Here is a 55,771-nt window from a genome sequence, read left to right as displayed (position 1 = left end):
AGAAGCCGCCGGCTTGGTAGGGCGTCACGTTATAGGACGCCTGCCCCGCCACCGGCCGGTCGGTCGGGTTGTAGGCCTCATAAAAGGCCAGACCGGTTTCGCCGAGCTTGATCTCCATCTCGCGCTGCGCCGGCTTGAACTCCCACGGCATGCCGCGTTCCTTGGAGGCATCGAACCGCACCTTGATGGTTTTCTCCAGGACGGTCTCCGAGCCCTGCTCGGCCACGCCGGTGACGCCGCCAAAGCCGGTGACACGGCAGAACCAGTCGTAAAACGGCACCGACGCCCAGGCCAGCCCGCCCATGAGCACGACGACGCCAACCAGCTGCACGGCGGTTTTCTGCGGTCCTTGCAATGCCATCAGCTTTGCTCCGTCCGGGTTTCACTGCCGCTGCCGGGGAAGCTGAAGCCGTTCGAGGTGACCTTGACCATGGTCAGGGCCAGGATCAGCACGACGAAAGCGGCAAGCAGCACGCCGACGCCCAGGTTGCGGCCGAAGCGGCGCTTGTGCAGGTCGTGGTCTTTGCGCAAAGCCATGATTACCAGCCTCCAAGCCCGTAGGGTTTCAGCAGCGCCTCGGCCAGGATCGCGCCGAAGTGCAGGAACAGGTACAGCAGCGAGAGCTTGAAGAAGCTGCGTTCCGCCTTGAAGTTGTCGGCCTCGGAACCGTCCTCGTTCCGGCGCCAGATCTTCACCGCGCCGTGCAGGAACAGGCCGTTCAGCACCAGTGCCACCGCCAGATACAAGGGCCCGCCCACGCCGGAGAAGGCGGTGCCCACGGCCAGCAGAGCCAGCAATGCGGTATAGATCAGGATGTGCAGCCGGGTCGCCGGACGGCCATGGGTCACGGTCAGCATCGGCACGCCCGCGTCGTCATAATCCGAGCGCATGAACAGCGCCAGCGCCCAGAAATGCGGCGGCGTCCACATGAAGGTGAGCGCGAACATCAGCCAGGGCTCCACCGCCATCGAGCCGGTGGCGGCCACCCAGCCGATCACCGGCGGGAAAGCCCCCGCGGCGCCGCCGATCACGATGTTCTGCGGCGTCGCCCGCTTCAGCCACATGGTATAGACCACCACGTAAAAGAAGATTGTGAAGGCCAGGAATGCCCCGGCAAAGACATTGGCGGCCAGCGCCAGCATGATCACCGACAGGCCCGACAGCGCCAGGCCAAGCACCATCGCCTCGCCCGGTTCAACCTTGCCTGCCGGAATGGGGCGCGATTTGGTGCGTTTCATCACCTGGTCGATGTCGGCGTCCCACCACATGTTCAGCGCGCCGGACGCACCGCCGCCGATGGCGATGAACAGGATCGCGGCAAAGCCGACCACCGGATGCACGCCCACGGGTGCCGCCAGCAGGCCGACAAGCGCGGTGAACACGACCAGCGACATGACACGCGGCTTCAGCAGGGCGAAGTAATCGCCAAAGCCGGCCTCGTTTTCATTCAGTTGGCTCGCGTCGATGCTTGCGTCGCTCATCTCGATCCCTTTAGCGGCAGCCGGGTGCGCAGCAGCTGCGCACCCTCAGGTTCATGGGCGGTTGGCCCGCGCCAGGGCGGCACGGGCACGGCCTTTGGTTACTTGGAGGCGACCTGGTAGGACTGCGGGATACCCGCATATTCCTCGATCGCGCCCTGCAGCCAGGCGTCGTATTCTTCCTGGGTCACCACCTTGACGGTGATCGGCATGTAGGCGTGGTCCTTGCCGCAAAGCTCGGAGCACTGGCCGAAGTAGATGCCTTCCTTGCCTTCCTCGACCTCGAACCACAGTTCCGCCAGGCGGCCCGGAACGCCGTCCTGCTTCACGCCGAAGGCGGGGATGGTCCAGGAGTGGATCACGTCGGCGGCGGTCACCTGCATCACCACGGTCTTGCCCGAGGGCACGACGACGGCGGTGTCGGTGGCGAGCAGCCATTCGTCCTGCGAGTAGCCGTTTGCTTCCAGCTGGTCCTTGGGCAGCAGGAAGCTTTCAAAGCCGAACTCGTGGTCGGTGTATTCATACCCCCAGTACCACTGGTAGCCGGTCACCTTGATGTTGATGTCGCCTTCGGGAATTTCCTGCTGCGCGAACAGCTGCGGCAGGGAGAAGGAGCCGATGAACACCAGGACCAGGATCGGGATCACGGTCCAGGCGATCTCGATCGGGGTGTAGTGGCTGTACTTGGCCGGCGTCGGGTTGGCGCGGCGGTTGTAGCGCACGATGGCGTAGAGCAGCAGGCCGGCGACGAAAATGCAGATTGCGGTAATGATCACCAGAATCATGTAGTCGAGCCGGTGCAGCCCCTCGGCCAGCGCGGTGGCGGCAGGCTGGAATCCCATCTCGCCATCGGTGGGCTTACCAATAATTTCAAGGCCTTCTTGCGCCATGGCCGGAAGGCTCGACAGGCCAGCAAACAGGCCCGAAAGCATCAAAGCGTTCTTCATATCTTGTCCTGATCGGTTGATCGCATTGTTCCTGCGGCACCGCGCGGCGGGGAATCAATGATTCCGCAAAACGCAATAGCCCCGTTGTCTTTGAGGCCGCTTAAAATCATATTCCTCCGTACAGATAAAGAGGCTGGCAAGCGGCAAACGGTCGCTTTCTTGACTCAAATCAAAAAAACCGGAGCTCTGCACCATGGAAAACCCTGCCTTCCGCCCCTTTGAAACTGCGCTGCCGGAAGACGAGGCGCTGCCGCTTTTGCGGCAGGCTCTGGACGGGGCGGAGGATGGCGAGATCTTTGCCGAGCGGCGCAAGTCGGAGGCGCTGGTGTTCGATGACGGGCGGCTGCGCAGTGCCAGCTATGATGCCTCCGAAGGCTTCGGCCTGCGGGCGGTCAATGGCGATGTGGCGGGCTATGCGCATTCCACCGACGTCTCGCTTGCGGCACTCAGGCGCGCGTCCGAGACCGCGCGGCTGGCAGTGGGCGCGGGCGGCGGCACCTATGCCGAGCCGCCGCAGGCCACCAACAAGAAGCTCTATACCGACGCCGACCCGATCAGCGCCCTGCCCTTCCCGGTGAAGGTAGAGACCCTGCGCGAGATCGACGCCTTTGCCCGCGGGCTGGACAAGCGGGTGGTGCAGGTCTCGGCCTCGCTGGCGGCCTCCCTGCAGGAGGTGGAGATCCTGCGCGCCGATGGTGTGCGCGTGAGTGACATCCGTCCGATGGCGCGATTGAACGTTTCGGTCATCGCAGAGCAGGACGGCCGGCGTGAAAGCGGCTCGGCGGGCGGCGGCGGGCGGCTCGGGCTCGACGGTCTGATCGACCCGGCGAACTGGCAGGCGCAGGTGAAGGAAGCGCTGCGCATCGCGCTGGTGAACCTGGAGGCCGAACCGGCCCCCGCGGGCGAGATGGAAGTGGTGCTTGGCCCCGGCTGGCCCGGCATCCTGCTGCACGAGGCGATCGGCCACGGGCTGGAGGGCGATTTCAACCGCAAGGGCTCCTCTGCCTTTGCCGGGCTGATGGGCCAGCAGATCGCGGCCAAGGGGGTCACCGTGCTGGATGACGGCACCATCCCGGACCGGCGCGGCTCGCTCACCGTGGACGACGAGGGCACGCCGAGCCAGAAGACCACGCTGATCGAGGACGGCGTGCTGGTGGGCTACATGCAGGACCGCCAGAACGCCCGGCTGATGGGGGTCACTCCCACCGGCAACGGGCGGCGGCAGAGCTACGCCCACGCGCCGATGCCGCGGATGACCAATACCTACATGCTGGGCGGCGCGGCCGATCCGGGCGATCTAGTGGCGCAGATCAGGGACGGCATCTGGGCGGTGGGCTTCGGCGGCGGCCAGGTCGACATCACCAACGGCAAGTTCGTCTTCTCCTGCACCGAGGCCTACCGGGTGAAGGACGGCAAGGTGGGCGCGCCGGTCAAGGGCGCGACGCTGATCGGCGACGGCGCCACCGCCCTGAAGCAGATCCGCGGCCTTGGCAACGACATGGCGCTGGACCCCGGCATGGGCAATTGCGGCAAGGCGGGCCAATGGGTGCCGGTGGGCGTCGGCCAGCCCTCGGTGCTGATGGACGGGCTGACGGTAGGCGGCTCGGCCGCCTGAGGCCGCCTGGCGTTAACCCGGCCGGGGCTCTGCTGCCCCGGCCCGCACATTGTCCGCAGCCCCTCCTGCCCGGGAGGCGAAAATACCCATTTAGTATTAGATACTTACCGTAATTAGCGAAGAATCACGGAAAAATTGCAGCGCGTTCACCACCTGTTAACCCCCTCAAGGTTAATTCTAATCCTGCAAACAGGCGGAGCCGCGGATGACTGAAGAAGCACATTCTTCCACTCACCCCCCACTCCCACCCACCACGGAAGAGCTTCAGTTTTCCTGGCTTCGTCTGTTGCGCTCCAAACGGGTTGGCGCGGTGACCTTTCACCGGCTGCTCAACCAATACGGTTCAGCGCAGAACGCGCTGGATGCGTTGCCTGAACTGGCACGCTCCGCAGGTATCAAGGGGTATGAAACATGCCCTGCCAATGCGGTGGACGCCGAAATAAATGCCGCAAAAGCCGCCAAAGCGCGGCTTTTGTGCTACGCAGGCCCTGGATATCCCGAACTTCTGATGACCTTGAAGGACGCCCCGCCCTTGCTGTGGGCGATCGGCGACATCGATGTTCTGGCGCGTCCCGCCGTCGCACTTGCCGGCGCGCGCAACGCGTCCTCGCTTGGCACCCGCATGGCGCGGGCGCTGGCACGCGAACTGGGCGCGGCAGGCCATGTGGTGGTCTCGGGCCTGGCCCGCGGCGTCGACACCGCCGCCCATGAAGGCGCGCTGGAGACCGGCACGGTGGCGGTGCTCGCAGGCGGCGCCGATGTTGTTTACCCTGCCTCCAATGCAGCCCTTGCCGCCCGCATTGGCGAGACGGGCGTGATTCTGTCGGAACAGCCGATGGGGCTGGCGCCGCAGGCGCGCCATTTCCCGCGCCGCAACCGGATCATCGCCGGCATTGCCCGCGCCACCGTGGTGGTCGAGGCCGCGGCCCGCTCCGGCAGCCTGATCACCGCGCAGCAGGCGCTGGATTACGGCCGCGAGGTGCTGGCGGTGCCGGGCCACCCCTTCGATGCCCGCGCCTCGGGCTGCAATATGCTGATCCGTGACGGCGCCCAGCTGGTGCGCGGCGCCGAAGACGTGCTGGCCGCATTGCCGCCGCTGCCGGAAGCCGCGGAGGCACAGGCGGCCCCGGAGGCCCCGCCACCGGCCAAGGCTCTCAGCGCGGCCCTGGCGGACCTGCCGCCGCCGCCGCCGCAAAAACGCAGCCTCGCCGAGACCCATGCCCTGCACCAGCAGATCCTCGACCGGCTCGGCCCCTCCCCCACGCCGGAGGAAGCGCTGCTGCGGGACCTGGCGCTCACACCCGGCGACCTCGCGCCCGCGCTCACCGACCTCGAGCTGGAGGGCGCGCTGAGCCGCGGCCCCGGCGGGCTGCTCTGCCGCGCATCCACACGCGAAGGCTGACCGCCGCGGCAGCGCCGCAACCCCCTCTCAACCTCCCGGTATCGCCAGCCCCGGCCCCCCGTCCGATGGCTGCGGATTGACAATCTCCTCTTGCGCCCCACATCTTGCCCCGCCTAGAACGCGCCAAATCACTCCCGAGAGGTCAGAGAATTTATGCCAGTTGTCGTTGTCGAATCCCCAGCCAAAGCGAAGACGATCAACAAGTACCTTGGCTCTGACTACACCGTTCTGGCCTCCTACGGGCATGTGCGCGACCTGCCGGCCAAAGACGGCTCGGTCGACCCGGAGGCGGATTTCGGCATGACCTGGGAAGTCGGCGCCGACAGCCGCAAGCACGTGAAGGCGATCGCCGACGCGCTGAAGGACGACAACGCCCTGATCCTCGCCACCGACCCCGACCGCGAGGGCGAGGCGATCAGCTGGCACCTGCAGGAGGCGCTGACCAAGCGGCGCTCGATCAAGAAGGACACCGCGGTCAGCCGGGTGACCTTCAACGCGATCACGAAGGAAGCTGTCGCCGAGGCGATGAAGAACCCGCGCCAGGTCGACCTGCCGCTGGTCGAAGCCTATCTGGCCCGCCGCGCGCTGGACTACCTGGTGGGCTTCAACCTGTCGCCGGTGCTGTGGCGCAAGCTGCCGGGCGCGCGCTCGGCGGGCCGGGTGCAGTCGGTCTGCCTGCGCCTGATCGTCGAGCGCGAGATGGAGATCGAGGCTTTCAACCCGCAGGAATACTGGTCGGTCCGCGCCAGCCTCAAGACCCCGCGCGGCCAGGATTTCGAGGCGCGCCTCACGGTGCTGGGCGGCGATAAGCTGGACAAATACAGCCTCGCCAATTCCACCGCGGCCGAGCTGGCGGTGCAGGCGGTTGCCTCGCGCAAGCTCAAGGTCGTGTCGGTGGAGGCCAAGCCCGCCTCCCGCAACCCCTCGGCCCCCTTCATGACCTCCACCCTGCAGCAGGAAGCCAGCCGCAAATTCGGCATGGGCGCGCGGCAGACGATGAACGCGGCGCAGCGGCTCTATGAGGCGGGCCACATCACCTACATGCGGACCGACGGTATCGACATGGCGCCGGAAGCGGTCGAGGCGGCGCGCGCCGAGATCACCCAGCGCTATGGCGGGGAGTACGTGCCGGGCAAGCCCCGGATCTACAAGAATAAGGCAAAGAACGCCCAGGAGGCGCACGAATGCATCCGCCCCACCGACATGGGCCGCGATGCCGCCTCGCTGAAGGTGAGCGATGACGACCAGCGCAAGCTCTACGACCTGATCTGGAAGCGCACGCTGTCCTGCCAGATGGAAGGCGCCCGGTTGGAGCGCACCACTGTCGACATCGGCTCGGACGATGGCCAGGTGGTGCTGCGCGCGACCGGCCAGGTGGTGCTGTTCGACGGCTTCCTGCGGGTCTACGAGGAAGGCCGCGACGATGTCGCGGACGAGGACGACAAGCGCCTGCCGCAGATCATGGAAGGCGAGGCGCTGAAGTTTGCAGGCGTGCTTGCGGCGCAGGCGGAAAAGGCCGGCAAGGACGCTTCGGTGCTGTCCGAAGACGGTGCCGTGCTGGCGCTGCAGCACCACACTCAGCCGCCGCCCCGCTACACCGAGGCGACGCTGGTCAAGCGCATGGAAGAGCTCGGCATCGGCCGTCCCTCGACCTATGCTTCGGTGATCACCACGATCCAGGACCGCGAATATGTCCGCAAGGACAAGAACCGCCTGTTCCCCGAGGACAAGGGCCGGATCGTCACCATCTTCCTGCTGAATTTCTTCCGCAAATACGTCGGCTACGAGTTCACCGCCAACCTGGAGGAAGAGCTCGATGACGTGAGCGCGGGCCAGCGCGATTACAAGGACCTGCTGGGCCGGTTCTGGCGCGACTTCTCCGCCGCGATTGCCGAGACCTCTGAGCTGCGCATCACCGAGGTGCTGGACGTGCTCGACGACGCGCTGGCGCCGCAGCTTTACCCCCCGCGCGAAGATGGCACCGACCCGCGCATCTGCCCGAAATGCGGCCAGGGTCAGCTGCACCTCAAGACCTCGCGCACGGGCGGCTTTGTCGGCTGCGGCAACTACCCCGAGTGCACCTACACACGCCCCATCGCCGGCGAAGGCGCCGATGGCGACGAGCGCGTGCTGGGGGTCGATGAGGGCGATGAGATCCACCTGAAGTCCGGCCGCTTCGGGCCTTACGTGCAGCGCGGCGAAGCCACGCCAGAGAACAAGAAGCCGCCGCGCGCCAGCCTGCCGAAGGGCTGGAACAAGGACGACATGGACCTGGAGAAGGCGCTCACGCTCCTGAGCCTGCCGCGCCAGATCGGCGAGCATCCGGAAGGCGGCATGATCTCGTCGAACTTCGGCCGCTTCGGGCCCTACCTGATGCACCAGCTGCCGGAGGAGGAAAAGCCGGTTTACGCCAACCTCAAGGACCCCAACGACGTCTTCGAGATCGGCATGAACCGCGCGGTGGAGCTCCTGGCCGAAAAACGCGCCAACCCCGGCCGCCGCGGCAGCCGGGCGGCGGCAAAACCGCTGAAGGAGTTGGGCGAACACCCCGAGAGCGGCGGCGCGGTCAACATCATGGACGGCCGCTACGGGCCTTACGTGAAATGGGAAAAGGTGAACGCCACCCTGCCCAAGGACGTGGAGCCCAAGGACATGACTATGGAAATGGCGGTTCAACTGATCACCGAGAAAGCGGGCAAGAAGACCGCCAAGAAAAAACCGGCGGCCAAGAAAAAGGCACCCGCCAAGAAAGCCGCGGCCAAGAGTTAAACCATCGCGCGCTGCCAACCGCTGCGCTGGCGCGCGGCGGGCCTCCGGCGGGGGTATTTGCAGTCAGAAAGTGGCACCTCCCTCTGAACTAAACGCCTGGACTACTTTCTGGCCCGAAGTACCCCGGGGTGAATTGGCCGAAAGGCCAAGAGGGGCAGCGCCCCTCTGCGCGGGACGGCGCGTGCCGGGCGCTCCGTAGAAATACCGATCCGCCTCGGTATTGTTGACTCTCTCCCGCCCCGCCGCCAGAACCGTTGTAATTGGCAGTTTATGGGAGAACTCCATGAAAAAGGTATATTCGAACGCCGCCGAAGCGCTTGACGGGCTGCTTTTCGACGGCATGTTCATTGCGGCGGGCGGCTTCGGCCTCTGCGGCATCCCCGAACTTCTGCTGCAGGCAATCAAGGACGCGGGCACCAAGGACCTGACCTTTGCCTCCAACAATGCGGGCGTGGATGATTTCGGCATCGGCATCCTGCTGCAGACGCGGCAGGTGAAGAAGATGATCTCCTCCTACGTGGGCGAGAACGCGGAGTTCATGCGCCAGTACCTGTCGGGCGAGCTGGAGCTGGAGTTCAACCCGCAAGGCACGCTCGCCGAGCGGATGCGCGCGGGCGGCTGCGGGATTCCGGGGTTCTATACCAAGACCGGTGTCGGCACCCAGATCGCTGAGGGCAAGGAGCACAAGGAGTTCGACGGCGAGACCTATATCATGGAGCGCGGCATCTTTGCCGACCTGTCCATCGTGAAGGCCTGGAAAGCCGATGACACCGGCAACCTGATCTTCCGCAAGACAGCGCGCAACTTCAACCCGCCCGCCGCCATGTGCGGCAAGGTCTGCATTGCCGAGGTCGAGGAAATCGTGCCGCGCGGATCGCTCGATCCCGACCACATCCACCTGCCGGGCATCTACGTGCACCGCATCATCCAGGGCGACCACGAAAAGCGTATCGAGCAGCGCACCACCCGCAAGCGTGAGGAGGCTTGAACCATGGCTTGGGACCGCAACCAAATGGCCGCACGCGCCGCGCAGGAGCTGGAAGACGGCATGTATGTGAACCTCGGCATCGGCATTCCGACGCTGGTGGCGAACTACGTGGGCGACAAGGACATTACCCTGCAGTCGGAAAACGGCATGCTGGGCATGGGCCCCTTCCCCTTTGAAGGCGAGGAAGACCCCGACCTGATCAACGCGGGCAAGCAGACCATCACCGAGCTGGCGCGCACCGCCTATTTCGACAGCGCCACCTCCTTCGGGATGATCCGCGGCGGCAAGATTGCAGCCGCGATCCTGGGCGCGATGGAAGTGGCCGAGAATGGCGATCTGGCAAACTGGATGATCCCCGGCAAGCTGGTCAAGGGCATGGGCGGCGCGATGGACCTGGTGGCCGGTGTCGGCAAGGTCATCGTGGTGATGGACCACACCAACAAGCACGGCGACAGCAAGCTGCTGAAAGAATGCACCCTGCCGCTGACCGGCAAGGGCGTGGTCGACCGCATCATCACCAACCTCGGCGTGCTGGACGTGGTCGAGGGCGGGCTAAAAATTGTCGAGACCGCCGAGGGCGTGAGCGAGGACGAATTGCGCGCGGCGACCGAAGCCACCATCGTGAACTGACCGCGAGGCCGCCGCAGCGGCGGTCCGGCAATGTACAACGCGAAGGCCCGCCTGTTTTGGCGGGCCTTTTCCTTTGCTCTCAGCCGGCGAGCGGGCGGCTGGGCGGGCGGCGCTGCGGGCCGCGGCTGTGCCAGGGCGCGCCTTCGGGCGGGTTGACGATCTCCCACATGTAGACGCGCTTGTCGTACCAGTTGACCACCAGCTCGCGCTCCGCTTCGAAGACCACCACGCAGTAGCTGCCCGACGCCGGATCGCAGCTGTCCCGGCCCAGCCAGGTGACGATCACCGGGTCCACCAGGTTGCGGTTGAACAGCACCACCGCCTTGGTCCACTTCCCCGTGGTATAGAGCCCGCCGCCAAAGATCGCCGCCGCGAGCAGCAGGAAGCCCGCGCCAGAGAGATGGCGCAGCGGGTTGCGGGGGGCGAGGTCCGGGGCGAAGGCCACGAACACCAGGCGGCCGAAGAAGCCCACGAAGGCGATGGTGGCGATCAGGGCGAGGTTGCTGCTGAAGCCTTGTGACTGAGCGGCCACGGCGGCCGGGTCTATCCCGAGATCCAATGCTGTCTCCAATCTATTTTCTGCCAAATGGGGCATTTAAAAATATGCGGCCGTGAAATCATCCACGCACCGCAGAAAAATGGCGGCTCTTGGCGAAAGTCATGATTTCACGAGGGATTTGCGGGATGCCCTGGTGCCGGGGGCTACTGCATCACCCGGAACACGCAGCCGTCCGAGAGAAACTGCGGCGGGGTCAGGCAGAGGCCGCGGGCCACCTGGTAGGCGGCCAGCACCTTGGGCACGTAGTCGCGGGTCTCGGCGAAGGGCGGCACGCCTTTGTGGGCGCGCACCGCGCCCTCGCCCGCGTTGTAGCCCGCCAGCACCAGGATCGGGTCGCCGCCGAACTCCTGCATCAGCCAGTCGAGGTAACGGATGCCGCCGGCGATGTTCTGCTTGGCCTCCAGCGGGTCGGTGACGCCGAAGCGGGCGGCGGTATCGGGCATCAGCTGCATCAGGCCCTGCGCGCCCGCGCGGCTGACGGCACCTGCGCGGCCCGACGATTCCACCGCGATCACCGCCAGCACCAGCGCCGGAGAGACCCGGGTGCCGGCGCTTTGGGTCAGGATCTCCACTCCGCGGGCGGCGGCGATGTCCTGCAGGAGTTGCAGCCGCGGGGCCGCGGCGTCTCCGGCCTTGGAAAGCGCCAGCAAGGCGGGGTCGAGCCGCCCCGGGCCGATGGCCATCCCTGCGGCAGCAGCTTCGGGGGTGATCTCCTCCCAGAAGGCGGCAAAGCGGCCCGGGCCGGGAGCGGGCGGCAGCAGGTCCGGGCCCGGCGCGGGCGCGGCGGCGGGCACGGCCGGGGGGGCCGCATCCGGGTCGATCTGCACGGTGATCCGTTTGCGGGTGCCGGGCACGGGCGGCTTGATGCGCTTGGCCTCGAATTCGGGGAAAGGCTGCGGCGCGGGGGCGGGCACCGTCTGGGCGTGCGGCTGCGGCGGCACGAGGGCCGCGGCCAGCGCCAGAATCGCGATGTGGACGGCTTTCACCCTGCCTGCCCCTGCTGCGGTTTTTGTTGCGGTTTGGGAGAGCCTCGGGAAATCCCCGCCCGAAGGCCAGCCCAAGCGGCCCGGAATCGGGCACGCTCGCCATAATTTGCGGCCACTGGCGCGGAAATGCCACGGCCGCAGGCTGGCACCCATGGATAAAATCGCGCACGGCCAGTGCGTTACCAATATTCTTGCCAGGAAGTTAAGATTGAGACGAATTCTCCAGCATTCAGCCCAAATCCTGCCACGCTCGGCTGGCTATATATCCTCATCCAAGCCGGACAGTGGTCAAGCAGGTGAGAGAGCCGACCCTGAAGAGATGGCGGGATAGGCAAAATTCAGTGATCCTTTGGAGGGACGACACCATGATTAAGTTCATCAAAAACTTCCGCAAAGACGACTCCGGCGCCGTGACCGTGGACTGGGTCGTGCTGACCGCCGCCGTCGCCGCCCTGGCCGGCGTTGTCTACACCGCCATCCAGAACGGCGCCTCCGACCTGACCAGCGGCACCGGCTCCTACCTGTCGACCAAGAAGCCGACCTGATCTGACACCAGCATAGCTTGAATTCTCAGCGGGCCGCTCCGGGACACGGGGCGGCCCGCCCGCGTCGGGATGGCGGCGAAACAGCAATTAATCAACCTTATCAATACCTTGAAAATTGCCGGCGATATTCGCGCTTTGCGGCCATATGCACAGGTTTCCGCCCCATTCAGGCCAGATTCATAAAGCTTAATGATTTCGTAACCCGGCGGGGCAGGCCCATTGTGAGAGAGCGGGCCAGCATCCCCCGGCGGGAGATACCTGGAATTCAAGCGATCCTTTGGAGGGACGACACCATGATCAAGTTCATCAAAAACTTCCGCAAAGACGACTCCGGCGCCGTGACCGTGGACTGGGTCGTGCTGACCGCCGCCGTCGCCGCCCTGGCCGGCGTTGTCTACACCGCAATCCAGAACGGCGCCTCCGACCTGACCAGCGGCACCGGGTCCTACCTGTCGACCAAGAAGCCGACCTAAGCGCATCGCACAGGGTTTTGCGGCGGCCCCGGAAAAGGGCCGCCGCCTTGCCCCGCAGGGGCTGACGCAGCGAGGTGTGCACTATGAAACGGCTTTGGTCCTTTCTGGCAAGCGATGACGGTGCCATCACCGTCGACTGGGTTGTTCTGAGCGCTGCAATCATCGGGCTCGCGGTGCTGATCTCCGGCGCGATGGAAAACGGCGCCATGGGGCTCGCGCAGGCGATGGCCGCCTACATGACGAACTGGTCGTTCAGCTAGGCCCGCCCGGGCCGGCAGAAGCCAAGGGCCTGACTTGCAACTTTTCGATTAATCCAGCAGCCGGTCCCGCCCGCGCGGAGCCGGCCCCTAGTTCTTGAGAGGTCACGGTATGCGTGCTGTTTTCGGTTTGGTGCTGATCGTCGGGGTCGCCCTTGCGGGCGGCGCGGTGATGATGGCGAAGAACTACATTACTGCCTATCAGAACGAACTGGCCCGCGAACGCGCGGCCCGCGCCGACATCGTGCCGACGGTGGAAGTCTATGTCGCCACGGCCCCGCTGAAATACGGCGAGCGGCTGGGCGAGGAGTCGGTGCGCGCGGTGCGCTGGCCGGAAAACGCCATCCCCGAAGGTGCCTTCCAGTCGCTGGAGGCGCTGTTTCCGCCGGAGGCCGGGGGCAAGCCGCGTGTGGTGCTGCGGGCAATGGAGAAGGGCGAGGCTGTCCTGGCCGCCAAGGTGACCGCGCCGGGCGAGGATGCAGGCATCACCTCGCGTCTGCAGCGCGGTATGCGGGCTTTTGCGATCAAGGTGGACGTGGCCTCGGGCGTGTCGGGCTTCCTGCGCCCGGGCGACAAGGTCGATGTCTACTGGACCGGCATGATGCCGCAGGCCGACGCGGGCCGCGGCGAGGTGACCCGGCTGATCGACACCAATGTGGAACTGGTCGCGGTGGACCAGAGCGCGGGCGGCGACATCGACGGCGCCATGATCGCCCGTACGGTGACCGTGGCGGTGCGCCCCGAGCAGGTGGCGGCGCTGGCGCAGGCGCAGTCCACCGGCCGGTTGTCGCTGGCCCTGGTGGGCGCGGGCGACGACACCATCGCCCAGATGGTGGAGGTCGACCAGCGCAAGCTTCTGGGCCTGGGCGCGCTGGAGGCGCCGCAGCAGGTGGAGAAGGAAAAGGTCTGCACCATCCGCACCCGGCGCGGCGCCGAGGTGGTGGAGATCCCGATTCCCTGCACCAACTAGGAAAACCCTTGCACCGCAGTCCGTTAACAGGTTCAGCCCCGCCGCCCGCCCGGGCGGCGCGGGCCTTCTCTGTTGCCCCTGCCCCACAGGGCTCTCTGCCCTGCAGGGGCGCGGAAGCCGTTGATTCTTGCAATAATTCCGGAACCGGGCCACAGTGCGCAAAACCGCGGGCGGCAAGACCCGGGGCAGAGGCGTGATCGGAAAGGCAGGTCACATGGGAATTCGAAGGTTCGTGGCGGCGGCCCTTATGGGGCTATCGCTCGTGGCTGCGCCCGCGGCGGACGGGGTGCAGGCGCAATCGCTGCGGGTGGTCAAGAAGGGCACCGCGGCCACGCTCGACGTGCCGATGAACCGTGCCGTGGTGGTCGAAAGCGCAACACCTTTTGCCGAACTCAGCATCGCCAACCCGTCGATTGCGGATATCTCCTCGCTGTCGGACCGCACTATCTATGTGCTGGGCAAGTCGCCGGGGCTCACCACGCTGACGCTGCTGGATGGCTCGGGACGGCTGATCACCAATGTCGACGTCCGCGTCTCGGCCGATGTGAGCGAGTTCAAGGAGCGGCTGCGCCAGATCCTGCCCAACGAGAGGATCGAGGTGCGCACCGCCAATGACGGCATCGTGCTGTCGGGCACCGTGTCGAGCTCGGCCCGGCTGCAGCGGGCGCTGGACCTGGCGGAGCGTTATGCGCCGGAACGCGTCAGCAACCTGATGTCTGTGGGCGGTGTGCAGCAGGTGATGCTGAAGGTGCGCTTTGCCGAGATGCAGCGCTCGGTCTCGAAATCGCTGAGCGCCTCGCTCGGCTTCAACGGCGGCACCGGCAGCGGCCGCACCGGCGGCACCAACACGCTCAACACTTCCGGCGCGCTGGCTAACTCGCTGGCGGGCAACATCCCGGCCGCAAACGAGAACACCGGCGCCTTCCTGTTCGGCTTCAACGCGGGCTCGGTGCAGGTGAGCCTGCTGCTGGAGGCGCTGGAGCAGAAGGGCGTGGTGCGCACCCTGGCGGAGCCGAACCTGTCGGCGCTGTCGGGACAGGAGGCCAAGTTCCTGGCGGGCGGAGAATATCCGGTGCCGGTGGCGCAGGAAGACGGCGTCATCACCATTGAGTTCAAACCCTTCGGCATCGAGCTGAACTTCATTCCGCGGGTGGTGGACGCCGACCTTATCAACCTGGAGCTGAACGCCGCGGTCTCTGCCATCGACCCGACCAACTCGCTGGAGCTGAGCGGGCTGACCATCGACGCCTTCTCGCGCCGCGAGACCTCGACCACGGTGGAGATGCGCGACGGCGAAAGCTTTGCCATTGCCGGGCTGATCCGGGACGAGTTCCTCGACAATTCCTCGCAGCTGCCCTGGCTGGGCGACGTGCCGGTGCTGGGCGCGCTGTTCCGCAGCGCCGACTACCAGCGCGAGCAGACCGAACTGGTGATCATCATCAGCGCGCATCTGGTCACCCCGACCCGGGGCGAGGCGCTGACCCTGCCCACCGACCGGGTAAGGCCGCCGAGCGAAAAGGATCTGTTCCTGTTCGGCCGCACGTCGCGCACCAGCCACGGGCCGGCCGGGGAGGTCGCCAAGCAGGATTTCAACGGCTCCTACGGCTACGTGCTGGATTGAGCGGGAGGATGGGACGGATGATCAGACATGCCGCGATTGCTGCTCTTGCCCTGGCCGTGGCGGCCTGCGAGCGCGAGGCGGGGCGCGAACTGTTCCGCGAGGGCGGCTTCGGCGATGCCGCGGCAGGCAATGCGGCGGTGATGAGCGGCGACCGAAGCTTCACCATCCAGCTTGCCACCCGCTTTGCCAAAGAAGTGCCCACCACCATCACCTTCGCCTTCGACAGTGCCCGGCTGGAGCCGGCGGCGCGCGCGGTGCTGGACCGGCAGGCGCATTGGATCCGGCAGTTCCCCGAAGTGCGCTTCCGCGTTTTCGGCCATACCGACGCGGTTGGCAGCCAGACCTACAACAAGGCGCTTGGCCTGCGCCGGGCGCAGGCAGCGGTGAACTACCTGGTGGCGCGCGGTGTCAGCCGCCACCGGCTGCAGGCGGTGGTTTCTTTCGGCGAGACCCAGCCGTTGATCCCGACCCCCGACCGCGAGCGCCGCAACCGCCGCACGGTGACCGAGGTGAGCGGGTTCCTGACGGATCACCCGATGCTTCTGGACGGCAAATACGCCCAGGTGATCTACCGCGAATATGTCGAAAGCGCAGTGCCCGAGACCACGCTGACCGAAGAGCAATCGCTCGGCCGGGAGCTGCAGTAGGCCCCTGCCCGCCTGCGCCGGCCAGCTCCGGGACCGGCCGCGCGCGGTTTGCAAGCGGTGAACAATACCCAAGATTTGGGGCTTTTTGGCCCCAATCTCGCCCAAGTTCCCACCGACATTGTTGCCAAGAGGCAAACTGTGCCCCGCGTGCAGCCGACCTTCGGGAACAAGGATGATGGTGATGAGCAGCGACCCCTCGCAAACCGACGCTTCTGCGATTATTGCCTGCACGGTCAGCCGCGACGTGCAGAATTTCGATCTCCTGATCGAAGACATGGAAGCCGCCATGGGCGAGGCCTGGGGCGATCTCGGCTTTCAGGAGGCGCTGACCTTCTTCTCCCAGCCCGAGGCGGAGCCGCTGCAGTTTGTGGCGCTGGCCATCGACAGCGCCGACGAAGGCGATCTGGCGCTGATGGGCGAAATCATCGCTCAGGCCAAGGCGCAGGGCATCAAGGTGATCCTGATCGCCGACGACGTGACGCCTGCGGCGCTGCACAGCCTGCTGCGCCAGGGCGCCGATGAATTTATCCCCTACCCGCTGCCGGAGCAGGAGCTGCAGGCCGCCATCAGCCGCCTCCAGGCGCCGGAGGGCGGTCAGGCGCCGGGTGAGAAACAGCATCAGCTGCAATCGGGCAGCAAGCGCGAAGGCGCGGTCATCGCCTGCCACGGGCTGGCGGGCGGCACCGGTTCCAGCACACTGGCGGTGAACCTGGCCTGGGAGCTGGCAGCGCTGAGCGAGCACAAGGAGCCGCGGGTCTGCCTGCTGGATCTCGACCTGCAGCACGGCTCGGTCTCCACCTATCTCGACCTGCCCCGGCGTGAGGCGGTGATGGAGATGCTGAGCGAGACTGAGAGCATGGACGCCGAACTGTTCGGCCAGGCGCTGCTGACCTTCCGGGACAAGCTGCAGGTGCTGACCGCGCCTGCCGAGATGATCCCGCTCGACATCCTGACGCCGGATGACATCGAGCGCGTGGTGGAGATGGCGCGCAGCCATTTCGATTTCGTGGTGATAGACCTGCCGCACACGCTGGTGCAATGGTCGGAGACGGTGCTGAACGTGGCACATGTCTATTTCGCGCTGATCGAGCTGGACATGCGTTCAGCCCAGAACGCGCTGCGCATGAAGCGGGCGCTGCAATCCGAAGATCTGCCGTTCGAAAAGCTGCGCTTTGCCCTGAACCGGGCGCCGAAATTCACCGATCTCAGCGGCAAGTCCCGGGTCAAGCGGCTGGCGGAATCGCTGGGCATCTCGATCGACCTGCAGCTGCCCGATGGCGGCAAGCCGGTGCCGCAGAGCTGCGATCACGGCACGCCGCTGGCGCTGTCCGTGGCCAAGAACCCCTTGCGCAAGGAGATCGCCAAGCTCGCGGCCTCGCTGCACGAGCTGGGCCGGAATGAAGCCGAAGCGGCCTGAGGGTCACAGTTTAGTTTTAGCGGCCTTGCGGGCCGCAAGGAATCCGGCGCTGCCACACATACAGCCGGTCTGGGGGTAAGCTGATGTTCTCCAAGTACAAGAAGCAATCGCCGAAAGCCGCTCCGCCGCCGCCCGCCGCCCCCGAGGCAGCCCCCGGCGAGGCGGAGGCGAAGCCCGCGGTCAGCCTGCGCCGCCCGGTGGCGCGCAAGGCGGCCGAAGCGCAGCCCGCCGACAAGGAGCGCAAGCGCAAGGAGCGGCTGAGCGAAATCAAGATCCAGCTGCACCGGGACCTCTTGGAAAACCTCAATCTGGCGGCGCTGGAGCGCGCAGGCGAAGCCGAGCTGCGCTCGGAAATCGCCTCGATCAGCGCCGAGATCCTGGAAGAGAAAAGCATCGTGCTGAACCGGGAGGACCGGCAGCAGTTGAACAAGGAGCTTTACGACGAGGTGACCGGCCTCGGGCCGCTGGAGACGCTGCTGCAGGACGACAGCGTCAGCGACATCCTGGTGAACGGCCCGCATCAAATCTTCGTCGAGCGCGGCGGCAAGCTGGAAATCAGCGACATCGCCTTCAAGGACGAGCGCCACCTGATGCGGATCATCGACAAGATCGTCTCCGCGGTGGGGCGGCGCGTCGATGAATCGAACCCTTACGTGGACGCCCGCCTCGCCGACGGCTCGCGCTTCAACGCGATGGTGCCGCCGATTGCGGTGGACGGCTCGCTGGTGTCGATCCGCAAATTCAAGAAGGACAAGCTGGGCATCGACGATCTGGTCAGTTTCGGCGCCTTCACCGAAGAGATGGCGGCTTATCTTCAGGCCGCGGTCTCCACTCGGCTTAATGTGATCGTCTCGGGCGGCACAGGCTCGGGCAAGACCACGACGCTCAATGCGCTTTCGTCCTTCATCGACAACTCCGAACGCATCCTCACCATCGAGGACACCGCCGAACTGCAGCTGCAGCAGACCCATGTGGGCCGCATGGAAAGCCGCCCGCCCAACGTCGAAGGCAAGGGCGAGGTCTCGCCGCGCGACTGCCTGAAGAACGCGCTCAGGATGCGGCCCGACCGCATCATCGTGGGCGAGACCCGCGGCGAGGAGGTGATCGACATGCTGCAGGCGATGAACACCGGCCATGACGGCTCGATGACGACGATCCACGCGAACTCCGCCCGCGACGGCATTTCGCGGCTGGAGAACATGATCGCGATGGCCGGGATCGAAATGCCGATCAAGGCGGTGCGCAGTCAGATCGCCTCGGCCGTGAACCTGATCGTTCAGGCCTCCCGCCTGCAGGACGGCTCGCGCCGGATGACCTCGATCACCGAGATCACCGGGATGGAGGGCGACGTGATCTCGATGCAGGAGATCTTCCGCTTCCAGCGCGTCGGCCTCACGCCGGACAACAAGATCATCGGCCATTTCACCGCCACCGGCGTGCGCAGCCATTTTTCGGAGCGCTTCCGCCTCTGGGGCTACGACCTGCCGCCCTCGATCTATGAACCCACCGTGATGGAGAAGCGCTGATGCAGCTGAGTGCCGAGCCGCTGATCTACGGTCTGATTTTCTTTGGCGTGCTGGCGCTGGTGGAGGGGCTGTATCTGGTCACCTTCGGCAAGTCGATCAGCCTCAACAGCCGGGTCAACCGGCGGCTGGAGATGATGGAGAAAGGCGGCAACCGCGAGCAGGTGCTGGAACAGCTGCGCAAGGAGCTGCGCCAGCACGCCAGGTCGCAAACCATCCCGCTTTACTCGCTGCTGTCGGAACGGGCACAGAAGGCGGCGATTGCCTTCACGCCTCGGCAGCTGATGCTGATCATGGCGGGGCTTGCCGCTGTGGCCTTTGTGGGGCTCAGCGTCGGCACCTCGGCGGCGCTGCCGGTGCGAGTGCTGGGCTCGGTGGTGATCGGGGTGGGCGCGGTGTTCTTCTGGGTCAACAAGAAGGCGGCCAAGCGCCTGGCGATGCTGGAAGAGCAGCTGCCCGACGCGGTGGAGCTGATGGTGCGGTCCCTGCGTGTCGGCCACCCGTTTTCCTCCGCCGTGCAAATTGTTGCCAATGAGGTCGAGGACCCGCTGGCCACCGAGTTCGGCATCATCGCCGACGAATGCGCCTATGGCCGCGACGTGGGCGAGGCGCTGAAGGAAATGGCCGAGCGGCTGGACATCCAGGACCTGCGCTTTTTGGCAGTGGCCGTCACCATCCAGCAGCAGTCGGGCGGCAACCTGGCCGAGGTGCTGGCGGGGCTTGCCAAGGTGATCCGCGCCCGCTTCCGCCTGTTCCGCCGGGTGAAGGCGATCACCGCCGAGGCGCAGTGGTCGGGCAAGTTCCTGTCAGGCTTCCCGCTGTTCTGCCTGGGCGGCATCCTCGCTAAGGATCCGAACTATTACGACACCGTGCTGGACCACCCCTGGTTCATTCCCGCCTGCTTCATCGTGGGCACCATGCTGACGGTGAATCTTTTCGTGATGCGCATGCTCACCAACATCAAGGTCTGAAGGAGCGGCAAATGGAATTTCTGTCCGGTATCAACGCCTGGCTGACCGCGCAGTTCGGCGCATTCGGCCCGCTTCTTGCCCTCGGGCTGGGCGGGCTGTTCATGATCTTGCTGGCGGTGCCCTTGCTGCTCAACCAGCCCGAAGATCCGCTGAAGAAGCTGCAGCGCGACATGGCGCCGGACAGCGGCAAGAAAGCGCAGAAAAAGGAGCGCCTGCGCCAGGCCAACCGCAACGAGCAGCTGCAGAAATTTGCAACCTTCCTGGAGCCGCAGAACGCCGACGAGCTTTCGGCGATGGAGCTGAAGCTGCGCCAGGCGGGCTATCAGTCCAAGGATTCGGTGCGGCTGTTCCATTTCGCCCAGTTCGCGCTTGGCCTGATCGGCCTCGCGGGCGGGCTGTTCTATGTCTATGTGCTGAAGGCCGGTTTTGAGTTCGACAGCCAGCAGATGATCATCCGCATCATCGGCCCGGGCGCCGCGGCCTACCTCTTGCCGAAATACTGGATCACCCGCCGTATCGAGGAGCGCAAGCAGGCGATTACCGCAGGCTTCCCCGATGCGCTCGACATGATGCTGGTCTGCGTCGAGGCCGGCCAGTCGCTGGACCAGTCGATCGTGCGCGTCGCCAAGGAGCTGCACGCCTCCTACCCTGCGCTGGCCGAGGAGTTCGAGATTGTCGCCTACGAGATGAAGGCGGGCAAGGACAAGGACAAGGTGCTGCGGGACATGGGCACGCGCTGCGGGGTGCAGGATATCTCCTCATTTGTGACGGTGATGATCCAGTCCGCCACCTTCGGCACCTCGATCGCCGAGGCGCTGCGGGTCTACGCGGGCGAGATGCGGGACAAGCGGGTGATGCGCGCCGAGGAGGCCGCAAACAAGTTGCCCGTGAAGATGACCCTTGCCACAATGACGCTGACGGTGCCGCCCCTGCTGATCATCCTGATCGGCCCCTCGATCCAAGGCATCATGAACATGGGCAACGCAGGCAACTGATGATGACATATCCGGGACGGGCCCTGCCCGCCCGCCTCGCCCCAGGCCTCGCCGCCGCCAGCCTTCTTGCGCTGGCGGCGGCCTGCGCGCCTGAGGGGCTGAGGCAGGACAACACCAGCCCCTGGGCACCGGGCGCCGATCTCAGCCAGGAGGCGGAGGACGGGCTGGCGGTGGGCCACCGGCTGATGGCGGCGGGTGAGCACGAGCTGGCGCTCGATGCCTTCACCCGCGCGGCGCTGGACGAGGGCCTGACGGCCGAGGTGATGTCGGGCATGGGCTCGGCCAAGCTTGGACTGCGGCGCCTCGGCCAGGCCGAGGATCTCCTGCGCAAGGCCGTGGAGGCCGCGCCGGACTGGCCCGAGGCCGCAAACAACCTCGGCGTCGTGCTGCTGGAGCAGGGCAAGACGGCAGAGGCCGCGCAGGTCCTGAAGCGCGCCTATGCGCTCGACAATGGCGAAAGTGACGCAATCCGCGATAATTTGCGCCTGGCCCTCGCCAAACTGGATCAGCCCGCGCATAGTGAGCCGCAAAACCACGCCTACAGTCTGGTGCGCCAGGGCGGCGGCAGCTATCTGATTCGCCAGACCCCGTGACCCGGGCCCTTCCCGCGGCGGCGCACACCGCAGGCCGGGAGGGCCGACGCCGGCCGCGCGTGGCAAACAAGGGGCGGAACAGCCCCGAGGCAAGGCACAGCCGGGACAAAAACAGCCCGGAGCAGAGCAGTAGAGGGACGCATCCATGCGCCATCCGTTTACCTTTCCCGCCTCGCTGGCAGCCGCGGCCCTGCTGCTGGCCGCCTGCGCCAAGGACGGCGGCGAAACCGTGGAGCGCGCCTTCCAGGAGGTGAACGTCGTCGATGAAAGCAACCTCAACGACGTGATGCTGACCGTGGCCGATCCGAACGAGGCGGTCTCCTACTTCCAGCGCGCACTGAAGGGCAACGAGGAGCGGATCGACCTGCAGCGCGGGCTCGCGTCCTCTCTGATCCGGGCCAAGCGCGCGACCGAAGGTGTTACCGCCTGGAAGAAGGTCGCGGCCATGAAGGGGGCGACCAGCGCCGACCAGGTCGAACTCGCGGGCGCGCTGGTGCGCACCGGCGACTGGGAGGGCGCGAAGGCGGCGCTCGATTCGGTGCCCCCCACGCATGAGACCTACGGACGCTACCGGCTGGAAGCGATGGTAGCGGATGCGAACAAGCAGTGGAAACGCGCCGACAGCTTCTATGAAATCGCCGCGGGGCTCACCACGCGGCCCGCCAAGGTGATGAACAACTGGGGCTATTCCAAGCTGACCCGCGGCGATTTCGCCGCCGCTGAACGGCTGTTCGGCGAGGCGATCCGCCAGGACCAGACGCTGTTCACCGCCAAGAACAACCTGATCCTGTCCCGTGCCGCGCAGCGCAACTACACCATGCCGGTGATCCCGGTGACCCAGACCGAACGCGCGCAGCTTCTGCACACACTCGGGCTCTCGGCGGTGAAACAGGGTGATGTCACCACCGGCGAGAACCTCCTGCGCGAGGCGGTGGAGACCCACCCGCAGCATTTCGAGGAAGCCGCCCGCGCGCTGGCCGCGCTGGAGAACGGCTGAGCCATGGCGCTCTCTGCCCAGGCCGCGCTGTGGTTTCTGCCCTTCGTGCTGCCCTTGTGTTTTGCGGTCTGCCTCACCGACTTGCGGGGGATGCGCATTCCGAACTGGGCGGTGGATACGCTGGCGGTCATCTACGTGGTTGCGGGCGCACTGGTGATGCCAAGCTGGGCCGCTTACGGCTGGCAGCTGCTGCATCTGCCCATCGGCATCGGCCTGGGGTTTTTATTCTATACGGCCGGGGCCGTGGGCGCGGGGGATGCCAAATTTGCCGGCGCCACCGCGCCCTTCGTGGCCCTGGGGGATCTGCCGGTGATGGCGATGATCTTCTCCGCCAACCTGCTCGCGGGCTTTGCCACCCATAGGCTCGCGAAATACACCGCCCTGCGCAGGCTCGCGCCCGAGTGGGAGAGCTGGCAGGCGGGCAAGAGCTTCCCCATGGGCCTGTGCCTCGGCGGCAGCCTGGCGATTTATCTGGTGCTCGCCGCAGTCTTCGGCAGCTAACCCCTCCTGCACCCGCGCCGCAGGGCCCTTTCGCGGAAATGATACAGCTTTGCCCCGCTGCTGCCACAGTGCTGGATATTCTGAGCGGGCTCCGGCCCCCTCGCGCGGGCCGGGCGCGATGCGCAACAGCCCGGGGACAGCCTTTGCCATGAACATGCAAAACCTCACCGTGACCGCGCCGCCCGCGCCGAAGGGCCTGGCGGAGATGCAGCTGCCGCCGGTGATGATGCGGGACATCCTGCTGAAAACCATCTTCCGCAAGAACGCCAGCACAGTGAGCGAGATCGCCGCCGCCATCTGCCTGCCCGGATCGGTCACGCAGGAGCTGGTCGACATGGCGCGCGAGCAGAAGCTGCTGGAGGCGACCGGCACGCTCAACGCCAACAGCGGCAACGAGATGGGTTACCAGCTCACCGATGCGGGCAAGGCGCGCGCACTGGATGCGCTGAGCCAGTCGGAGTACTTCGGCGCCATGCCGGTGCCGCTCGACGTCTACCGCGCGCAGGTCAAGCGCCAGTCGATCCGCAACATCCAGGTGACCCGCGACCAGCTGACCCGCGCGATGGGCCATCTGGTGCTGCCCGACAGCCTGCTCGGCCACCTCGGGCCCGCGGTAAGTGCCGGCCGCTCGATCCTGATGTACGGCCCCCCCGGCAACGGCAAGTCCTCGATCTCCAACGGCATCCGCGACGCGCTTGGCGATCACGTCTACGTGCCGCGGGCGATCGAATACGCAGGCCAGGTGATCACCGTCTACGACCCGATCGTGCACACCGCCGTCGCGCAGGAGGCAGATGATCCCAACGCCCTGCGCCGCCGCCGCCGCTACGACAGCCGCTATGTCTGCTGCGAACGGCCCACGGTGATCACCGGCGGCGAACTGACGCTGGAGATGCTGGACCTGGTCTATAACCCCACCGCCCGCACCTATCAGGCGCCGCTGCAGCTGAAGGCGGCCGGCGGCATCTTCATTGTCGACGATCTCGGCCGCCAGGCGGAGCCGCCGCAGGCGCTGATCAACCGCTGGATTGTGCCCTTGGAGGAAGGCAAGGACATCCTTGCGCTGCAATCGGGCGAGAAATTCGAGGTGCCCTTCGACACGCTGGTGATCTTCTCCACCAACTTCCACCCGAACGAGATCTTCGACCAGGCGGCGCTGCGCCGGATCTTCTTCAAGATCAAGATCGACGGCCCCTCCCAGGAGAACTTCCTGAAGATCTTTGCCATGGTGGCCCGCAAGAAGGGCATGCCGCTGGACGAGCCCGCGTTGGTGCATCTCCTTAAGCACCGCTACCCGGAGATCGGCAATGTCTACGCCAACTACCAGCCGGTGTTCCTGATCGACCAGATGATCGCGATTTGCGAGTTCGAGGGCCTCCCCTACCAGATGAGCCCGGAGCTGATCGACCGCGCCTGGGCGAACATGTTCGTGCGGGACGAGGTGATCGTGAAGTAAGGGGCCGGCCTTCCCGGGGTTGAGCTGAGCCGCGCATCTCCGGCGCACACGGTGGCGATCCAAGCAGGCATGGCTGGCAGTTTATGTCCGCCACGTCCGTACGACCTCTCGAGCGACCACCCAGCCTCAGCCAAATCGCCGCCGCGAGGGCGCGCGCCGGCGATGCGCGGCGGCCTGGCGGCCTTGTCCCGCGCGGGCGGCAGTTGGGTGCTGGCGTCCTGCAGCGCCATGCCCTTGCAGGACGCGGCCAAAACTTTTGGAAAAGTTTTGCCGCAGTGCCTACATGGGACGGATGAGCAGATTGCCCGACGCCATCCAGTCCTGGTTCACCAGCCGCGGCTGGTCGATCCACCCGCACCAGCAGGAGATGCTGGCGCGCGCCGGCGACCCCGCCACCCTGCTGATCGCCCCCACCGGCGGCGGCAAGACGATGGCGGGTTTCCTGCCGACGCTGGCGGAGCTCGCGGATGGCACCCACCAGGGCCTGCACACGCTCTATGTCTCGCCGCTGAAGGCGCTGGCCGCGGACATCAAGCGAAACCTGCGCACGCCCGTGGAGGAGATGGGCCTGCCCATAACCATCGATGACCGCACCGGCGACACCCCCGCCAGCCGCAAGCGGCGCCAGCGCGCCGATCCGCCGCATATCCTGCTGACCACGCCCGAAAGTCTCGCCCTGCTGACCTCTTACGAGGACGCAGCGCGCACCTTCAACGGTGTGCAACGGGTGATCGTCGACGAGATCCACGCGCTGGCCGAAAGCAAGCGCGGCGACCAGCTGATGCTGGCGCTGGCACGGCTGCAAAGGCTCTGCCCCGGTCTGCGCCGGGTGGGCCTGTCGGCTACGGTGGACGACCCTGAGGCCATCGCGGCGACGCTTGCGCGCCACCCGGACCGCTGCTCCATCCTGGAGGCCGACCCCGGCCCTGCCCCGGACATTCGCATGCTGGAAACGGAAGAAGCCCCGCCGTGGGCCGGGGGCGGTGCCGCATATGCCATCCCGGCAGTGCTGGAACAGGTGAAAGCCCATAAAACCACGCTGATCTTCCACAACACCCGCGCCCAGGCCGAGATTTTCTTCCACAACCTATGGCTGGCCAATGCGGACGCGCTGCCGATTGGCATTCACCACGGCTCGCTCGACCGGGTTCAGCGCGAGCGGGTCGAGGGCGCGATGGTACGGGGCGAGCTGCGCGCCATCATTTGCACCGGCTCGCTCGACCTCGGGATCGACTGGGGCGATGTGGACCTCGTGATCCAGATCGGCGCGCCGAAGAACGTGAAACGCCTGGTGCAGCGCATCGGCCGCGCCAATCATCGTTACAACGCACCCTCCAAGGCGCTCTTGGTGCCTGCGAACCGCTTCGAAGTTGTCGAATGCCGGGCCGCCCTCGAAGCCGTGCGCGCAGGCGATCTCGATGGCGCGCCGCGCGGCGCCGGCCCGCTGGACGTGCTGTGTCAGCAGATCCTGATCACCGCCTGCGCAGGCCCCTTCGAGGCCGATGCGCTTTATGCCGAGGTCACCACCGCCGGCGCCTATGCGCAGCTCAGCCGGGCGACGTTCGACGCCTGTCTCGATTTCTGCGCCACCGGCGGCTATGCGCTGAAAGCCTACGACCGCTGGCAGCGGCTGCTGCGGCGCCCCGACGGGCGCTGGCAGCTGCGCGATCCGCGCGCCGCCGCCCGCATCCGCATGAACATCGGCACCATCCAGGATGCGGACCTGCTGAAGGTGCGCCTCAAGCACAGCCGCGGCGGCAAGCCCTTGGGCGAGGTCGAGGAAGCCTTTGCCGCCACCCTCACCCCCGGCGACACCTTCCTGATCGGCGGCCGGGTGGTGCGCTACGAAGGCCTTCGCGAAACCACTGTCGAGGTCTCCCGCAACGCCAGCCGCAAGCCCAAGATCGCAGTCTTCTCCGGCACCAAATTCGCCACCTCGACCCAGCTCAGCGCCCGCTTGCTCGGCATTCTCGCGCAGGACAGCTGGCCCAACCTGCCCCGCCACACGGCGGACTGGCTGGCGCTGCAGCGCGATATCTCGGAACTGCCCCGCGCAGGCCAATTGCTGATCGAGAGCTTCCCGCATGACGGCCGCGAACACGGCTGCATCTACGGTTTTGCCGGGCGCAACGCGCAGCAGACGCTGGGCCTGTTGCTGACCAAGCGGATGGAGGCGCTGGGGCGCGACCCCTTAGGCTTTGTCGCCACTGATTACGCCACGCTGATCTGGGGCTTGCAGCAATGGACCGACCCCGCGCCGCTGTTCGAGATCGAGGCGCTGCGCGGCGGTCTGGAAGGCTGGCTGGCCGGAAATGCGGTGATGAAACGCTCGTTCCGCGCCGCCGCCACCATCGCCGGGCTGATCGAGCGCAACACGCCCGGCAGCCGCAAGAACGGGCGGCAGGCGACGTTTTCCTCGGATATCCTCTATGACACGCTCCGCAAATATGACCCCGGCCACTTGCTGTTGGAGATCACCCGGCAGGAGGCGCTGCGCGGGCTGGTGGATTTTGCCCGGATCGAGGAAATGATGGCGCGGATCGGCAACCGCATCACGCTCAGGCGGCTGGAGCGGGTGCCGCCCCTGGCCGCGCCGATGCTCCTGGAAACCGGCCGGGTGCCGGTGAAGGGCGCCGCCGAGGAGAAGCTCCTGCTGCGCGAGACCGAGGCGCTGATGCGCGAGTCCGGCCTGGCGCAGCTTGCTTGACCCCCTGCTCCGGCCACTCCGCCCTTGCACTGGCGCGCGCATCCGCTAAAGAACGCATCATGAACGGTTACGAGCTCTCCTTCCGCGGCGCGCGGCTCACAGCCCTCGGCTCCGGCGCGCTCTGGTGGGCCGGGGCGCAAACGCTCTGCGTCTCCGACCTGCACCTCGGCAAGGCCGAGCGCCACGCGCGGCGCGGCGGCAGCGCCCTGCCGCCTTACGAGACCCGCGACACGCTGATGCGCCTTGAGGCTGCGCTGGAAGAGACCGGCGCGCGCTGCGTGATCTGCCTCGGCGACAGTTTCGACGATGACGCCGCTGCGCGCGCACTGCCGGAGGCGGAGCGGCAGCAGCTGGCAGCCCTGATGCAGGACCGCCGCTGGATCTGGATCGAGGGCAACCACGACCCGGCACCTCCGTGTTTCGGCGGCGAACACGCGGGCGAGATGACACTCGGGCCCCTCACCTTCCGCCATATCGCCGCCCCAGGCGCGCGGGGCGAGGTCTCGGGGCACTACCACCCCAAGGCGCGGCTGCGCGGCACCGTGCGCCCGGCCTTCCTGTTCGATGACTCGCGGCTGATAATGCCCGCTTTCGGCACCTATACCGGCGGGCTTTACAGCAGCACCCCGGCGCTGGCGGGGCTGATGGGGCCACGCGCGCTGGCGGTACTGACCGGCCCGCGCCCGTTGGCGATGCCGATGCCGCGCTGAATGGCGCAGCGTCACCTGAGCGCCGCCTGGAAACTGCCCTATGGTAAGGCAAAATACCAGGAGAGCCGCGCATGACCGCCCCAGACACTGACATAACCACCCGTATCCGCGAAAGCTTCGCCCGCCAGAGCATGATGCAAACCTTCGGTGCCGAGCTGGAAAGCGTGACCCCGGGCCAGGTGGTGATCGGCGCCCCGATCCTGCCCGGCAGCCGCCAGCAGCATGACGTCGCCCATGCCGCCCTCAGCTTCGCGCTTGGCGATACCGCTGCTGGTTATGCCGCCCTCACCGTGATGCCCGAGGATCAGGAAGTGATGACCGCCGAGATCAAGATCAACCTGCTGGCCCCCGGCGAGGGCGCGCGGCTGCGCGCCACCGGGCGGGTGCTGAAACCGGGCCGCCGGCTGGTGGTGGTCAGCGCCGAGGTGCACGCGCTGAGCGCGGGCCAGGAGAAGCTGATCGCGGTCCTGCAAGGCACTATGGTTCCGGTCCCCGCCTGACCGGCTCCCGCAGCCACGGATCAGCCCCGGCCCTGTCATCTTGCCCCAAATACTCCCGCCGGAGGCACCCGCCCGCAGCACCGGGCACCGCCGCCCGCGGCCCTGTCCCCGCCGTTTCTTCTTTGTAAAAAATACTCCCGCCGGAGGGGTCCAGCGGGAGCATCTTCATCCAGTCAGCGGTTCTGCGGCCTCAGGCTGTCAGCCCCTCGGGCTCTGCCAGCCCGTTTGCGCGGCAGCAGGCGGTGAGCGTGTTGGCGAGCAGGCAGGCGATGGTCATCGGGCCGACGCCGCCCGGCACCGGGGTGATGGCGCCCGCGCGCTCGGCGGCGGAGGCGAAGTCCACGTCACCCGCCAGCCGGGTCTTGCCCTCGCCCTTCTCGGGCGCCGGTATGCGGTTGATGCCGACGTCGATCACCGTGGCGCCTTCCTTGATCCAGTCGCCCGGCACCATTTCCGGCCGGCCCACTGCGGCGACCACGATATCGGCGCGGCGGACAACATCCGGAAGGTCCTTGGTGCGCGAATGCGCGATGGTCACGGTGCAGCTGTCGCCCAAGAGAAGCTGCGCCATCGGCTTGCCGACAATGTTGGAGCGGCCGATCACCACCGCGTCCTTGCCCGAGAGCGAGCCGTGGTAGGCGCGCAGCATCATCAGGCAGCCAAGCGGCGTGCAGGGCACCATCGACTTCTGCCCGGTGCCGAGCAGCCCGACGTTGGAGATGTGGAAGCCGTCCACGTCCTTTTCCGGCGCGATAGTGTTGATCACCTGCGATTCGTCCATGTGGGAGGGCAGCGGCAGCTGCACCAGGATGCCGTGCACCGCCGGATCGGCGTTGAGCTTCTCGACCAGCGCCAGCAGGTCCGCCTCGGAGGTCTCCGCGTCGAGCTTGTGCTCGAAGGAGTTCATCCCCGCCTCGACTGTGCTCTTGCCCTTGGAGCGCACGTAGACCTGGGAGGCGGCATCCTCGCCCACCAGCACCACCGCGAGGCCGGGGGTGAGCCCATGCTCCGCCTTCAGCCGCGCCACATGTTCGGCCACCTGGCCGCGCACTTCGGCCGCAAAGGCCTTGCCGTCAATAAGTTCTGCCGCCATCGCTGTCTTTTCCTTCCGCTGTCTTGCCGCCATCCGGGCGCTGCCCCGTCGTAACCTGCAACGGCCCGGGGGGACACCCCGGGCCGGCGCATTGTGTTTGCCGTCCGGCTCAGAACAGACCTTCGATCTGGCCGTCCGCGTTCAGGCGGATGTTCTCCGCTGCCGGGGTGCGCGGCAGGCCGGGCATGGTCATGATCTCGCCGCAGACCACCACGATGAAGCCCGCGCCGGCCGAAAGCCGCACTTCGCGCACTGGCACCGAATGGCCCGTGGGCGCGCCGCGCAAGCTGGGATCGGTGGAGAAGGAGTACTGGGTCTTCGCCATGCAGACCGGCAGGTTGCCGTAACCCGCGGCTTCCCATTCCTTCAGCTGGTTGCGGATCTTGGCATCGGCCAGAACCTCGTCGGCGCGGTAGATGCGCTTGGCGATGGTCTCGATCTTCTCGAACAGCGGCATCTCGTCGGGGTAGATCGGCGAGAAGTTGGCGCTGCCGGATTCGGCCAGCGCGACCACTTTCTGCGCCAGGTCCGCGGAGCCCTCCGAGCCCAGCTCCCAGTGCCGCGACAGCACCGCCTCGACGCCATGGGTGGCGCAGTAGTCCTTCACTGCCTGCACTTCGGCGTCGGTGTCGGTCACGAAATGGTTGATCGCGACCACCACCGGCACACCAAAGGATTTCACGTTCTCGATGTGGCGGCCGAGGTTGGCGCAGCCGTTGTGGACGGCGTCCACGTTCTCGGCACCCAGATCCGCCTTGGCAATGCCGCCGTTCATCTTCATTGCGCGCACGGTGGCGACCAGCACCACGGCCGAGGGCGCGATGTCTGCCTTGCGGCACTTGATGTTCATGAACTTTTCGGCACCGAGGTCAGCGCCGAAACCTGCTTCGGTCACCACGTAGTCGGCGACTTTCAGCGCGGTCTTGGTGGCGATCACCGAGTTGCAGCCATGCGCGATGTTGGCAAACGGGCCGCCATGCACGAAGGCCGGGTTGTTTTCCAGGGTCTGCACCAGGTTCGGCTGCATCGCGTCCTTCAGCAGCACGGTCATCGCGCCTTCGGCCTTGATGTCACGGCAGTAGACCGGGGTCTTGTCGCGGCGGTAGGCCACGATGATGTCGCCGAGGCGCTTTTCCAGGTCCTTGAGGTCGGTCGCCAGGCAAAGGATCGCCATCACTTCCGAGGCCACGGTGATGTCAAAGCCGGTCTCGCGCGGGAAGCCGTTGGAGACGCCGCCGAGCGAAGCGGTGATCTGGCGCAGGGCGCGGTCGTTCATGTCCACGACGCGGCGCCAGGCGACGCGGCGGGTGTCGATCTCCTGCTCGTTGCCCCAGTAGATGTGGTTGTCGATCATCGCCGACAGCAGCGAATGCGCGGAGGTGATAGCGTGGAAGTCGCCGGTGAAGTGGAGGTTCATCTCCTCCATCGGCACGATCTGGGCGTAACCGCCGCCGGCGGCGCCGCCCTTCATGCCGAAGTTCGGCCCGAGCGAGGCTTCGCGGATGCAGATCATCGCGTGTTTGCCGATCCGGTTCAGTCCGTCGCCAAGACCCACGGTGGTGGTGGTCTTACCCTCGCCCGCCGGGGTCGGGTTGATCGCGGTCACCAGGATCAGCTTGCCGTCCTCGCGTTCCTGCACCGAGTCGATGAAGGATTGCGACACTTTTGCCTTGTCGTGGCCATAGGGCAGCAGGTCGTCGCTGGAAATCCCGATCTTCGCGCCGATTTCCTGAATCGGCTTCTTCTTCGCCTCGCGGGCAATCTCGATGTCACTCTTGTAGCTCATGGCCTGATCCCTGTGAGTTAGCATACGATCGCCGGCCCAGATGCCGGTTTAGCCGTAGACTTAGCCATTTTGCGGCATTTGGCGCGCGTGATTTCCGACATTATCCTGCCCCGAAGCGGCGTGGGGCCCGCCGGCCGGTGCCTTGGGTGACGCATCGGAAACCCGATGCGCTGCCTGCCGCGGTCTCAGGGCGCCCAGGCGGGCTGGCCGGGGATGAAAAGGCGCAGCTTCTGGCCCAGGGTCAGGCGCCCCGGCCGCTCCACCCAGGCGGTGATTCCCCGGCGCTGCTCGGCGGCGGGCTTGAAGCGGGCGCCGAAGCCCGGGTGCTCTGCCTCGATCTCGCGCGCGGGCAGCACACAGGGACGGTTTTCCAGGTTCACGGTGAGGGTGGCGCCATCCGGCCCCTGCAGCCGCGCAGCGGGCGGCAGGTGAGAAAAGTCCGGGATGCCGTGCAGCACGATATTGGCGCCCACCAGCGCAGGGCTGAGCGCGTCCAGCTGCATCCTGGCGGCGACCTGTGCCAGTTCCTCTGCTGACAGAAGGCTGAGCTGGCGGCTGTTGCGGATTTCGGTGCCCTTGGGGTGCAGGTTCTTCACCCGGCTGCAGGAGGGTGCGGTGGCGCCCTGGTGGCGGGCGCCCGCAAGCCCGTCAAAGCCGAGCTCCAGCGCCTCGACGGGGCTTGAGGCCAGCCCTGCCCCGGCCGGCGCCTGCCCCAGCCAGGTGATCTCCCCCGTAAATTCCGTTTCCCGTAATACCGGCACTGCCTGCGCCCTCCCCGTCAAGTATCCCGTTTTTCAGGCGGCAGGATAGCCGGCGGCGGCGCGGCGTCCACTGCGGCGGTGATGCTGATTTGTGAACAGCCGGTTGCGGTTCCGAAATGCAAAACCCCCCGGAGGCTGGCGGGCATCCGGGGGGTCAGGTGTTTCAGGCCAGGCAGCGGTCAGCTGGAGGGTTCCGGCTCAAGCCCGCCTTCCGGCGGCGATTTCTTCGGCTTGGCTTTGGGGATCGCGGTAACCGAGGCGGTGCCCTCATCCTCGCCGCTGTCGTCGTCCTCGCCTGCCTGCGGCGGCTCGCCGTTCATCACGCGCTTGATCTCGTCGCCGGTCAGGGTTTCGTATTCCAGGAGACCCTGGGCCAGGCGTTCCCATTCTTCCTTCTTGTCCATCAGGATCTCCAAGGCGCGCTCATAGCCGTCCTGGATCAGGCGCTTCACCTCTTCCTCGATCAGCTCCTTGGTGTGGGCCGAGACCGAGAAGCCCGCGGTGTTGCCGGAATAGCCCTCATGCGCTTCGGCATAGTCGATGTTGCCGACCTTCTCGGACATGCCCCAGCGCATCACCATGGCGCGGGCCAGCTGGCTGGCCTGCTGGATGTCGCCGGCCGGGCCGTTGGAGACATGGCCTTCGCCGTACTTGATGATCTCGGCCGCCTTGCCCGCCATGGTCATCGCGAGCTTTTGCTCGCACTCGTCCTTGTGCCAGTTCAGCCGGTCCATTTCGGGCAAGCTGACCACCATGCCAAGCGCGCCGCCGCGGGGGATGATGGTCGCCTTGTAAACCGGGTCGCACTCCGGCAGCACCAGGCCGACCACGGCATGACCGGCCTCATGGTAGGCGGTCTTTTCCTTCTGGTCCTGGGTTAGCACCATCGAGCGGCGCTCGGCCCCCATCATCACCTTGTCTTTGGCGGATTCGAAATCCTCCATGGTGACGAAGCGGCGGCCGACACGGGCGGCCATCAGCGCGGCCTCGTTCACCAGGTTGGCAAGGTCCGCGCCCGAAAAACCGGGAGTGCCGCGGGCAATGATGCGCAGGTCCACGTCGGGACCCAGCGGGGTCTTGCGGGCATGCACGCCGAGGATCTTCTCGCGGCCCTTGATGTCGGGGTTGCCGACGGTGACGTTGCGGTCAAAGCGGCCGGGGCGCAGCAGCGCCGGGTCCAGCACGTCCTTGCGGTTGGTCGCGGCGAGGATGATGACGCCCTCGTTGGCCTCGAAGCCGTCCATCTCCACCAGCAGCTGGTTCAGGGTCTGCTCGCGCTCGTCGTTGCCGCCGCCGTAGCCGGCACCGCGGTGGCGGCCGACGGCGTCGATCTCGTCGATGAAGACGATACAGGGCGCGTTCTTCTTGGCCTGCTCAAACATGTCGCGCACACGGGATGCACCCACACCCACGAACATCTCGACGAAATCGGAGCCCGAGATGGTGAAGAACGGCACGCCGGCTTCGCCCGCGATGGCGCGGGCCAGCAGGGTCTTACCGGTGCCCGGCGGGCCCACCAGCAGCGCGCCTTTCGGGATCTTGCCGCCGAGACGGGAGAACTTCTGCGGGTTGCGCAGGAATTCGACGATCTCTTCGAGCTCTTCCTTGGCCTCGTCGATGCCGGCAACGTCATCAAAGGTGACGCGGCCGTGCTTTTCGGTCAGCATCTTGGCCTTGGACTTGCCAAACCCCATGGCGCCGCCTTTGCCGCCGCCCTGCATCCGATTCATGAAGTAGATCCAGACACCGATCAGCAGCAGGAACGGCAGCAGCGTGATCAGGAAGGACTGGAAGCCCGACTGCTGCTGCTTCTCGGCCCGCACCGGGATGTTGTTTTCGATCAGCAGCGACGTGACTTCAGCATCGCCCGGTTTAATGGTGACATAGTTCTGTCCGTCCGACGTGGTGTAGCGGACCTGTTCACCGTCCAGCGTCACGGTTTTGACATTGCCGGCTTCAACCGCGCTGACAAAATCCGAAAAGACGCGTTCACGGCTCTGCATCGTGCTGCCGGAACCGCTGAACAAGTTGAACAGCGCCAGAATCAGCAGGAACAGAACGACCCAGAAGGCGATATTACGTGCGTTGCCCAAGGCAAGTTCTCCCAATCATTCAGGCGCACCGCGGAGGCCGCCTGCGTTACGCCTAAAATAAGGATCATTCGGGCAGGTTCAATGCGATAAAAGGGATGCAAAGAAGTCTTCTTCGCTGCCGGCCTCCGCGGCGGTCCAGCCATTGGCAAGCCCGGCAGCCGGAGCCGCCACCAATTCGGCGCCGCGCCAAACCGCGGGGGTTGCCTCCAGTACCGCGCCCGGCACACCCGTGCTGCGCCAGTCGGGACACAGCTTCAGACCGTCCCGGCCCAAGGCGCGCAGCTCGCAACCCTTTGCATCGCCGCCATAAACCTGCCAGCGCCCGTCCCAGAGATCACCCGGCTGCGCCGCCGTGCGGCGGACCGCGTTGTATTCCCTGCAGACCCAGACCTGGCGGGCGCACGCGATTACCCGGCAGCCCGCCAGCGTCGCCGAACCGCCTTTGCGCGCGGCGGCGGCGGCGGCGAGCATCGGCACCCGGCGCGGCGGATAACGGCTTCCGGAGACCCATTGCAGCGCCCGCACCAGCACCCGGTGGCCGATTTCATCGGGCAGGGTGCGGAACTTGCGCTGGCTCAGCACCACCGCGCCCGCCTCGATGCAGGCAAGGTCGCGGGCAGCCAGGAACACGTACCAGTCCAGTGCATCGCGCGCCTTGGCCATGTTCTGCGCCACCGCGGCCAGCGCCTTGACGGTGAGCCCCAGGGGCTCCAGCGCCGCCAGCGCCTGGCGCATCCGCACCCGCTCGAACCGCGCATCCTCGTTCGACGGGTCTTCGCTCCAGGCGATACCGCGGTCCCTGAGGTAACTGCGCAGCTGGGCGCGGCTGATGCCGAGGAGCGGCCGCAGGAGCGTGACACCGTCCCGGGTGCGCCGCACCGGCATGCCGGAAAGGCCGCTGACCCCGGCGGCGCGGCCCAGCCGCATCAGCACCGTTTCGGCCTGGTCGTCGGCGGTATGGCCCAGTGCCAGCACCGGAATGGCGTTCTCGCGGGCCCAGGCGGTGAGCAGCCCGTAGCGCGCCTCGCGCGCCTGATCCTGCAAATTGCCCGGGCCCGGGCCCTCCTGCCAGCGCAGGGTCTGATGCGGAATGCCAAGGGCTGCGGCCGCGGCGGCGGCGTCCTGCGCCTCCTCGGCAGAGCCGGGCCGCAGCCCGTGATCGACGGTGGCGGCATGCAGGCTTACGCCGGCTTCCGCGAAACACTCGTGCAGCAGGTGCATCAGCGCCGTCGAATCGCCGCCGCCGGAGAGCGCAATGCCCAGCCGGGGCGGCAGGGCGGAGCGGAACTGGTCCCGCACCGCTGAGTGGAGGCTGCTATCGCCGCCGCTCAGGTACATCCCAGCTTGGCCATCTCGGCTTCGGCGGGGCCTTGCGGCGCGCTGCCGGGGAAGCGGGCGCCGACTTCGGAGAGCGTGACGCAGGCCTGCTCGGTCTGCCCCAGCCGCCCCAGCGCCGCGCCGAGCTCATAGAGCGCCTTGGCGGCGTCCGGCCCGCCGGGGTTGGCGGAGAAGGCCGCGAGATAGGCCCGCGCTGCCTCCTTGGTGTCGCCCAGCCCGTCCAGCGCCTTGCCGCGGTTGAAGTCGGCGGCGGCGGCCAGCGGGCTGCCCGGGTAGGCCTGGTTGAAGGCCGCGAATTTCTCGGCCGCCTCCTGGTAGCTGCCAGCCTCCAGCAATTGCCCGGCGGCGTCGAAATCGGCCTTCTCGCCGATCGCCAGCTCGCCCGAGGGCGCCGGTTCGCTGCCGGTATCCGACCCCGCAGCGCTGCCCAGGCCCAGGGTGCCCGCACCTTCTGAAGGGCCCTCCGCCGCGCCGGTGGCTGCCGCCGCCGTGCCGGCCTCAGCCCCGCCCGCGGCTGGCGGCAGCGCGCCGCCGCCGAGCGTGGAGGTCTCCCCCAGCGCGCCAAGGTCGCCGCCCTCCAGCTCCACCAGGCGGAACTCCAGGTCGCCGATCCGGTTGGTGCCGTCGGTCACGATGCGGTCGATGCGGTGGGTCAGCTGCTCGGTCTGCGCGGTCAGCCGCTGCAGCTCGGCCTCGATCGCGCCGACCCGGTCCAGCACCGAATCGCCGGTCACCGCGCCCGAAGGCGCGCCGGTGGTCGACAGCTCCCGTTTCAGGCGCTGGATTTCGACGTGCAGGACCGTCAGTTCCTGGCGGATGTCGGCCAGGGTCTGCGGGTTGGGCTGCTCCTGTGCTGCCAGCGGCAGCGCCAGCAGCGCGCAGGAGGCCAGAAGCGCGGCGCGCAGTCTCCGCATCGCCTTACCCCGTCAGCCCGCCGGCCAGCACGGTGACCGCGCGGCGGTTCTTGGTATAGCAGGCCTCTTCCGAGCAGATCTCGATCGGGCGTTCCTTGCCGTAGCTGACCACCTTGATGCGGCCCGCGGAAATGCCCTGCGACATCAGGAACTCGCGCGCGGAATTGGCCCGGCGCGCGCCAAGCGCGAGGTTGTATTCGCGGGTGCCCTGCTCATCGGCGTGGCCTTCGATGGTGACCACGTAATCGGGGTTGGCGGCGAGCCAGCGGGCCTGGCCCTGAAGGGTCGACTCGGCCGCGGGGGAAAGCGTCGACTGGTCCACCGCAAACAGCACCCGGTCGCCGACGGATTCGCGGAAATAGGCTGGGCTTGCCGGGTCCAGCGCGCCGGTGCCGATGCCGGCCCCCGCGCCTGCGCCGCTCCCGGCCCCTGCTCCGGCACCGTTCAAAGTGTCGTTCCAGGGCGAGTTGCTGCAGGCCCCGAGGCCCAGCATCACGGCAATCGCCATTGCTGTCTTCAAACCGCTCATGTTTTCAGCCTATTCCTTTGCGTTTATCGGCCCGACGCTAACACACCCCCGGGCCCGGGGCTATGGCGGATGAAGCCGCCGGCTGCCGCTCAGGGCTGCAGCGGCGACCAGGCCGGATCGGAGGCCCCGTCGGGGGTGCGCACCGGCTTCAGGTTGCGCCCGGTGATGTCCACCGAATAGAGCATCGCGCGGCCGCTGCTGCCCTGGCTTTCGCGGGTGAACATGATCACCCGGCCATTGGGAGCCCAGGTCGGCCCCTCGTCAAGGAACGACGCCGTGAGCAGCCGCTCCTCGCTGCCGTCGGTGCGCATCACGCCGATGTGGAAGCGGCCCTGGTTCTGCTTGGTGAAGGCCACCATGTCACCGCGCGGCGACCAGACCGGGGTGCCGTAGCGGCCCTTGCCGAAACTGATCCGCTGCGCCTCGCCGCCGCTTGCAGGCATCACGTAAAGCTGCTGGCTGCCGGAGCGGTCGCTTTCAAAGACAATCTGGCTGCCATCGGGCGAGAAAGAGGGCGCGGTCTCGATCGACGGCGCGGAGGTCAGCCGGGTGCGCTGGCCGGTCGTGAGATCCATGGAAAAGAGGTCGGTGTTGCCGCCCTGGGTCTGCGAATAGACCACGGTGCGCCCGTTCGGGGCAAAACGCGGCGCAAAGCTCATCGTGCCATCGCCGCTGGAGAGCACCCTGCGCTCGACGCTGCCCACGTCGAGCACATGGATCTGCGGGAAGCCGCTTTCATAGCTGGTGTAAAGCACCCGGTCGCCCTGGGGCGAGAAGCGCGGCGCCAGCACGATGGAGGCGCTGTTGGTCAGATACTGCACGTCGGCGCCGTCGTAATCCATGATCGCCAGCCGCTTGCGGCGGTCGTTCTTGGGCCCGGTTTCCGAGACATAGACGACGCGGCTGTCGAAATAGCCCTCCTCGCCGGTGATCCGGCTGTAGATCGCATCGGCCACCTTGTGGGCCATGCGCCGCCAGCCCTCGGTGGTGCCGGTGAACTGCAGGCCGGTCCCGAGCTCCTTTTCCGAGAACACGTCATAGCCGCGGAAGCGCACCGTGAGCTGGCTGCCGTTCACGCTGACCGCACCGGTGATCAGCGCCTGCGCGTTCACCGCCTTCCAGTCGGCATATTTGACCGGCGCATCGAAAGACGTGACCTCCGAGATATGCGCGCTGGCGGGCACCTCGCGGAACAGGCCGGTGCCGCTGAGGTCGGACGCAACCACGCGGGCGATATCGGCCGCGAATTCGGCCGCGGCGGGGGTTTCCGGCAGGAAGGCAGGCACCGCATAGGGCAAGGGTTCGATCACGCCCTGGTCGATCTCGATGCGAAGCGGACCGTCCTGCGCGAGAGCGGGGCCGGCGGCGGCGAGGGCCGAAGCGCCGATCAGGAGAGCGGAGAGAAAATGCCTCATTTGATTCGCATCCTTTCGGGGTTGAATGTCATCTCGATGTCGCGCCATTGCGCGTATTTCTCGGGCGGCAGGCTGAAGCCCTGGGCACCGCAGCGGATGATGGCGCGGCGCGCGGCCTCATAGGCCTGTTTTGCAGCCGCGGCAGAACCGCCGCTGCTCGACAGCATCTTGATCGAGCCGGTGTCCGGCGTGCCGTTCTGCGCCAGCGACACAGTTACGACCACGGTTGTCTGAAGCGCATCGGTCGACAGGGAGCCCACGTTCCAGCAGCGCGAGACCTCGACCCTGAGCGCGTCTTTCTCGCCCAGGGTGAGCGGCGGGCCTGCGGGCTCGGGCGCGGTCACATCTGCTTCCTGCCCGCCGGCCAGCGCCTCGGCGAGCGCGTCTTCCACCGCGGCGGATTCGACCTGCTCGGGCGCGGCGGGTTTTTCCTCCGGCTCGGGCTTTGCGGCCGGTTTGGGCTCGGGCTTCGGTTCCGGCTCGGGCTTTTCCTCGGCTTGCGGCGCGGCGGCGGCGGCGGCTTCCGGCTCGGGCTCTGCATCACGCGGGCGGGAGGGGCGTGTTTTCGGGCGGCGCGAGACTTCCGGCGCGGCAGAGGCGACCTCGGCCTCGCCCTCGTTCTCCTCGGTCACGATACGGTCCGCTGCCGCCTCGGGCGCGGCGGCTTCCTGGACCTCGCGTTCGGTCTCGGCGCCCTGGTCCGGGGCGACTTCTTCGCGCGGCACATCCGCCACTTCGGTGTCGGGTTCGGGCGGGGCGACGGGCTGCGGCGCGACACGGTCGACCGGGCGCTGCTGCGCTTCGGGCGCGACATCGGGCACCAGGGCGGTGGATTCGGGCGCATCCGGCACCGCTGGCAGAGTTTCCGGCACCTGCGGTTCGGGGCGCAGCTGCGGGCGGGCGGAGACCTGCGGGTCGGGTTCAACCGGAGCGACCGGCTCCGGCGTGACCGGATCGGGGCGGGCGTCCTCCTGCGGCGCGGGCGCGGGCGCGTCCGCGCTGCTGTCGGGTTCCGCCAGCGCCGCGGGTGCTTCGGAAATCTCCGGCGCCTGGCGCTGCTGGCTCAGCCGTTCGAACTCCTGCGAGGAGATCAGCGCGACTTCCTGCACTTTGAACGGCAGCGGCTCGGACGGGAACCAGGCGCCGAACACGGCCCAGCCCACCAGCACCGCATGGCCGGCAACAGAGATCTTGGTTCCGGTTTGCAACCGCCCGGCCCCCGCCTACTGCCCGAGGACGGCGGCGGGCTGCCCGTCAAGCGCCGGGCCGCCAGTGTCGGTGACCAGCCCAACGTTGGAGAAGCCGCCCGCGTTCAGCGCGCCCATTACCTGCATCACATCGGCATAGGCGATATTGCCATCGGCGCGCAGATAGACCCGGTTGGACGCGCGTTCCGCCGCAATGGCGCGCAGCTTGGTCACCAGCTCCTCGCGCGCGACCGGCGTGGTCTGGATCTCGACGCCGCCCGCGGCGGTCATGGTCACGGTGAGCGGCTCCTCCTCGTCGCCGGGCAGCGCGCCCGCGGCGGTCTTCGGGAGCTCCACAGGCACGCCCACGGTCATCAGCGGCGCCGCCACCATGAAGATGATCAGCAGCACCAGCATGACGTCGACAAAGGGCGTCACGTTGATTTCCGACATCGCCCGCACCCGGCTGCGGCGGCGGCCCCGGCGGCGGTTGCCGCCTGCGGCGGGTTGCTGAACGGATGCGCCCATGGCTCAGGAATCCAGCTGGCGGCTGAGGATGGTGGCGAACTCGTCGGCAAAGGCCTCGTAGCCGCCAATGATGCGGTCGCTGTCTGCGCTCAGCTTGTTGTAGAAGATCACCGCCGGGATTGCCGCCAGAAGGCCGAGGCCGGTCGCCAGCAGCGCCTCGGCGATGCCCGGCGCCACCACGGCAAGGTTGGTGTTCTGCTGCTCGGCGATCTCGATGAAGGCGGTCATGATGCCCCAGACGGTCCCGAACAGGCCCACGAAAGGCGCAGTGGAGCCGACCGTGGCTAGCACCGAAAGCCCGCTTTGCAGTCCTTCGGATTCCTTGGCGATGGCCACATCCATCGACCGGTCGATGCGCGCCTGCGCACCGGGAATAAGCCCGCCGTCGCTGCGGTGGCTGCGCCGCCACTCGGTCATGCCCGCGGCAAAAACCCGCGCTGCATGGCCCGCAGGCTGCGGGCCAATCTTTTCATAAAGCCCGTCCAGCGGCTCCCCCGACCAGAAGGCACGGTCGAAGCGCTCGGCCTCGCTGCGGGCCTTGCGGTAGTTGATCGCCTTCTGGAGGATGATGCCCCAGGACCAGACGGAGGCCCCGATCAGCATCAGCATCACCAGTTTCACGGTGATGGTGGCTCGCGCGAAAAGCCCCCACATGGAGAAATCAATCTCCTGTGCCAGCGCCAGAGTTTCTGCTTCCATTCGCCTGCTCTATCATTTCCCGGCCGGTTGTCCGGCCTTATTTGGCCAGAGGCTAGCGCAGTTCAACGGGCAAGGCCAATAAAACAGGCGGCCGGGCGCCGAATGTCACCGCAATGCGCGAATCTCTGCCGGCAGGCGGGCGGGCCGGCCCTCCGCTGTCATGCAGACGATGGTGACCTTCGCCCGGAACAGCGGCTGGCCTGCGCGGCGCACTTCCTGGTCCAGGAGCATCCGGGCGGGAGTCACCTGGGCGATTTCGGTGGTGACCGTCAGTTCCTCGTCAAAGCGGGCGGGGGCGAGGTAATCCGCCTCGATCCGGTGCACCGCATAGACCAGCCCGGCGTCGCGCATTGCGTTCTGATCGGCGCCGATGCCGCGCACCCAGTCGCTGCGGGCGCGCTCGATGAAGCGCAGGTAGTTGGCGTGGTAGACGATACCGCCCATGTCGGTGTCCTCATAGTAGACCCGGATGGGGAATTCATGGATCATCTAGGGTCTCCCTGCCTGCGCGCCCCGGCGCCGCTCTTGGACGGGCGCCTGCCTTCCCCTTAGCCGTTCAGCGGATACTCCGCCAGCACGTCGTGGCGCGCGCCGTCCGGTGCGAGGGTGGAGCGGAACAGGGCAAAGCTTTCAACCCGGCAGGCATGGCGGAAGGCGGCACTGCGCTCCAGGAAGCGGCCGATCTTTGCCACCTGCCCCGGCTCCAGATGGCGCGGGAAACGCGCAAGCGTTACGTGCGGGCGGAAGCGGGCGCGGTCCAGCGCGATCTCCGCCGCGCGGCAGGCCGAGAGGATACGGGTCCGCAGCGCGGTCAGCCCGGGCGAAGGCGCGGCCCTGGCCAAGAGGATGCGCGGATGCCGGCCGCCAAAGGTATCAAGGCCCTGGAAGCTGAGATCTACCGGCGCGGCGCGAATCTCCGCCAGCTCCTGGTGCAGCGCTTCCAGCGCGGCTTCGGGCTGGTCGTCGAGGAAGGCGAGCGTCAGGTGCAGGTTTTCGGCCGGCATCAGCCGCCCTACGGTCAGCCCCTCCTGCACCCGTTCCAGCGCATCCAAGGCCTGATCCGGCAGCGGCAGGGCGGCAAAGGCGCGCATCAGCCCGCCGCGGGCGGCGCCTGAAGGCGCGCGAACAGGCGCAGGGCGTGGGACTTGTCCGTGGCCGCTGCCGGCATCATCCGGTCATAGGCGGCGGCGATCACGCCGGCGATCTCGGGCCGCAGGATGATGGCGCCGCTGCCGGGCAGCACCGCCAGCGGAGAGGTCCCGGCAAAGGCGCGGTCGCCCCACATCAAAAAGACCTGCACCGCCTGGGTGAGCGCCAGCGTCTCGGCGGGCAGCTGCGCCAAATCGCCCTTCATCCGCAGGAAGACAAAGGCAGCCTGGATCGCGCCATCGTCATCGAAGCGGAAGGCACGGTACTGGCTGGCCTCGCCCGCCTTGAGCCGCGCCACCAGCGGCTCCAGCCCGGGGATCATCCGGCCGAGGTCGGGCACCGCCAGCAGCTCGTCCCACTCGCGGAAGAAGAAGACCATCAGGTTGGCGCCCAGCTGCGGGTCGGTCTCGGCCATCTGGTGGCCCGCCAGCGTGGCAACCGCTTCCAGCGCGCCCTTGATGGTGGTGAGCGCCGCGTCCTCCACGCCAAAGACGATCGGCGCGATGGGGCGGCCCCAGCGGGCAAAAGCATAAGAGCCATCGGCGCGGGTAAACAGCGCCTCGATCTGCTGAGGGCTGAGGGCGGGGGCTGCGGCTGGGGATTGCTGCGCGGCTTGAACCTCGGAGGCGGCGGCAGATGGGTCCGGTTTGCGGGCGGTCATGCGGGGTCTCCTTGCTGCTGCCCCTCCTATGCCGCCTGCGCGCTGCGGCGGCAAGGGGCGGCAAGGCGGCAGGCCGGGAGACAGCGGAGCGATGGCAAGGAGAAGCTCCCGCGCCCGCGGGTGCCTGGCTGCGCTAGCCCCCCCCCCGGCGGCCTTGGGCCGGGCGCCGTTGGCGCGGCGCCGCGACTGCGGCAAACGGACCTCATGCGCCTTGGCGGGGCTTCCCGGGTGAGCGCGCGTGCCCGGCCGCAGCGCTGCCTGCTGCACCCTTGCACCCCGGCCGCTGCCGACCTGGCGCATTGTCACCGGACGGCGGCCTCCAACGGCCGCCGCCAAGGGCGCCCGCCATCCAATGTCCGCCGCGCCGCGCGCCAGCGCGGCGCCCGGCCCAACGGGCGCAAGGCATCGCTGATGCCGCAGCAACGGGCGGGAGCTGCCCTGACCACTCAGGGAACGGTCAGCCAGTGTGCCGTACTGTTTCCCGCGCGAAACATTTTACCCGCACTCAAACACTGGAACCGGTTCCGGCACCGCAGTGGCACGGCCGCAAGACCCCGCACGCGGGTCAGCCGAACAGATCCGTCTGGCTGCGCGGCACAGGCAGGCCCAGGTGCGCCCAAGCCTTTTGCGCCAGCATCCGGCCCCGGGGCGTGCGCTGGATCAGTCCCTGCTGCAGCAGGTAAGGCTCGATCACCTCCTCCAGCGCGTCGCGGCTTTCGCTGAGCGCCGCCGAGATCGTCTCGATCCCGACCGGGCCGCCGCCGTAGTTTTCGGCGATCAACTTCAGATAGCGCCGGTCGGCACCATCAAGTCCCAGCTGATCCACTCCCAGCCGGGTGAGCGCGCCATCGGCCAGGGCACGGGTGATCCTGCCGTCGCCCTCGACCACCGCGAAGTCCACCACGCGGCGCAGGAGCCGTCCGGCGATCCTTGGGGTCCCCCTTGCGCGCCGCGCGATCTCCCGGGCGCCCTCGTCCTCGGCCGGGGCGCCGAGCTTGCGGGCGTTGCGGCTGACGATCTCGAACAGCTCGTCCTCGGTGTAAAACTGCAGCCGGGTCGGGATGCCGAAGCGGTCCCTGAGCGGCGTGGTCAGAAGCCCCATACGGGTGGTGGCGCCGACCAGCGTGAAGGGCTGCAGCTCGATCCGAACGGTGCGCGCGGCAGGCCCCTCGCCGATCACCAGGTCGAGCTCGAAATCCTCCATCGCCGGGTAGAGCACCTCTTCCACCGCCGGGTTCAGCCGGTGGATCTCGTCGATGAACAGCACGTCGCGGGACTCGAGGTTGGTGAGGATCGCGGCAAGGTCGCCCGCCTTGGCCAGCACCGGGCCGGAGGTCATGCGGAAGTTCACCCCCAGCTCGCGGGCGACGATCTGGGCCAGCGTGGTCTTGCCAAGGCCGGGAGGCCCGTGAAACAGCGTGTGGTCCATCGCCTCGCCGCGGCGGCGGGCGCTTTCGATAAAGACACGGAGGTTGGCGCGGGCCTCGGCCTGGCCAATGAACTCACTCAGCCCCTGCGGGCGCAGGGCACGGTCATTCTCCGCGGCGCTGTCTTCGGGCAGCGGCTCGGGGCGCAGGGCGGGGTCGGCGTCAATCATGTGTTCAAGCCTCGCTCGATGGTGTCCAGCCGGTGCATCCAGTTCCGCTCGATCGCAACGATGTCTTCGGGCGGCATATCGGGAGACACCCGCTCGACAATGGAAAACCGGAACTGCAGCGGGTTCCGAAGCGCCGATTCACGCGTCACACCAGCGTCCCTTGCAACATGCTCCCGCCACCTGCCCAGAAGATTTTCCTGGCCGCAAGCGGACCCCACGTAGCGTGCGCCATCAGTTTGATCGACAATGAGATAGATCCCGCGCCACGCGGCCAGTTTCCGGGCCCAGGCCTCCGGCAGGCTGCGCACCTCGCCTCCGGTCAGCACCAGATCCCGCCAGCCGGGGCATGGCGGGGCAAACATTGGAGCCGGGCTGATCGCGGCAACAGGGGCGTCAAGGTTCTCTGCGAGCCGGACATAGCGCCGCCCTGGAACGGACCGGATCTGCATCCGCCCCCGCAGATCACGCAGGTGATCCACCGGTTCGAAGTCGAACAGAACCTGATTCCCGCCCCGCGCAATATTCACTTCGGGGGCGGTATCGCTGGCGCCGTAGCTGTCGGCCAGGCGCTGGAATCTGGGATCCTGGTAGATCTCTTCAACCGGCAGCCGCCTGGCCCCGGCCTTCCGGAACATGCCGGCAAAGAGCATGTGCCCATTTCCCAGCGCCACAAAACTTGCAACGAAGTTCCTCGCCGACAGGGTAACTTCGGCTTGCGGGGAATGAACGCTCTGATAGGCGTCGAAGAGTTCCGGATCGCGGTCTGCCATCCACGGCAGCATACGTCTGAGCGGCTCAAGTGTTGTGGTATGCAGCAGCACAGCCGTATCTTCCAGGGCAACGCCCGCCGATTGCAGAACGGTGGAGAGGTTCAACCCCATCCCCTCACCCCTTCGGCGCCAGCAGGCGCAGGGCGGCGCGGATGAGATCAGGCTCGCCCGCATTCGGGTTGGCGGCGGCTGCCTCCGCCACCGCGGCTGCTGCATCCGAGGGGCCATAGCCCAGGTTGCCCAGGGCCGACAGCGCCCCAGCCGAGGCGGCCGCCGCGCCGGCGGGCTGTTTCGGCGCCGTCTTGCGGGCGGCTTTGGCGGCGGGGGCAGGCCCTGCGTCTTCGATCACCTGCAGTCCGGGTCCGTCCATCGCATCCGCCACCGCGCCGCCCATGGCCATCACGCCGGGAGCCTTGTCCTTGAGGTCCAGCACGATTCGCTGCGCGGTCTTGGGACCGACGCCCTTGGCGGCCTTCACCGTGGCCCAGTCGCCCAAGGCAATCGCCCGGCTGACTCCGTCCGGCCCCAGCGCGCCGAGGATCGCCAGCGACACCTTGGCCCCCACCCCCTGCACCGAAGTGAGCAGCCGGTGCCATTCCTTCTCCACCAGGGAGGTGAAGCCGTAGAGCTGCATCAGGTCCTCGCGCACAACCATATCGGTATAAAGCGCCACCGCCTCCCCCACGCCGGGCAGCGCCGCCAGGGTGCGGTCCGAGCAATAGACGATATAGCCGACGCCGCGCACGTCGATCATCACGTGATCCGCCGTGCGGTAGTCGAGACGGCCCGTCAACTTGCCAATCATGCCAGCTTGCCGATCATGCGCGCACTTCCTTCAGCTGCCGTTGCTTTGTTGTGCCGTAATAGGCGTGGCAGATCGCGATGGCCAGCGCGTCGGCGGCATCGGCGTTTTGCGGTGTGCAGCCGGGCAGTTGCAGCTTCACCATGTGCATCACCTGCTGCTTTTCCGCATGACCGACGCCGACCACCGTCTTCTTGACCCGGTTTGGAGCGTATTCGCCCACCGGCAGCCCGGCCTTGGCCAGGGTCAGCAGCGCAACCCCCCGGGCCTGGCCCAGTTTCAGCGTGCCCGCACCGTCCTTGTTCACGAAGGTCTGCTCGATCGCCGCCTGGTCGGGGGCGAAGGCGTCAATGATTTCGCTCACCTGGTTGTGCAGCGACAGCAGCCGCTCGCCCAGGTCGTCGCCATCCGAAGTGCAGACCCCGTTGGCGACATGGCGCAGCCGGGTGCCCTGCGATTCGATCACCCCCCATCCGAGGTTCCGCAACCCCGGATCAATGCCCAGTATCCGCATGATGTGCCCGGCCCCTGCCCGTGTTCTGAGATTATTTTCCGAACGATTAGCACAAAACGCGAACATGTCCAATTGCTTTCCCTCCGTCCCGGCAGGTGCAGAACCCGGCCAAAGCGGTCCGAAACCGACGCTTCACCAAAGCGGATGCGACATTTTTCCAGCCTGCCGCCCGGGACCCGGATCGCCCTTTTTTACAAGGTGTTGAGCTATGCACTTTATGCATGGGACACATGCAATTTCATGCCTTGCCGGGCCAAATACGCCCCACTAAATGCCGGCCATCGCGGCGCAAAAAAGCGCCAGCCCATCAGCCGAGAGGACCAGGATATGGCCGCATTTGACACCACCCGCCCCACCTATGGGTCCACCGGCCTTCTGGGCCGTGCAGGCGCCCTGATCGCGACCGCCTATGCGGCCTGCACCGCCTGGAACGACGCCCGCGCGACCCGCAAGGCGCTGGCCGGGCTGAGCGACCGCGAACTGTCCGACATCGGCCTGTCGCGCGCCGATATCGAAGCCGTGGCCGAGGGCCGTCCTGTATTCTGAGAGTTTCGTCTCTGCCCCGCCTCCTCCCTCGGGGCGAGCAAGAGAGCGCCGCGGGCCTTTGCTGGTCCGCGGCGTTTCTTGTTGGAGGCGTGCGCCGGCCGTTGTGGTCCCCCGTCCGGAGACCTGTCTTGTCCCCGGCAACAAGCCCTGAGCCGGAGTAACGGGGGCGGCCTTGCGGCCTAGTCCCGCGGGAGATATGCGCCTGCGCATGAAAAAAGCCGCGGTCCCGAAGGTCCGCGGCCTGGCCGGTCCTGTTGCCTGCTGATCTTGATCCCTGTCGCGCTCTGCTGTCCCCCGCGGCCCTGTTGAGCTCCCCCCGAAGCTCCGCCGGCCTTTTCTCGGATGTCCGGCGCCAGGCCGGTAGTCAGAACGTGCAAACAGGGCTTTCAGGTCCCCCCAGAGGACACCTTTCAGCGCAGGACCGGCTGTATCTTTCCGGCAAGGCGTTCGGAGAGCGGATCGCTCTGCATCACCAGGGCTCCCGCCTGTTCCAGCAGGTTGCCGCCGGAAAGGCCCGCGACGCGCTCGGCATAGGTGGCGTGCCCCAGCACGGCCATCAAAAAGCCCTTGAACAGCAGTAGGGCCGCCGCGGCAAACACCAGCAGGCGGATGCGGCCCCGGCGCTGCGGTTTGTCCGGCTTCACCACGATCAGCCCGTCAGCGCGTATCTGCGCGCTGCAGCCCTGGGCCATCGCAGCATGTTTGCGGTTAAGTTGCGCCAAACGCGCCTGAAAATGAAATCGGTCGTCGCCCATCCCGAGCCTCCAAACTGGCCCCCACCAGCGGTTGCTTCTCATGCTCGGCCCGGAATGCGGCAATTCTGGGGCAAATAGTGAAAATTCGATTAAAACCCGGCTATTTTAGTCCGCCCGGCGCATCAGAAGCGTGGTCCATTCGCCAATCTCGTCCCGCCGGTCCAGATTGATACCGTTTTGGGCATAAACGGCGATCACATTATCCGCCTGCTCGCTCAAAATACCCGAAAGAATCGCATAGCCGCCGGGCCGCAGATGCGCCGCAACATCCGGTGAGAGCGCCACCAGCGGGCCCTTGAGGATATTGGCGAAAATCAGGTCGAAGGGGGCGTCCTCGTTCAGCTGGGGATGGTCGAAGCCCGCGGCCTCCAGGCAGGTGACCGCGCCTTCCATGCCGTTCGCCTTGAGGTTGGCTTCGGCCACCTCGACCGCCACTTGGTCGATGTCGCTGGCAAGGAAAGTGCCGTCCCAGACCCGCGCGGCCGCCATCGCCAGCACTGCGGTGCCGCAGCCGATGTCGGCAACCTTGGCGGCGCTGAAACCGCGGTCCAGCAGATGGTCGAGCGCCTTCAGGCAACCGAGCGTGGTGCCATGGTGGCCGGTGCCGAAGGCCATCGCCGCCTCGATCAGCAGCGGAATTTTGCCGCTGGGCAGCTTGTCCGCATCGTGGCTGCCGTAGACGAAGAAGCGCCCGGCCTCGACCGGCGCGAGCTCCCGGCGCACATGCGCGACCCAGTCGGTTTCCGGCAGCTCGGAGACGGCGAAGGGCCTGGCGCCATGCAGCGTGGCCAGCAGGGCCAGCCCGGCCTGGTCCGGGGTTTCGGTGAAATAGGCGCCGACCTCCCACAGGCCGGAGCCGTCCTCGAGTTCGAAGACGCCGATGCCTGTGGGCTCGGGGGTGAGGCGCTCCATCGCCTCGCCCAGGGCTTCGGCCTGTGCTTTGCCGGTCAGGGTGGTGAGGGCGGTGAAAGTGGGCATGGCGGCTCTCCGGTAGATGTCGCCTTGCGCCTAGGCCGCAGCGGACGGCAGGTCAAGGGTGCTCAGGCGCCGCCGCCCGGCCGCCCGGCCGGGCAAAAGCGGGCGCGCGCCCGCTTATTCGGCCGCCTGTTCGGCCGGTGCGGGGGCCGCAAACTTGGAGAAGATGGTTTCGTTCCCCGGCTCCGGGTGGCGCGGGATCAGCAGCGCCAGCGTGAGCGAAATCAGCGCCATGCCCGCCGCCAGCGCAAAGACCGCTCCGGGCGAGACCACCCACAACAGGCCCAGCAGCACCGGCAAAAACACCGCGGCAATATGGTTGATGGTGAAGGCTACGGCGGCAGTAGGGGCAATATCGCCGGGGTCGGCGATCTTCTGGAAATAGGTCTTGAGCGCCAGCGCCAGCGCAAACAGCACGTGATCCACGACATAAAGCGTTGCCGCCAGCACCACGCCCCAGCCGAACCAGTAGATGCCGCCATAGGCCGCAAAGACGATGGCCAGCCCGGCGTATTCGAACACCAGCGTGCGGCGCTCGCCGAAACGGGCCACGAAACGCCCCAGCATCGGCGCGGCCAGCATGTTGATCACCAGGTTGATCAGGAACAGCCCCGTCACCTCATGCACGTCGAAGCCGAATTTCTCCACCATCATGAAGCCTGCAAAGACCACGAAGATCTGCCGCCGCGCGCCCGCCATGAACTGCAGCGCATAGTACAGCCAGTAGCGGCGGCGCAGGATCAGCTTTTTCACCTGCGGGTGCGGCGCCTCGAACTGCGGATAGGCCATGAGGCAGAAGAAAGCGATCAGCGTGGTGACGCCGCCCGCGGTCATGAAGACCACGTTGAAGGACAGGTCCAGCGATTCCCACATCAGCACGATCAGCCCGTAGACCACCAGTGTCGCGGCCGAGCCTGCCGCCAACAGTAAGCCCAGCGTCTGCGGCGCGCGGTCTTTCGGCAGCCATTGCAGCTGCAGCGACTGGTTCACCGTCTCATAGTAATGAAAGCCGATCGAGCTGAGCATGGTAATGGTGAGGATACCGCCGAGGCTCGGATACCACGCGGTGACCGCCGTCGCCGCCCCCAGCAGCATCAGGGAGACCATGCCCAGCACTTGCTCCCGCATGATCATGATCACCGCGATCACCCCCACGGCGAGGAAGCCGGGGATCTCCCGCACCGTATGCAACAGCCCGATGTCGGCCCCGTCGAACTGCGCCGCCTCGATCACGAAGTTGTTGAGCAGCGCGTTCCAGGCGTTGAAGGCGATCGGCATGCAGAGCGCCATCACAAACAGAAGCGTGACCGGGCGGCGCCACAGCGGCAGGCGGCGGGCCTCATCGAGGGGGAGCGGTTTGAACATGCCGCTGGTTTACGCCGGTTTTTCTGCCTTGGCGAGAGAGTTCTGCGGCCTGCACACTTAGGTCTGCATCTGCGCAGAGTGGCGGCTGGAGCGCCATTCGCCGCTGGCAGCGCCTGCCGCAGGGGTTGTGTTTGAGTATTTCCGGCAAGATGAAAGAGCAAGGCACCGCGCCGCCGTGGCGGCGGCGCCTGCCACAGTGCCTGGAGTTGAGTATTTTCACAAAGAAGAAGGGGGCGGGGCCGTGTCTTCCCGGCCATGCCAGCCGTCGCTGCCGCGGGGTCAGAGGAAACTTTGCGGGTCGATGTCGATGCTGAGCCGCAGGTCGTTCTTCAGCCGCAGGGGCGCGGTCCAGCGCGCCAGGGCTTCCTGCAGCGGCGCTCCCTTGGCGGCCTTCACCAGGAGACGCACCCGGTGGCGGCCACGGATGCGGGCGATTGGCGCCGGTGCGGGCCCGTAGAGCTGGGCACCGATCTGGCGCAGCGCGCCGTCGTTGCGCGCCATCGCATTGCCGAGGTCGAAGACCTGCGCAAGGTCCGGCCCCGACAGGATGATGCCCGCCATCCGCCCGAACGGCGGCACGCCCGCCGCCTGCCGCTCGGCGGCTTCGGCGCGCCAGAAGTTTTCTTCGTCGCCGGACAGGATCGCGCGGATCACCGGGTGCTCGGGCTGGAAAGTCTGCAACAGCGCCACGCCGGGCCGTTCGGCGCGCCCCGCCCGGCCCGCCACCTGGCGCATCAGCTGAAAGGTGCGCTCTGCCGCGCGCAGGTCGGAGCCTTGCAGGCCGAGGTCGGCGTCGATCACCCCGACTAGGGTCAGGAGCGGGAAATTGTGGCCCTTGGCGACCAGCTGGGTGCCGAGGATGATGTCGGCCTCGCCCGCGGCGATCTCCTCGATCCGGGCTTTCAGCGCGCGGGCGGAGCCGAAGAGATCCGAGCTCAGCACCGCGATACGGGCCTCGGGGAACAGGGCGGTTGCTTCTTCGGCCAGCCGTTCGATGCCGGGGCCGACTGGGGCCATCTTGCCCTCGACCTCGCAGGAGGGGCAGACCTCGGGCACCGGTTTGGTCTCGCCGCATTGGTGACACATCAGCCGTTTCTGGAAGCGGTGCTCCACCATGCTGGCGTCGCAATGGTCGCAGGCCACCTGCGCGCCGCAAGCGCGGCACAGGGTGAGCGGCGCAAAGCCGCGGCGGTTGAGGAACAGGAGCGATTGTTCGCCGCGCTCCAGCCGCGCCTTCATCGCCTGCTTCAGCGTGGGCGAGATCCAGGTCGAGGGCAAGAGATCCTCGCTGCGCATGTCGATCGCCCGCATTTCCGGCAGCACCGAGGCACCGAAGCGGGAGGTGAGGTCGAGGCGGCTGTACTTGCCCGCTTCGGCGTTGACCCAAGTCTCCAGGCTGGGCGTGGCGGAGGCCAGCACCACCTGGGCCGAGCACATCGCGGCGCGCAGCACCGCCATGTCACGGGCATTGTAGAGAACGCCGTCCTCCTGTTTGTAGGAGGTGTCGTGCTCTTCGTCGACGATGATCAGGCCGAGGTCGCGGAACGGCAGGAACAGCGCCGAGCGGGCGCCGATCACCAGCTGCGCGGCGCCCTGCCCGACCATTTTCCAGACCCGGCGCCGCTCGGTCATGGTGGCGCCGGAGTGCCATTCGGCAGGCGTGGCGCCAAAGCGGGCCTCCACCCGTTTCAGGAACTCCGCGGTGAGGGCGATCTCAGGCAGGAGCACCAGCGCCTGGCGCCCGGCGCGCAGGGCGGCGGCGACGGCTTCGAGGTAGACCTCGGTCTTGCCGGAGCCGGTGACGCCCTTCAGGAGGGTGGTGCCGTAGCGCCCGGACTGCACTGCCTCGGCCAGCGTGGCGGCGGCGGCGGCCTGGTCCGCAGTCAGGGTCTTGCCCGGCAGGTCCGGATCGAGCCGCGGATAGGGCAGATCGCGCGGGGCTTCCTCCTCGCGCAGCGCGCCCTGTTTCACCAGCCCCTTCACCACCGAAGGCGTGACGCCCGCCATGTCCGCCAGTTCCTTGGGGGTAAAGGCGAGGCTGCCGAACTCGTCCAGCACGTCGAGCACCCGGGCGCGGGCGTCGGTCATCCGCTCCGGCTCGCCGTCGCCGCGGCGCAGGATCTTGCGCATCGAGGGCGGATCGGAGAGCCCCGGCGCGCGGGTCGCAAGCCTGAGCATCGCGGGCATCGGGGTCAGCGTGTAGTCGGCCGCCTTGCCGAGGAACTGGCGCATCTCCGCGCGCATCGGGGCCACGTCCAGCACCCGATTCACGCTGCGCAGCTTGGCCGCGTCGAAATCCCCGGCACCCGGCCCCCAGACCACCCCCAGAACCTTGCGCGGGCCCAGCGGCACCTCAACATAGGCGCCGATGAAGCAGCCGCCTGCGGGCGCGCGGTAGTCCAGAAGCCGGTCGAGCGGCTGGGTGGTCAGCACCCCGACCCGTTCGCCTTCCTGAAAGAACTCCTGCCCGCTCACGCTGCCCGCCTTGTTGCCGCCCGCACCTGCATGAGGTAAAGGCAGAAGCGACCGAGGCCAACCCATCCGAAGGACTGCCCCATGAAATTCTTTGTAGACACCGCCGATATCGACGCCATTGCCGAGCTGAACAATCTGGGCATGGTGGACGGCGTGACCACCAACCCCTCGCTGATCAAGAAATCCGGCCGTGACATCATCGAGGTCACCAAGGAGATCTGCGGCATGGTCGACGGGCCGGTGTCGGCGGAAGTGACCGCAACCGACGCCGAAACCATGATTGCCGAAGGCCGCAAGCTGGTGGAGATTGCCGAGAACATCGCCGTGAAGGTGCCGCTGACCTGGGACGGGCTGAAGGCCTGCAAGACCCTGAGCGACGACGGCCACATGGTGAACGTGACCCTGTGCTTCTCCGCCAACCAGGCGCTGCTGGCGGCCAAGGCGGGCGCGACCTTCATTTCTCCCTTCATCGGGCGGCTCGATGACATCCACCTCGACGGCATGGAACTGATCGAGGACATCCGCACCGTCTATGACAACTACGGGTTCGAGACCCAGATCCTCGCCGCCTCGATCCGCTCGGTGAACCACGTGGCCGATTCGGCCCGTATTGGCGCCGACGTGATCACCGCGCCGCCCGCGGTGATCAAATCGATGGTGAACCACCCGCTGACCGACAAGGGTCTGGATGCCTTCCTGAGCGACATCAAGGCAGCGGGCATCAAGATTCTCTGAGCCTCCCGCTCAGCCCGGAACACGGAAGGCGCCCCATTGCGGGCGCCTTCTTGCATTCGGGAGACGAGCTTCTTGATGGCTTGCAGGGACCGGACCTGAGCGCTGAGAACCTCGTGAGCATTCTCTCAAACTTCCTGAGCAACCCGCCGCTCCGGCAATGGACCGAAGCCGCGCATCGGCGGCGCGCGCGGTGGCCCTTCTGGCCGTCGCTACTGGCAGTTTATTCTGGCCAACTCCGTGCACATTCTCAGTTGAACACCAAAGCCGGCCAAAGCGCGGCCGCATGGGCGCGCGTCGGCGAGACGCGGCGGCTTTGCGGCTTTGTTCCGCGCTGGGGATGATCAGGAGGTTCCAATAGCCTTGCCGCAGGAACCGGCACTCCTATGCTGGCCGCCCTCATGGTTCGGGGCACCGCCATGGGCACCCTGTCGCGCGTGCCGTCTATGGTGCAGCGGCGCGCCTCAGCCCGGAATCCCGTGACCGCCTCTGCCGCGTCCGGCAGCGGGAAGGCTCCCGCGCCGGTCCGCCCTCCGGCGCTGCCGGCCGGCGGAGCCGCCTTGGGCCGCGCAACGCGCCTGCGGCGCGCTGCGGTTGCGCCTCTCCGCATCGCTCGCGTTTCCCGTCGGCCCGCCGCCCCGCGCCGGGCGCAAGCCCGGCGCCCGGCCCAACGGGAGCGCGGCATGCCCCATGCCGCGGCGACGGGCGGGAGCGCCCCTCCGCCCCATCCCCGCCACCCCTGTGCAACGGCGGCGCGGCAAAAGCCCCGCGGCGCGCATTTTTCGGCGGCGCTGCCGGAATCCCGTGATATACACGGGGTCAAACCCGCAAGAGGTTCACCCATGAGCAGTTCTGCAAAACTCGAAGATCAGCTGCGCGCGGCGATTCTGGCCCGGCCCGACGCGGTGCTGGAGGACGAAAGCATCATGAACGCGCTGGTCGCCGCCAACGAGCGCGCGATGGGCGGGAATATCGTCGATCTGCGCGGCATCGCGATGGAACGGATGGCGGCGCGGCTGGACCGGCTGGAGGACACCCACCGCTCGGTGGTGGCTGCCGCTTATGACAACCTCGCAGGCACCAGCCTGATCCACCGCGCGGTGCTGCGGCTGATCGAGCCGCAGGACTTTGCCGGTTTCCTCGACTGCCTCGCCCGCGACCTGCCGGAGATCCTGCGCCTCAGGGCGATGGTGCTGGTGCTGGAAACTGCAGAACCTGCCAGCGCCGCCGCGGTGGAGCGCAAGGCCGGGGTCTTGAAGATGACCGGGCCGGGCTTCTGTGCCGCCCACACCGGGAAGCCTGCCGGTGGCACCAGCGGCCCCGGCAGCACAGGCGAACGTCCGGTCACCCTGCGCAGCCTCTCCGGCGGCGCCCCGCGGCTTTATGGCGGTGCGGCGGATCAGATCCGCTCCGAGGCCTGCCTGATGCTGAACCTCGGCACAGGCCGCCTGCCCGGCATGCTGGTGCTGGGCTCGGAGGACCCCGGGCAGTTCTCGGCCCAGCAGGGCACCGACCTCCTTACCTTCCTCGCCGGTGTATTCGAGCGCGCAATGCGCGGCTGGTTGTCGTGAGCGCCGCCGGGCCGGTGCTGATCTCACCTGCCTGCCGCGATGCGCTGCAAGAGTGGCTGGAGCGGCTCTCCGGGCTGGACGCGGCCTCGCCGCACACGATTGCCGCCTACCGCGGCGATGTCGCCGATTTTCTCGCCTTCATGACGCTGCACTCGGGCGAACCGCAGGGTCTGAAACCACTGGCGCGCATTGCCACCGCAGACATGCGCGCCTGGATGGCGGCCACTCGGGCTGGCGGCGCAGGCGCGCGGTCGCTAGCGCGCAAACTGTCGGCGGTGAAGAGCTTCTACCGCTGGCTGGCCGCGCGCGAGGACTTCGATCCGGCCGCGGTGCTGATGACCCGGGCGCCGAAGTTCCAGAAGAAGCTGCCCCGCCCGCTCGACCCCGAGGCCGCCCGCGCCGTGCTGGAGACGGTGCCGCAGCAGGCCCGCGAGGACTGGACCGCGGCCCGCGACGCCGCGGTTGTGACACTGCTTTACGGCTGCGGGCTGAGGATTTCCGAGGCGCTGGGGCTCACGGGCGGCGCCGCGCCGCTGCCGGCCTCGCTGCGCATCCTCGGCAAGGGCCGCAAGGAGCGGCTGGTGCCGGTGCTGCCGGTCGCACGCGCCGCGGTGGACCGCTACCTGGCGCTGTGCCCCTTCCCGCAGGAGGCAGAGGGCCCGCTGTTCCGCGGTCTGCGCGGCGGCGCGCTGAACCCGCGGCAGATTCAGGGCGCCATGGCGCATGCCCGGGCCCAGCTTGGCCTCCCCGCCTCTGCCACGCCGCATGCGCTGAGGCACAGCTTTGCCACCCACCTGCTGGAGGCGGGCGGCGATCTGCGCGCCATCCAGGAGCTGCTGGGCCATGCCTCGCTATCGACCACCCAGGCCTATACCGCGGTGGGCACCACCCACCTGCTGGAAGTCTACAACCGCGCCCACCCGAAAGCCTGAGCCGGCCCTCGCAAGCGGCGGCAACTCCCGGAGGCCGCCTGCCTGCCGGCCCCGCCCCGCCCCGCCCCGCCCCGCCGTTGACGCGTCACGGCCTGCAAAGTTCCAGTGACGGCGCAGTGCGCCGCGTTGGGGGGGACGCATCCATTCACGCGGAGGCACACCCATAGGGCGCATAAGGCCGCAAATTCATAGCAAATCTCTAGGCTCAGGACTCATAGCCAGTATATGACGAGGGCTGCCAACGCGATTGCCGACAGAAAGACCTTGGGGCACCTGTCGTAGCGGGTTGCCACGCGCCGCCAATCCTTCAGTCTTCCGAACATGATC

54 protein-coding genes and 1 pseudogene (1 of these 55 cut by a window edge) are annotated in these 55,771 nt (G+C 67.2%); 26 read left to right on the top strand and 29 right to left on the bottom strand.

The window, feature by feature from the left end; all coding sequences use genetic code 11:
• From ACOHX0_RS18965 to coxB, 4 genes are all read right to left on the bottom strand, one after another.
• Positions 1–361, bottom strand: the 5' portion of a protein-coding gene (locus ACOHX0_RS18965) for a cytochrome c oxidase assembly protein (protein ID WP_420678739.1). It extends 227 nt beyond the left edge of the window; only the first 361 of its 588 coding nucleotides appear in the window; the start codon lies at positions 359–361; its stop codon lies beyond the left edge, outside the window.
• The gene (locus tag ACOHX0_RS18960) at positions 361–537 is read right to left on the bottom strand and encodes a cytochrome C oxidase assembly protein (RefSeq protein ID WP_420678738.1); all 177 of its coding nucleotides are present in this window, start codon (positions 535–537) and stop codon (positions 361–363) included. Before ACOHX0_RS18960 ends, ACOHX0_RS18965 begins: the two co-directional genes overlap by 1 nt.
• A gap of 2 nt (positions 538–539) precedes the next feature.
• The gene (gene cyoE / locus ACOHX0_RS18955) at positions 540–1,481 is read right to left on the bottom strand and encodes a heme o synthase (RefSeq protein WP_420678737.1); all 942 of its coding nucleotides are present in this window, start codon (positions 1,479–1,481) and stop codon (positions 540–542) included.
• A 98-nt stretch (positions 1,482–1,579) separates the two neighbouring features.
• Complete coding sequence (coxB, locus tag ACOHX0_RS18950; protein ID WP_420678736.1) at positions 1,580–2,425, bottom strand: cytochrome c oxidase subunit II; 846 nt, start codon at positions 2,423–2,425, stop codon at positions 1,580–1,582.
• 193 nt (positions 2,426–2,618) lie between these two features.
• On the opposite strand from coxB, the gene tldD reads away from it, so the two are divergent.
• The 5 genes from tldD to ACOHX0_RS18925 all read left to right on the top strand — a co-directional run bounded on the left by tldD (position 2,619) and on the right by ACOHX0_RS18925 (position 9,829).
• A complete protein-coding gene (gene tldD, locus ACOHX0_RS18945) occupies positions 2,619–4,040 on the top strand; it encodes a metalloprotease TldD (protein ID WP_420678735.1) in 1,422 nt (473 codons plus the stop codon).
• A gap of 205 nt (positions 4,041–4,245) precedes the next feature.
• Positions 4,246–5,442, top strand: coding sequence for a DNA-processing protein DprA (dprA, locus tag ACOHX0_RS18940; RefSeq protein WP_420678734.1), 1,197 nt, complete (start codon positions 4,246–4,248; stop codon positions 5,440–5,442).
• 153 nt (positions 5,443–5,595) lie between these two features.
• Positions 5,596–8,211, top strand: a complete 2,616-nt coding sequence (topA, locus tag ACOHX0_RS18935) for a type I DNA topoisomerase (RefSeq protein WP_420678733.1) — start codon at positions 5,596–5,598, stop codon at positions 8,209–8,211.
• 283 nt (positions 8,212–8,494) lie between these two features.
• Positions 8,495–9,199: a CoA transferase subunit A gene (locus ACOHX0_RS18930; protein ID WP_420678732.1), complete on the top strand. Its 705-nt coding sequence runs from the start codon at positions 8,495–8,497 to the stop codon at positions 9,197–9,199.
• A gap of 3 nt (positions 9,200–9,202) precedes the next feature.
• Positions 9,203–9,829: a CoA transferase subunit B gene (locus tag ACOHX0_RS18925; protein WP_420678731.1), complete on the top strand. Its 627-nt coding sequence runs from the start codon at positions 9,203–9,205 to the stop codon at positions 9,827–9,829.
• A 79-nt stretch (positions 9,830–9,908) separates the two neighbouring features.
• Here ACOHX0_RS18925 and ACOHX0_RS18920 read toward each other — a convergent pair whose 3' ends face one another.
• Both ACOHX0_RS18920 and ACOHX0_RS18915 read right to left on the bottom strand, forming a co-directional pair.
• On the bottom strand, positions 9,909–10,400 hold the full coding sequence (locus ACOHX0_RS18920; protein WP_420678730.1) for a hypothetical protein: 492 nt from the start codon (positions 10,398–10,400) through the stop codon (positions 9,909–9,911).
• Positions 10,401–10,531: 131 nt separating this feature from the next.
• Positions 10,532–11,374, bottom strand: coding sequence for a lytic transglycosylase domain-containing protein (locus ACOHX0_RS18915; RefSeq protein ID WP_420678729.1), 843 nt, complete (start codon positions 11,372–11,374; stop codon positions 10,532–10,534).
• Positions 11,375–11,739: 365 nt separating this feature from the next.
• Between ACOHX0_RS18915 and ACOHX0_RS18910 the strand changes: the two genes are divergently transcribed.
• From ACOHX0_RS18910 to ACOHX0_RS18830, 17 genes are all read left to right on the top strand, one after another.
• Positions 11,740–11,919 carry a hypothetical protein gene (locus tag ACOHX0_RS18910; RefSeq protein WP_420678727.1) on the top strand — a complete coding sequence of 60 codons (180 nt, stop codon included), beginning with the start codon at positions 11,740–11,742 and terminating at the stop codon, positions 11,917–11,919.
• Between the two features lie 293 nt (positions 11,920–12,212).
• Positions 12,213–12,392, top strand: coding sequence for a hypothetical protein (locus ACOHX0_RS18905; RefSeq protein ID WP_420678727.1), 180 nt, complete (start codon positions 12,213–12,215; stop codon positions 12,390–12,392).
• An 83-nt stretch (positions 12,393–12,475) separates the two neighbouring features.
• Positions 12,476–12,652: a hypothetical protein gene (locus tag ACOHX0_RS18900; protein ID WP_420678726.1), complete on the top strand. Its 177-nt coding sequence runs from the start codon at positions 12,476–12,478 to the stop codon at positions 12,650–12,652.
• A 109-nt stretch (positions 12,653–12,761) separates the two neighbouring features.
• Complete coding sequence (gene cpaB, locus ACOHX0_RS18895; RefSeq protein ID WP_420678724.1) at positions 12,762–13,619, top strand: Flp pilus assembly protein CpaB; 858 nt, start codon at positions 12,762–12,764, stop codon at positions 13,617–13,619.
• A 214-nt stretch (positions 13,620–13,833) separates the two neighbouring features.
• The gene (locus ACOHX0_RS18890) at positions 13,834–15,240 is read left to right on the top strand and encodes a type II and III secretion system protein family protein (protein WP_420678723.1); all 1,407 of its coding nucleotides are present in this window, start codon (positions 13,834–13,836) and stop codon (positions 15,238–15,240) included.
• Between the two features lie 17 nt (positions 15,241–15,257).
• Complete coding sequence (locus tag ACOHX0_RS18885; RefSeq protein WP_420678722.1) at positions 15,258–15,887, top strand: OmpA family protein; 630 nt, start codon at positions 15,258–15,260, stop codon at positions 15,885–15,887.
• Between the two features lie 181 nt (positions 15,888–16,068).
• On the top strand, positions 16,069–17,304 hold the full coding sequence (locus ACOHX0_RS18880) for a CpaE/TadZ family protein (protein WP_420678721.1): 1,236 nt from the start codon (positions 16,069–16,071) through the stop codon (positions 17,302–17,304).
• Positions 17,305–17,387: 83 nt separating this feature from the next.
• On the top strand, positions 17,388–18,830 hold the full coding sequence (locus ACOHX0_RS18875; protein WP_420678720.1) for a TadA family conjugal transfer-associated ATPase: 1,443 nt from the start codon (positions 17,388–17,390) through the stop codon (positions 18,828–18,830).
• Positions 18,830–19,798 carry a type II secretion system F family protein gene (locus ACOHX0_RS18870; RefSeq protein ID WP_420678719.1) on the top strand — a complete coding sequence of 323 codons (969 nt, stop codon included), beginning with the start codon at positions 18,830–18,832 and terminating at the stop codon, positions 19,796–19,798. Before ACOHX0_RS18875 ends, ACOHX0_RS18870 begins: the two co-directional genes overlap by 1 nt.
• A gap of 11 nt (positions 19,799–19,809) precedes the next feature.
• Positions 19,810–20,793 carry a type II secretion system F family protein gene (locus ACOHX0_RS18865; RefSeq protein WP_420678718.1) on the top strand — a complete coding sequence of 328 codons (984 nt, stop codon included), beginning with the start codon at positions 19,810–19,812 and terminating at the stop codon, positions 20,791–20,793.
• 2 nt (positions 20,794–20,795) lie between these two features.
• On the top strand, positions 20,796–21,386 hold the full coding sequence (locus tag ACOHX0_RS18860) for a tetratricopeptide repeat protein (RefSeq protein WP_420678717.1): 591 nt from the start codon (positions 20,796–20,798) through the stop codon (positions 21,384–21,386).
• A 145-nt stretch (positions 21,387–21,531) separates the two neighbouring features.
• A complete protein-coding gene (locus ACOHX0_RS18855) occupies positions 21,532–22,383 on the top strand; it encodes a tetratricopeptide repeat protein (protein ID WP_420678716.1) in 852 nt (283 codons plus the stop codon).
• Between the two features lie 3 nt (positions 22,384–22,386).
• Positions 22,387–22,884 (top strand): prepilin peptidase, encoded by a 498-nt coding sequence (locus tag ACOHX0_RS18850; protein WP_420678715.1) that lies wholly within the window; start codon positions 22,387–22,389, stop codon positions 22,882–22,884.
• Positions 22,885–23,032: 148 nt separating this feature from the next.
• On the top strand, positions 23,033–24,340 hold the full coding sequence (locus ACOHX0_RS18845; protein WP_420678714.1) for a P-loop NTPase family protein: 1,308 nt from the start codon (positions 23,033–23,035) through the stop codon (positions 24,338–24,340).
• 292 nt (positions 24,341–24,632) lie between these two features.
• Positions 24,633–27,047 carry a ligase-associated DNA damage response DEXH box helicase gene (locus ACOHX0_RS18840; RefSeq protein ID WP_420678713.1) on the top strand — a complete coding sequence of 805 codons (2,415 nt, stop codon included), beginning with the start codon at positions 24,633–24,635 and terminating at the stop codon, positions 27,045–27,047.
• A gap of 59 nt (positions 27,048–27,106) precedes the next feature.
• Complete coding sequence (pdeM, locus tag ACOHX0_RS18835; RefSeq protein ID WP_420678711.1) at positions 27,107–27,757, top strand: ligase-associated DNA damage response endonuclease PdeM; 651 nt, start codon at positions 27,107–27,109, stop codon at positions 27,755–27,757.
• Positions 27,758–27,828: 71 nt separating this feature from the next.
• Positions 27,829–28,257: a PaaI family thioesterase gene (locus ACOHX0_RS18830; protein WP_420678710.1), complete on the top strand. Its 429-nt coding sequence runs from the start codon at positions 27,829–27,831 to the stop codon at positions 28,255–28,257.
• 190 nt (positions 28,258–28,447) lie between these two features.
• Here ACOHX0_RS18830 and folD read toward each other — a convergent pair whose 3' ends face one another.
• From folD to ruvC, 18 genes are all read right to left on the bottom strand, one after another.
• On the bottom strand, positions 28,448–29,350 hold the full coding sequence (gene folD / locus ACOHX0_RS18825; RefSeq protein ID WP_420678709.1) for a bifunctional methylenetetrahydrofolate dehydrogenase/methenyltetrahydrofolate cyclohydrolase FolD: 903 nt from the start codon (positions 29,348–29,350) through the stop codon (positions 28,448–28,450).
• A gap of 109 nt (positions 29,351–29,459) precedes the next feature.
• The gene (locus tag ACOHX0_RS18820; RefSeq protein ID WP_420678707.1) at positions 29,460–31,136 is read right to left on the bottom strand and encodes a formate--tetrahydrofolate ligase; all 1,677 of its coding nucleotides are present in this window, start codon (positions 31,134–31,136) and stop codon (positions 29,460–29,462) included.
• 185 nt (positions 31,137–31,321) lie between these two features.
• Entirely contained in the window at positions 31,322–31,897 is a 576-nt protein-coding gene (locus ACOHX0_RS18815) for an MOSC domain-containing protein (protein ID WP_420678706.1), read from the bottom strand.
• A gap of 179 nt (positions 31,898–32,076) precedes the next feature.
• Entirely contained in the window at positions 32,077–33,990 is a 1,914-nt protein-coding gene (gene ftsH, locus ACOHX0_RS18810) for an ATP-dependent zinc metalloprotease FtsH (RefSeq protein ID WP_420678705.1), read from the bottom strand.
• A gap of 78 nt (positions 33,991–34,068) precedes the next feature.
• On the bottom strand, positions 34,069–35,328 hold the full coding sequence (gene tilS / locus ACOHX0_RS18805; protein WP_420678704.1) for a tRNA lysidine(34) synthetase TilS: 1,260 nt from the start codon (positions 35,326–35,328) through the stop codon (positions 34,069–34,071).
• The gene (gene ybgF, locus ACOHX0_RS18800) at positions 35,319–36,242 is read right to left on the bottom strand and encodes a tol-pal system protein YbgF (protein WP_420678703.1); all 924 of its coding nucleotides are present in this window, start codon (positions 36,240–36,242) and stop codon (positions 35,319–35,321) included. The genes tilS and ybgF overlap by 10 nt, the downstream gene beginning before the upstream one ends.
• A gap of 4 nt (positions 36,243–36,246) precedes the next feature.
• Positions 36,247–36,771 (bottom strand): peptidoglycan-associated lipoprotein Pal, encoded by a 525-nt coding sequence (gene pal / locus ACOHX0_RS18795; RefSeq protein WP_420678702.1) that lies wholly within the window; start codon positions 36,769–36,771, stop codon positions 36,247–36,249.
• 89 nt (positions 36,772–36,860) lie between these two features.
• Positions 36,861–38,186: a Tol-Pal system beta propeller repeat protein TolB gene (gene tolB, locus ACOHX0_RS18790; protein ID WP_420678701.1), complete on the bottom strand. Its 1,326-nt coding sequence runs from the start codon at positions 38,184–38,186 to the stop codon at positions 36,861–36,863.
• Positions 38,183–39,394: an energy transducer TonB gene (locus ACOHX0_RS18785; protein WP_420678700.1), complete on the bottom strand. Its 1,212-nt coding sequence runs from the start codon at positions 39,392–39,394 to the stop codon at positions 38,183–38,185. Before ACOHX0_RS18785 ends, tolB begins: the two co-directional genes overlap by 4 nt.
• Before the next feature lie 15 nt (positions 39,395–39,409).
• Positions 39,410–39,901 carry a protein TolR gene (gene tolR, locus ACOHX0_RS18780; RefSeq protein WP_420678699.1) on the bottom strand — a complete coding sequence of 164 codons (492 nt, stop codon included), beginning with the start codon at positions 39,899–39,901 and terminating at the stop codon, positions 39,410–39,412.
• Positions 39,902–39,904: 3 nt separating this feature from the next.
• Positions 39,905–40,600 (bottom strand): protein TolQ, encoded by a 696-nt coding sequence (tolQ, locus tag ACOHX0_RS18775; RefSeq protein WP_420678698.1) that lies wholly within the window; start codon positions 40,598–40,600, stop codon positions 39,905–39,907.
• Between the two features lie 105 nt (positions 40,601–40,705).
• Positions 40,706–41,089 (bottom strand): tol-pal system-associated acyl-CoA thioesterase, encoded by a 384-nt coding sequence (gene ybgC / locus ACOHX0_RS18770; RefSeq protein ID WP_420678697.1) that lies wholly within the window; start codon positions 41,087–41,089, stop codon positions 40,706–40,708.
• A 59-nt stretch (positions 41,090–41,148) separates the two neighbouring features.
• Positions 41,149–41,691 (bottom strand): RNA 2',3'-cyclic phosphodiesterase, encoded by a 543-nt coding sequence (thpR, locus tag ACOHX0_RS18765; protein ID WP_420678696.1) that lies wholly within the window; start codon positions 41,689–41,691, stop codon positions 41,149–41,151.
• Positions 41,691–42,410 carry a hypothetical protein gene (locus ACOHX0_RS18760; protein ID WP_420678695.1) on the bottom strand — a complete coding sequence of 240 codons (720 nt, stop codon included), beginning with the start codon at positions 42,408–42,410 and terminating at the stop codon, positions 41,691–41,693. Before ACOHX0_RS18760 ends, thpR begins: the two co-directional genes overlap by 1 nt.
• 565 nt (positions 42,411–42,975) lie before the next feature.
• On the bottom strand, positions 42,976–44,007 hold the full coding sequence (gene ruvB, locus ACOHX0_RS18755; protein ID WP_420678694.1) for a Holliday junction branch migration DNA helicase RuvB: 1,032 nt from the start codon (positions 44,005–44,007) through the stop codon (positions 42,976–42,978).
• Positions 44,004–44,882 (bottom strand): GIY-YIG nuclease family protein, encoded by an 879-nt coding sequence (locus ACOHX0_RS18750; protein WP_420678693.1) that lies wholly within the window; start codon positions 44,880–44,882, stop codon positions 44,004–44,006. Before ACOHX0_RS18750 ends, ruvB begins: the two co-directional genes overlap by 4 nt.
• Positions 44,883–44,892: 10 nt before the next feature.
• Positions 44,893–45,582, bottom strand: coding sequence for a Holliday junction branch migration protein RuvA (gene ruvA / locus ACOHX0_RS18745; RefSeq protein WP_420678692.1), 690 nt, complete (start codon positions 45,580–45,582; stop codon positions 44,893–44,895).
• A gap of 13 nt (positions 45,583–45,595) precedes the next feature.
• Positions 45,596–46,093 carry a crossover junction endodeoxyribonuclease RuvC gene (ruvC, locus tag ACOHX0_RS18740; RefSeq protein ID WP_420678691.1) on the bottom strand — a complete coding sequence of 166 codons (498 nt, stop codon included), beginning with the start codon at positions 46,091–46,093 and terminating at the stop codon, positions 45,596–45,598.
• Positions 46,094–46,420: 327 nt separating this feature from the next.
• Between ruvC and ACOHX0_RS18735 the strand changes: the two genes are divergently transcribed.
• Positions 46,421–46,639, top strand: a complete 219-nt coding sequence (locus ACOHX0_RS18735; protein ID WP_420678690.1) for a DUF1127 domain-containing protein — start codon at positions 46,421–46,423, stop codon at positions 46,637–46,639.
• 410 nt (positions 46,640–47,049) lie between these two features.
• Here ACOHX0_RS18735 and ACOHX0_RS18730 read toward each other — a convergent pair whose 3' ends face one another.
• The 4 genes from ACOHX0_RS18730 to ACOHX0_RS18715 all read right to left on the bottom strand — a co-directional run bounded on the left by ACOHX0_RS18730 (position 47,050) and on the right by ACOHX0_RS18715 (position 52,209).
• Positions 47,050–47,394: a hypothetical protein gene (locus tag ACOHX0_RS18730; RefSeq protein ID WP_420678689.1), complete on the bottom strand. Its 345-nt coding sequence runs from the start codon at positions 47,392–47,394 to the stop codon at positions 47,050–47,052.
• A gap of 105 nt (positions 47,395–47,499) precedes the next feature.
• Positions 47,500–48,372 (bottom strand): 50S ribosomal protein L11 methyltransferase, encoded by an 873-nt coding sequence (locus ACOHX0_RS18725; RefSeq protein ID WP_420678688.1) that lies wholly within the window; start codon positions 48,370–48,372, stop codon positions 47,500–47,502.
• A 114-nt stretch (positions 48,373–48,486) separates the two neighbouring features.
• Positions 48,487–49,734 carry an MFS transporter gene (locus tag ACOHX0_RS18720; protein WP_420678687.1) on the bottom strand — a complete coding sequence of 416 codons (1,248 nt, stop codon included), beginning with the start codon at positions 49,732–49,734 and terminating at the stop codon, positions 48,487–48,489.
• A 279-nt stretch (positions 49,735–50,013) separates the two neighbouring features.
• Positions 50,014–52,209 (bottom strand): primosomal protein N', encoded by a 2,196-nt coding sequence (locus tag ACOHX0_RS18715; RefSeq protein WP_420678686.1) that lies wholly within the window; start codon positions 52,207–52,209, stop codon positions 50,014–50,016.
• Positions 52,210–52,290: 81 nt separating this feature from the next.
• Here ACOHX0_RS18715 and fsa point away from each other — a divergent pair, with 81 nt between their 5' ends.
• From fsa to ACOHX0_RS18700, 3 genes are all read left to right on the top strand, one after another.
• Positions 52,291–52,944: a fructose-6-phosphate aldolase gene (gene fsa / locus ACOHX0_RS18710; RefSeq protein WP_420678685.1), complete on the top strand. Its 654-nt coding sequence runs from the start codon at positions 52,291–52,293 to the stop codon at positions 52,942–52,944.
• A gap of 839 nt (positions 52,945–53,783) precedes the next feature.
• Entirely contained in the window at positions 53,784–54,512 is a 729-nt protein-coding gene (locus ACOHX0_RS18705; protein ID WP_420678684.1) for a DUF484 family protein, read from the top strand.
• A complete protein-coding gene (locus ACOHX0_RS18700; protein WP_420678683.1) occupies positions 54,509–55,444 on the top strand; it encodes a tyrosine recombinase XerC in 936 nt (311 codons plus the stop codon). Before ACOHX0_RS18705 ends, ACOHX0_RS18700 begins: the two co-directional genes overlap by 4 nt.
• 212 nt (positions 55,445–55,656) lie before the next feature.
• On the opposite strand, the pseudogene ACOHX0_RS18695 reads toward ACOHX0_RS18700, so the two are convergent.
• A pseudogene (locus tag ACOHX0_RS18695) lies at positions 55,657–55,771 on the bottom strand (IS5/IS1182 family transposase); the annotation flags it as partial.

This window comes from Cribrihabitans pelagius (assembly GCF_048820915.1).
GTDB lineage: Bacteria > Pseudomonadota > Alphaproteobacteria > Rhodobacterales > Rhodobacteraceae > Cribrihabitans_A > Cribrihabitans_A pelagius.
This window is presented reverse-complemented; position numbering and strand designations above follow the sequence as displayed.

Coding starts and splice junctions, on each gene's coding strand:
- ACOHX0_RS18960 (WP_420678738.1), bottom strand. CDS start 537: ATGGCTTTGCGCAAAGACCACGACCTGCACAAGCGCCGCTTCGGCCGC.
- cyoE (WP_420678737.1), bottom strand. CDS start 1,481: ATGAGCGACGCAAGCATCGACGCGAGCCAACTGAATGAAAACGAGGCC.
- coxB (WP_420678736.1), bottom strand. CDS start 2,425: ATGAAGAACGCTTTGATGCTTTCGGGCCTGTTTGCTGGCCTGTCGAGC.
- tldD (WP_420678735.1), top strand. CDS start 2,619: ATGGAAAACCCTGCCTTCCGCCCCTTTGAAACTGCGCTGCCGGAAGAC.
- dprA (WP_420678734.1), top strand. CDS start 4,246: ATGACTGAAGAAGCACATTCTTCCACTCACCCCCCACTCCCACCCACC.
- topA (WP_420678733.1), top strand. CDS start 5,596: ATGCCAGTTGTCGTTGTCGAATCCCCAGCCAAAGCGAAGACGATCAAC.
- ACOHX0_RS18930 (WP_420678732.1), top strand. CDS start 8,495: ATGAAAAAGGTATATTCGAACGCCGCCGAAGCGCTTGACGGGCTGCTT.
- ACOHX0_RS18925 (WP_420678731.1), top strand. CDS start 9,203: ATGGCTTGGGACCGCAACCAAATGGCCGCACGCGCCGCGCAGGAGCTG.
- ACOHX0_RS18910 (WP_420678727.1), top strand. CDS start 11,740: ATGATTAAGTTCATCAAAAACTTCCGCAAAGACGACTCCGGCGCCGTG.
- ACOHX0_RS18905 (WP_420678727.1), top strand. CDS start 12,213: ATGATCAAGTTCATCAAAAACTTCCGCAAAGACGACTCCGGCGCCGTG.
- ACOHX0_RS18900 (WP_420678726.1), top strand. CDS start 12,476: ATGAAACGGCTTTGGTCCTTTCTGGCAAGCGATGACGGTGCCATCACC.
- cpaB (WP_420678724.1), top strand. CDS start 12,762: ATGCGTGCTGTTTTCGGTTTGGTGCTGATCGTCGGGGTCGCCCTTGCG.
- ACOHX0_RS18890 (WP_420678723.1), top strand. CDS start 13,834: ATGGGAATTCGAAGGTTCGTGGCGGCGGCCCTTATGGGGCTATCGCTC.
- ACOHX0_RS18885 (WP_420678722.1), top strand. CDS start 15,258: ATGATCAGACATGCCGCGATTGCTGCTCTTGCCCTGGCCGTGGCGGCC.
- ACOHX0_RS18880 (WP_420678721.1), top strand. CDS start 16,069: ATGAGCAGCGACCCCTCGCAAACCGACGCTTCTGCGATTATTGCCTGC.
- ACOHX0_RS18875 (WP_420678720.1), top strand. CDS start 17,388: ATGTTCTCCAAGTACAAGAAGCAATCGCCGAAAGCCGCTCCGCCGCCG.
- ACOHX0_RS18870 (WP_420678719.1), top strand. CDS start 18,830: ATGCAGCTGAGTGCCGAGCCGCTGATCTACGGTCTGATTTTCTTTGGC.
- ACOHX0_RS18865 (WP_420678718.1), top strand. CDS start 19,810: ATGGAATTTCTGTCCGGTATCAACGCCTGGCTGACCGCGCAGTTCGGC.
- ACOHX0_RS18860 (WP_420678717.1), top strand. CDS start 20,796: ATGACATATCCGGGACGGGCCCTGCCCGCCCGCCTCGCCCCAGGCCTC.
- ACOHX0_RS18855 (WP_420678716.1), top strand. CDS start 21,532: ATGCGCCATCCGTTTACCTTTCCCGCCTCGCTGGCAGCCGCGGCCCTG.
- ACOHX0_RS18850 (WP_420678715.1), top strand. CDS start 22,387: ATGGCGCTCTCTGCCCAGGCCGCGCTGTGGTTTCTGCCCTTCGTGCTG.
- ACOHX0_RS18845 (WP_420678714.1), top strand. CDS start 23,033: ATGAACATGCAAAACCTCACCGTGACCGCGCCGCCCGCGCCGAAGGGC.
- ACOHX0_RS18840 (WP_420678713.1), top strand. CDS start 24,633: ATGAGCAGATTGCCCGACGCCATCCAGTCCTGGTTCACCAGCCGCGGC.
- pdeM (WP_420678711.1), top strand. CDS start 27,107: ATGAACGGTTACGAGCTCTCCTTCCGCGGCGCGCGGCTCACAGCCCTC.
- ACOHX0_RS18830 (WP_420678710.1), top strand. CDS start 27,829: ATGACCGCCCCAGACACTGACATAACCACCCGTATCCGCGAAAGCTTC.
- folD (WP_420678709.1), bottom strand. CDS start 29,350: ATGGCGGCAGAACTTATTGACGGCAAGGCCTTTGCGGCCGAAGTGCGC.
- ACOHX0_RS18820 (WP_420678707.1), bottom strand. CDS start 31,136: ATGAGCTACAAGAGTGACATCGAGATTGCCCGCGAGGCGAAGAAGAAG.
- tilS (WP_420678704.1), bottom strand. CDS start 35,328: ATGTACCTGAGCGGCGGCGATAGCAGCCTCCACTCAGCGGTGCGGGAC.
- ybgF (WP_420678703.1), bottom strand. CDS start 36,242: ATGCGGAGACTGCGCGCCGCGCTTCTGGCCTCCTGCGCGCTGCTGGCG.
- pal (WP_420678702.1), bottom strand. CDS start 36,771: ATGAGCGGTTTGAAGACAGCAATGGCGATTGCCGTGATGCTGGGCCTC.
- tolB (WP_420678701.1), bottom strand. CDS start 38,186: ATGAGGCATTTTCTCTCCGCTCTCCTGATCGGCGCTTCGGCCCTCGCC.
- tolR (WP_420678699.1), bottom strand. CDS start 39,901: ATGGGCGCATCCGTTCAGCAACCCGCCGCAGGCGGCAACCGCCGCCGG.
- tolQ (WP_420678698.1), bottom strand. CDS start 40,600: ATGGAAGCAGAAACTCTGGCGCTGGCACAGGAGATTGATTTCTCCATG.
- ybgC (WP_420678697.1), bottom strand. CDS start 41,089: ATGATCCATGAATTCCCCATCCGGGTCTACTATGAGGACACCGACATG.
- thpR (WP_420678696.1), bottom strand. CDS start 41,691: ATGCGCGCCTTTGCCGCCCTGCCGCTGCCGGATCAGGCCTTGGATGCG.
- ACOHX0_RS18760 (WP_420678695.1), bottom strand. CDS start 42,410: ATGACCGCCCGCAAACCGGACCCATCTGCCGCCGCCTCCGAGGTTCAA.
- ruvB (WP_420678694.1), bottom strand. CDS start 44,007: ATGATTGACGCCGACCCCGCCCTGCGCCCCGAGCCGCTGCCCGAAGAC.
- ruvA (WP_420678692.1), bottom strand. CDS start 45,582: ATGATTGGCAAGTTGACGGGCCGTCTCGACTACCGCACGGCGGATCAC.
- ruvC (WP_420678691.1), bottom strand. CDS start 46,093: ATGCGGATACTGGGCATTGATCCGGGGTTGCGGAACCTCGGATGGGGG.
- ACOHX0_RS18735 (WP_420678690.1), top strand. CDS start 46,421: ATGGCCGCATTTGACACCACCCGCCCCACCTATGGGTCCACCGGCCTT.
- ACOHX0_RS18730 (WP_420678689.1), bottom strand. CDS start 47,394: ATGGGCGACGACCGATTTCATTTTCAGGCGCGTTTGGCGCAACTTAAC.
- ACOHX0_RS18725 (WP_420678688.1), bottom strand. CDS start 48,372: ATGCCCACTTTCACCGCCCTCACCACCCTGACCGGCAAAGCACAGGCC.
- ACOHX0_RS18720 (WP_420678687.1), bottom strand. CDS start 49,734: ATGTTCAAACCGCTCCCCCTCGATGAGGCCCGCCGCCTGCCGCTGTGG.
- fsa (WP_420678685.1), top strand. CDS start 52,291: ATGAAATTCTTTGTAGACACCGCCGATATCGACGCCATTGCCGAGCTG.
- ACOHX0_RS18705 (WP_420678684.1), top strand. CDS start 53,784: ATGAGCAGTTCTGCAAAACTCGAAGATCAGCTGCGCGCGGCGATTCTG.